General features: G+C 64.8%; 48 protein-coding genes. 15 read left to right on the forward strand and 33 right to left on the reverse strand.

Going from position 1 to position 48129, the window contains the following annotated elements:
- Window positions 1-219: 219 nt before the first annotated feature.
- The gene (locus B2W55_RS15705) at window positions 220-1614 is read left to right on the forward strand and encodes an oligosaccharide flippase family protein (RefSeq protein ID WP_029879252.1); all 1395 of its coding nucleotides are present in this window, start codon (window positions 220-222) and stop codon (window positions 1612-1614) included.
- Window positions 1615-1625: 11 nt separating this feature from the next.
- Here the strand turns inward: B2W55_RS15705 and B2W55_RS15710 are convergent, their stop codons facing one another.
- The 4 genes from B2W55_RS15710 to B2W55_RS15725 form a co-directional block, all read right to left on the reverse strand.
- A complete protein-coding gene (locus tag B2W55_RS15710; RefSeq protein ID WP_024581918.1) occupies window positions 1626-2021 on the reverse strand; it encodes an MAPEG family protein in 396 nt (131 codons plus the stop codon).
- A 116-nt stretch (window positions 2022-2137) separates the two neighbouring features.
- Window positions 2138-2926, reverse strand: coding sequence for a 3-hydroxybutyrate dehydrogenase (locus B2W55_RS15715; protein WP_024581917.1), 789 nt, complete (start codon window positions 2924-2926; stop codon window positions 2138-2140).
- Between the two features lie 12 nt (window positions 2927-2938).
- Window positions 2939-4108 carry a DUF3734 domain-containing protein gene (locus tag B2W55_RS15720; protein WP_024581916.1) on the reverse strand — a complete coding sequence of 390 codons (1170 nt, stop codon included), beginning with the start codon at window positions 4106-4108 and terminating at the stop codon, window positions 2939-2941.
- Window positions 4109-4250: 142 nt separating this feature from the next.
- Window positions 4251-4748 carry a CAP domain-containing protein gene (locus B2W55_RS15725; RefSeq protein WP_024581915.1) on the reverse strand — a complete coding sequence of 166 codons (498 nt, stop codon included), beginning with the start codon at window positions 4746-4748 and terminating at the stop codon, window positions 4251-4253.
- 202 nt (window positions 4749-4950) lie between these two features.
- On the opposite strand from B2W55_RS15725, the gene B2W55_RS15730 reads away from it, so the two are divergent.
- Window positions 4951-5421 (forward strand): YybH family protein, encoded by a 471-nt coding sequence (locus B2W55_RS15730; RefSeq protein WP_024581914.1) that lies wholly within the window; start codon window positions 4951-4953, stop codon window positions 5419-5421.
- Window positions 5422-5443: 22 nt separating this feature from the next.
- Here B2W55_RS15730 and B2W55_RS15735 read toward each other — a convergent pair whose 3' ends face one another.
- From B2W55_RS15735 to cysG, 9 genes are all read right to left on the reverse strand, one after another.
- Window positions 5444-6493, reverse strand: coding sequence for a sulfate/molybdate ABC transporter ATP-binding protein (locus B2W55_RS15735; protein WP_024581913.1), 1050 nt, complete (start codon window positions 6491-6493; stop codon window positions 5444-5446).
- A complete protein-coding gene (gene cysW / locus B2W55_RS15740) occupies window positions 6483-7445 on the reverse strand; it encodes a sulfate ABC transporter permease subunit CysW (RefSeq protein WP_244442223.1) in 963 nt (320 codons plus the stop codon). Before cysW ends, B2W55_RS15735 begins: the two co-directional genes overlap by 11 nt.
- Before the next feature lie 10 nt (window positions 7446-7455).
- The gene (gene cysT, locus B2W55_RS15745) at window positions 7456-8262 is read right to left on the reverse strand and encodes a sulfate ABC transporter permease subunit CysT (protein WP_080890839.1); all 807 of its coding nucleotides are present in this window, start codon (window positions 8260-8262) and stop codon (window positions 7456-7458) included.
- A 49-nt stretch (window positions 8263-8311) separates the two neighbouring features.
- The gene (locus B2W55_RS15750; protein WP_024581910.1) at window positions 8312-9301 is read right to left on the reverse strand and encodes a sulfate ABC transporter substrate-binding protein; all 990 of its coding nucleotides are present in this window, start codon (window positions 9299-9301) and stop codon (window positions 8312-8314) included.
- A 270-nt stretch (window positions 9302-9571) separates the two neighbouring features.
- Window positions 9572-10300 carry a phosphoadenylyl-sulfate reductase gene (locus B2W55_RS15755; RefSeq protein ID WP_024581909.1) on the reverse strand — a complete coding sequence of 243 codons (729 nt, stop codon included), beginning with the start codon at window positions 10298-10300 and terminating at the stop codon, window positions 9572-9574.
- Window positions 10297-10812 (reverse strand): DUF934 domain-containing protein, encoded by a 516-nt coding sequence (locus B2W55_RS15760; RefSeq protein ID WP_024581908.1) that lies wholly within the window; start codon window positions 10810-10812, stop codon window positions 10297-10299. The genes B2W55_RS15755 and B2W55_RS15760 overlap by 4 nt, the downstream gene beginning before the upstream one ends.
- A complete protein-coding gene (locus B2W55_RS15765) occupies window positions 10799-12454 on the reverse strand; it encodes a nitrite/sulfite reductase (RefSeq protein ID WP_024581907.1) in 1656 nt (551 codons plus the stop codon). The genes B2W55_RS15760 and B2W55_RS15765 overlap by 14 nt, the downstream gene beginning before the upstream one ends.
- Before the next feature lie 39 nt (window positions 12455-12493).
- The gene (locus B2W55_RS15770; RefSeq protein ID WP_024581906.1) at window positions 12494-12811 is read right to left on the reverse strand and encodes a DUF2849 domain-containing protein; all 318 of its coding nucleotides are present in this window, start codon (window positions 12809-12811) and stop codon (window positions 12494-12496) included.
- Window positions 12808-14259, reverse strand: coding sequence for a siroheme synthase CysG (gene cysG / locus B2W55_RS15775; protein WP_024581905.1), 1452 nt, complete (start codon window positions 14257-14259; stop codon window positions 12808-12810). Before cysG ends, B2W55_RS15770 begins: the two co-directional genes overlap by 4 nt.
- Before the next feature lie 247 nt (window positions 14260-14506).
- On the opposite strand from cysG, the gene cysD reads away from it, so the two are divergent.
- Entirely contained in the window at window positions 14507-15301 is a 795-nt protein-coding gene (gene cysD, locus B2W55_RS15780) for a sulfate adenylyltransferase subunit CysD (protein WP_024581904.1), read from the forward strand.
- A gap of 24 nt (window positions 15302-15325) precedes the next feature.
- Window positions 15326-17245, forward strand: a complete 1920-nt coding sequence (gene cysC / locus B2W55_RS15785; RefSeq protein WP_024581903.1) for an adenylyl-sulfate kinase — start codon at window positions 15326-15328, stop codon at window positions 17243-17245.
- A 167-nt stretch (window positions 17246-17412) separates the two neighbouring features.
- On the opposite strand, the gene B2W55_RS15790 is transcribed toward cysC, so the two are convergent.
- The gene (locus B2W55_RS15790; RefSeq protein WP_024581902.1) at window positions 17413-18414 is read right to left on the reverse strand and encodes an AraC family transcriptional regulator; all 1002 of its coding nucleotides are present in this window, start codon (window positions 18412-18414) and stop codon (window positions 17413-17415) included.
- Between the two features lie 78 nt (window positions 18415-18492).
- On the opposite strand from B2W55_RS15790, the gene B2W55_RS15795 reads away from it, so the two are divergent.
- Complete coding sequence (locus B2W55_RS15795) at window positions 18493-19737, forward strand: MFS transporter (RefSeq protein ID WP_080890838.1); 1245 nt, start codon at window positions 18493-18495, stop codon at window positions 19735-19737.
- Window positions 19738-19939: 202 nt separating this feature from the next.
- Complete coding sequence (locus B2W55_RS15800; RefSeq protein WP_024581901.1) at window positions 19940-22102, forward strand: malate synthase G; 2163 nt, start codon at window positions 19940-19942, stop codon at window positions 22100-22102.
- Between the two features lie 88 nt (window positions 22103-22190).
- Here the strand turns inward: B2W55_RS15800 and B2W55_RS15805 are convergent, their stop codons facing one another.
- The 3 genes from B2W55_RS15805 to B2W55_RS15815 all read right to left on the reverse strand — a co-directional run bounded on the left by B2W55_RS15805 (window position 22191) and on the right by B2W55_RS15815 (window position 23936).
- Complete coding sequence (locus tag B2W55_RS15805) at window positions 22191-22346, reverse strand: Thivi_2564 family membrane protein (RefSeq protein ID WP_061880958.1); 156 nt, start codon at window positions 22344-22346, stop codon at window positions 22191-22193.
- Between the two features lie 112 nt (window positions 22347-22458).
- Window positions 22459-23091 carry a DUF2865 domain-containing protein gene (locus tag B2W55_RS15810; protein WP_024581900.1) on the reverse strand — a complete coding sequence of 211 codons (633 nt, stop codon included), beginning with the start codon at window positions 23089-23091 and terminating at the stop codon, window positions 22459-22461.
- A 26-nt stretch (window positions 23092-23117) separates the two neighbouring features.
- Entirely contained in the window at window positions 23118-23936 is an 819-nt protein-coding gene (locus B2W55_RS15815) for a L,D-transpeptidase (protein WP_024581899.1), read from the reverse strand.
- Window positions 23937-24164: 228 nt separating this feature from the next.
- On the opposite strand from B2W55_RS15815, the gene B2W55_RS15820 reads away from it, so the two are divergent.
- The 3 genes from B2W55_RS15820 (at window position 24165) to B2W55_RS15830 (ending at window position 26356) form a co-directional block, all read left to right on the forward strand.
- Window positions 24165-25277: an AI-2E family transporter gene (locus B2W55_RS15820; protein WP_024581898.1), complete on the forward strand. Its 1113-nt coding sequence runs from the start codon at window positions 24165-24167 to the stop codon at window positions 25275-25277.
- A gap of 136 nt (window positions 25278-25413) precedes the next feature.
- On the forward strand, window positions 25414-25785 hold the full coding sequence (locus B2W55_RS15825) for a DUF883 family protein (RefSeq protein ID WP_024581897.1): 372 nt from the start codon (window positions 25414-25416) through the stop codon (window positions 25783-25785).
- A 118-nt stretch (window positions 25786-25903) separates the two neighbouring features.
- Entirely contained in the window at window positions 25904-26356 is a 453-nt protein-coding gene (locus tag B2W55_RS15830; protein WP_024581896.1) for a hypothetical protein, read from the forward strand.
- A gap of 93 nt (window positions 26357-26449) precedes the next feature.
- On the opposite strand, the gene B2W55_RS15835 is transcribed toward B2W55_RS15830, so the two are convergent.
- The 7 genes from B2W55_RS15835 to B2W55_RS15865 all read right to left on the reverse strand — a co-directional run bounded on the left by B2W55_RS15835 (window position 26450) and on the right by B2W55_RS15865 (window position 30697).
- Window positions 26450-26842, reverse strand: coding sequence for a hypothetical protein (locus tag B2W55_RS15835; RefSeq protein WP_024581895.1), 393 nt, complete (start codon window positions 26840-26842; stop codon window positions 26450-26452).
- 678 nt (window positions 26843-27520) lie between these two features.
- Entirely contained in the window at window positions 27521-27688 is a 168-nt protein-coding gene (locus B2W55_RS15840; protein WP_168200224.1) for a hypothetical protein, read from the reverse strand.
- A 129-nt stretch (window positions 27689-27817) separates the two neighbouring features.
- Window positions 27818-28744 carry a DMT family transporter gene (locus tag B2W55_RS15845; protein ID WP_024581894.1) on the reverse strand — a complete coding sequence of 309 codons (927 nt, stop codon included), beginning with the start codon at window positions 28742-28744 and terminating at the stop codon, window positions 27818-27820.
- Between the two features lie 27 nt (window positions 28745-28771).
- A complete protein-coding gene (locus B2W55_RS15850) occupies window positions 28772-29452 on the reverse strand; it encodes a transglutaminase-like domain-containing protein (RefSeq protein WP_024581893.1) in 681 nt (226 codons plus the stop codon).
- Window positions 29453-29561: 109 nt separating this feature from the next.
- A complete protein-coding gene (locus B2W55_RS15855; protein WP_024581892.1) occupies window positions 29562-29783 on the reverse strand; it encodes a hypothetical protein in 222 nt (73 codons plus the stop codon).
- A 580-nt stretch (window positions 29784-30363) separates the two neighbouring features.
- The gene (locus B2W55_RS15860) at window positions 30364-30486 is read right to left on the reverse strand and encodes a hypothetical protein (RefSeq protein WP_256372055.1); all 123 of its coding nucleotides are present in this window, start codon (window positions 30484-30486) and stop codon (window positions 30364-30366) included.
- A 37-nt stretch (window positions 30487-30523) separates the two neighbouring features.
- The gene (locus B2W55_RS15865; RefSeq protein WP_168200225.1) at window positions 30524-30697 is read right to left on the reverse strand and encodes a hypothetical protein; all 174 of its coding nucleotides are present in this window, start codon (window positions 30695-30697) and stop codon (window positions 30524-30526) included.
- Between the two features lie 178 nt (window positions 30698-30875).
- Between B2W55_RS15865 and B2W55_RS15870 the strand changes: the two genes are divergently transcribed.
- A complete protein-coding gene (locus tag B2W55_RS15870) occupies window positions 30876-31118 on the forward strand; it encodes a hypothetical protein (protein ID WP_024581891.1) in 243 nt (80 codons plus the stop codon).
- A 26-nt stretch (window positions 31119-31144) separates the two neighbouring features.
- Here the strand turns inward: B2W55_RS15870 and B2W55_RS15875 are convergent, their stop codons facing one another.
- From B2W55_RS15875 to B2W55_RS15885, 3 genes are all read right to left on the reverse strand, one after another.
- Entirely contained in the window at window positions 31145-31285 is a 141-nt protein-coding gene (locus B2W55_RS15875; protein ID WP_160306634.1) for a hypothetical protein, read from the reverse strand.
- Between the two features lie 56 nt (window positions 31286-31341).
- Window positions 31342-32223, reverse strand: coding sequence for a DMT family transporter (locus B2W55_RS15880; RefSeq protein WP_024581890.1), 882 nt, complete (start codon window positions 32221-32223; stop codon window positions 31342-31344).
- 105 nt (window positions 32224-32328) lie between these two features.
- Window positions 32329-33054 (reverse strand): TetR/AcrR family transcriptional regulator, encoded by a 726-nt coding sequence (locus tag B2W55_RS15885; protein WP_024581889.1) that lies wholly within the window; start codon window positions 33052-33054, stop codon window positions 32329-32331.
- Between the two features lie 112 nt (window positions 33055-33166).
- On the opposite strand from B2W55_RS15885, the gene B2W55_RS15890 reads away from it, so the two are divergent.
- Window positions 33167-34378 carry a cytochrome P450 gene (locus B2W55_RS15890; protein WP_024581888.1) on the forward strand — a complete coding sequence of 404 codons (1212 nt, stop codon included), beginning with the start codon at window positions 33167-33169 and terminating at the stop codon, window positions 34376-34378.
- 55 nt (window positions 34379-34433) lie between these two features.
- Here B2W55_RS15890 and B2W55_RS15895 read toward each other — a convergent pair whose 3' ends face one another.
- Together B2W55_RS15895 and B2W55_RS15900 are read right to left on the reverse strand one after the other, a co-directional pair.
- On the reverse strand, window positions 34434-38531 hold the full coding sequence (locus B2W55_RS15895) for an ATP-binding protein (RefSeq protein ID WP_051404296.1): 4098 nt from the start codon (window positions 38529-38531) through the stop codon (window positions 34434-34436).
- 169 nt (window positions 38532-38700) lie between these two features.
- On the reverse strand, window positions 38701-39513 hold the full coding sequence (locus tag B2W55_RS15900) for a response regulator (protein ID WP_024581886.1): 813 nt from the start codon (window positions 39511-39513) through the stop codon (window positions 38701-38703).
- Window positions 39514-39779: 266 nt separating this feature from the next.
- Here B2W55_RS15900 and B2W55_RS15905 point away from each other — a divergent pair, with 266 nt between their 5' ends.
- A complete protein-coding gene (locus tag B2W55_RS15905; RefSeq protein WP_018269610.1) occupies window positions 39780-39983 on the forward strand; it encodes a NepR family anti-sigma factor in 204 nt (67 codons plus the stop codon).
- Window positions 39983-40531, forward strand: coding sequence for a sigma-70 family RNA polymerase sigma factor (locus B2W55_RS15910; RefSeq protein WP_024581885.1), 549 nt, complete (start codon window positions 39983-39985; stop codon window positions 40529-40531). The genes B2W55_RS15905 and B2W55_RS15910 overlap by 1 nt, the downstream gene beginning before the upstream one ends.
- A gap of 273 nt (window positions 40532-40804) precedes the next feature.
- On the opposite strand, the gene B2W55_RS15915 is transcribed toward B2W55_RS15910, so the two are convergent.
- The gene (locus B2W55_RS15915; protein ID WP_024581884.1) at window positions 40805-43717 is read right to left on the reverse strand and encodes an EAL domain-containing protein; all 2913 of its coding nucleotides are present in this window, start codon (window positions 43715-43717) and stop codon (window positions 40805-40807) included.
- 215 nt (window positions 43718-43932) lie between these two features.
- On the opposite strand from B2W55_RS15915, the gene B2W55_RS15920 reads away from it, so the two are divergent.
- A complete protein-coding gene (locus B2W55_RS15920) occupies window positions 43933-44298 on the forward strand; it encodes a methylamine utilization protein (protein WP_024581883.1) in 366 nt (121 codons plus the stop codon).
- Between the two features lie 21 nt (window positions 44299-44319).
- Here B2W55_RS15920 and B2W55_RS15925 read toward each other — a convergent pair whose 3' ends face one another.
- The gene (locus B2W55_RS15925; RefSeq protein WP_024581882.1) at window positions 44320-45303 is read right to left on the reverse strand and encodes a hypothetical protein; all 984 of its coding nucleotides are present in this window, start codon (window positions 45301-45303) and stop codon (window positions 44320-44322) included.
- A 320-nt stretch (window positions 45304-45623) separates the two neighbouring features.
- Here B2W55_RS15925 and B2W55_RS15930 point away from each other — a divergent pair, with 320 nt between their 5' ends.
- Window positions 45624-45773 (forward strand): hypothetical protein, encoded by a 150-nt coding sequence (locus tag B2W55_RS15930; RefSeq protein WP_162487035.1) that lies wholly within the window; start codon window positions 45624-45626, stop codon window positions 45771-45773.
- Between the two features lie 70 nt (window positions 45774-45843).
- Here the strand turns inward: B2W55_RS15930 and B2W55_RS15935 are convergent, their stop codons facing one another.
- Window positions 45844-46878 (reverse strand): cytochrome-c peroxidase, encoded by a 1035-nt coding sequence (locus tag B2W55_RS15935; protein ID WP_024581881.1) that lies wholly within the window; start codon window positions 46876-46878, stop codon window positions 45844-45846.
- Between the two features lie 170 nt (window positions 46879-47048).
- On the reverse strand, window positions 47049-48129 hold a 1081-nt coding region (locus B2W55_RS15940), incomplete at its 5' end, for an HWE histidine kinase domain-containing protein (protein ID WP_291532244.1).

Consider the following 48129-nt stretch of genomic DNA (forward strand, 5'->3'; position numbering starts at 1 on the left):
CTTCGTTTGTGAACTCAGGGGGACCCATACTCCGCGGCGGCCGTTTGAGGCGGGCCGGGGCCACGGCGTGCCCGCAAATAGACATTTGTGGCTAAGGGGTCCTGGTTTTCGCCGGGACGACGGGAACATCGCTCACCCAACCCAATCTTAACGTTTCGTTGATAGATCGGTGGCCATTGCCGCCTTGCGGCGCTTTAGGAATTTTCCGCCTTGGCTGTGATGGAGACACGATCCGAATCCTCTGCCGCAACCTCCGCGCCAGCGGGCCCGGCCGCTCGCGTGCGGGACCTCCTCGCGCGCCTGCTCGGCGGCACCAAGGAGGCGTCGGTCACCAAGCGCCTCGCGGGCATGATCTTCGTCATCCGCGTCATCAGCGCCGCGATCGCCTATCTGGCGCAGATCCTGCTGGCGCGCTGGATGAGCGGCTCGGACTACGGCATCTATGTCTATGTCTGGACCTGGGTGCTGCTGCTCGGCAGCACGATGGATTTCGGCATCGCGCCGTCCTCGCAGAAGATCATCCCGGAATATCGCGCGCGCGGCGACCTTGCCGCGCTGCGCGGCTTCCTCTCCGGCGGCCGCTGGGTGGTGCTTGCCGCGTCCAGCACAGTGGCGCTGCTGCTCGCCGGCGTAATCCACCTCGCATCGCCCTGGATCGATCCCAACGCGGTGGTGCCGCTCTATATCGGCTGCCTGACGCTGCCGCCCTTCGTGGTCGCCAACACCCAGGACGGCATCTCGCGCGCGCATGACTGGATGCAGCTCGGCCTGATGCCGCAATTCATCGTGCGGCAAGGGCTGATCATCGCGTTGACCGCCGGCGCGCTGGCGCTCGGCCTCAATCTCGGCGCGACGGTTGCGATGATCGCGAGCGCCGCGGCGGTCTACATCGCGGCGATCGGCCAGATGATCGTGCTGAACCGCCGCCTCAAAGCCCATCTCGGCCCAGGCGAGAAGACCTACGACGTCAAGGGCTGGTTCGCGATCTCACTGCCGATCATGCTGGTCGAGAGCTTCTATCTGCTGCTCGGCTACACCGACGTGCTGATGCTACAGCAATTCCGCTCCTCGGAGGAAGTCGGCATCTATTTCGCCGTGGTGAAGACGCTGGCACTGGTGTCGTTCGTCCACTATGCGATGTCGGCGACGACGGCGCACCGTTTCGCCGAGTACAACGCACTCGGCGACAAGGACCGACTGGCAGCCTATGTCACGCACGCGATCAGTTGGACGTTCTGGCCCTCATTGTTTGCAACGGTCGCCCTGCTCGCGTTTGGCAAGCCGCTGCTGTGGCTGTTCGGCCCGAAATTCGTCGACGGCTACAGCATCATGTTCGTGGCCGCGATCGGGCTCGTGGTGCGCTCGGCGATCGGGCCGGTGGAGCGGCTGTTGAACATGCTCGGCCACCAGAATATCTGCGCCACCGCCTATGCGGTGTCGTTCTTCATGAATGTCGGGCTCTGCATCGCGCTGGTGCCGCGCTACGGCGGCATGGGCGCAGCCGCCTCGACCTCGCTCTCGCTGACCTTCGAGACGATCCTGCTGTTCGTCGTGGTGCGCTCGCGCCTCGGGCTGCACGTGCTGGCATTCGGGAAGCGACAGCCGGCGGCGTAGCGCCTTGCGGTTCACTTCAGGAACGATCCGGCCACGGTCATCAGGATGCCGATCGTGGGAACATTCCAGATCATCGAACGCGCCAACGACAGATCAGCTGCGTACAGGATCGTGTAGGCGATGCGGCCCCAGAGGTAGAGCTGCGCGCCCGACAATGTCAGCCAATTGTGCGCGCCCACCATGGCCGCGAGCACGATCGCAGCGGCAAAGAATGGAAAGGTCTCGAGATAATTTCGGAGCGAGCGCTCGGCCCGCCCGGCGAGGCCTGTGAGCGGCGGAACGCTCTGCTCCCGCGAGCTCGCGGTCCAGTGATAGCCGCGTTGCCAGCTCTGCAGATGCGCAGTGACAATGATGTGGGCAATACCGAAGACGATGCCGGCAGCGAGCGTGGCGAGCTCGGTGGTCATGCAAGAGCCCTCGCCTGACGCGAGCGGCTCTGATCAATCAGAGCCGCCTTTTCGTCTTTCGACTGATCCGGCAACGCGGCGCTGAACGCCGCGTTCGCCGACCGAAGATCGCCGCCTTACTCCGCGGTCCAGCCGCCGTCGATCGAGAGGTTGGCACCGGTGATCTGCGCCGCATCGTCGCCGCACAGGAACAGCGCCAGCGCCGCAACCTGCTCCGAGGTCACGAACTCCTTGGTCGGCTGCGCGGCCAACAGCACGTCCTTGATGACCTGCTCCTTGGTCATGTTGCGCGCCTTCATGGTCTCCGGAATCTGGTGCTCGACCAACGGCGTCCAGACATAGCCCGGCGAGATGCAGTTGCAGGTGATCTTGAACTGCGCGAGCTCGAGGGCCGCGGTCTTTGTGAGTCCGGCGATGCCATGCTTGGCCGAGACGTAGGCCGACTTGAACGGCGAGGCCACCAGCGAATGTGCCGAGGCGGTGTTGATGATGCGGCCCCAGCCGCGCTTCTTCATGCCGGGCACCGCGGCGCGGATGCCGTAGAACGCGGACGACAGGTTGATCGCGATGATCGCTTCCCACTTCTCCGGCGGGAATTCCTCGATCGGCGACACGAACTGGATGCCGGCATTGTTGACCAGGATATCGACCGAACCGAAGGTCTTCTCGCCGAGCGCGACCATCTCGGCGATCTCCGCCGGCTTGGTCATGTCGGCCGGCGAATGCACCGCCTTGACCTTGAAATCGGTCTCGATGCCGGAACGTTCCTTCTCGATGTCGGCCGGAACGCCCATGCCATTGAGGACGATATTGGCGCCGGCGCCCGCGAAGGCGCGTGCGTAAGCCAATCCGATGCCGCTGGTCGAGCCGGTCACAACGGCGGTCTTGCCTGTCAATGTACCCATTATCGGTCGCTCCTATTTGCCTGCGGGGGCTTCGGGTTCATCCCCCGTCAGATCGTAAGTCACCATGGTTTCCCCGGACTGTGGCCGTTCTAGCCATTCTTTGTGACGCATCGACAAATGCACGTCGCGGACGCCCGCGCCCCAGTGCTCGACCATCGCAACATGGGAGAAGTCGTAATCTTTCGAGGAGCTCTCGTAGTTCTTGCTCTTGTAGATCAGGTGAACCACCGTGACGGTGTTCTCCTTCGACGCCTTGCGCAGCAGTTCGACCGACGGATCGTTCTTCAGGTAATCGGGCAGCTTGCTGATGAGGTCGCGCACCGCCATGCGGGCATTGTGGACCTGCTTGTTCTTGTCGGTGTTCATCCGTGTCCGGCTGGAATAGCGGATGTCCTTTTCGCGCTCGGCGGCCTCCAGCAGCGTCTCCGGCAACGGCCCGCGCGCACTGAACAGGTCGACCTGGAAGATCAGCAGATCGCGGCTGGTCTCCTCGTCGAGCACGAAATCGAGCGGCGTGTTGGAGGCGATGCCGCCGTCCCAGTAATGCTCGCCCTCGATCACGACGGCGGGAAAGCCCGGCGGCAGCGCGCCCGAGGCCATGATGTGCTCGGGACCGATCTTTTTACCGAGCTTCTTGAACTCGTAATTGTCGAAATAGCAGAAGTTGCCGGAGGTGACGCCGACCGCGCCGACCGACAGGCGCGTCTTCAGGTCGTTGATGCGATCGAAGTCGACAAGCCGCTCCAACGTCTTCTTCAGGGGCGCCGTGTCGTAATAGCTCAGCGATTGCGAGCTGCCGGGCGGCCACAGCGGCGCCGGCGGAATCCGCGGCGTGAAGAAGCCGGGCACGCCGAAAGTCGCGATGATCGCAGCAGAGGTCTCGTTGAACAGCGAGCGGGCGCGCTCATGCTTCGACACCGGGTTCCACGGCACCGGCGCCGACACCATCTCCCAGAATTCCTTCAACCGCGGCACCCGCCTGTCCGGCTCGTTGCCGGCGATGATCGCGGCATTGATGGCGCCGATCGAGATGCCGGCGATCCATTCCGGCTCGAAGCCCGCGTGGCAGAGCGCCTGGAAGGCACCGGCCTGGTAGGAGCCGAGCGCCCCGCCGCCCTGGAGAACCAGCACCCGCTGCGCTTGCGCGGGCGTCGAGGCCGGCGCGGAATCCGAAGTATCCATCCGTAACCGTTCGGTCAGAAATGACTTGAGCCGCACCGTGGCGGCTGTTCGCCGCGCCGTCAATCAGCGAGATGAGCGGGTCTTGTTTGGGCATGATCCACTTTTCCGGATCATGCCTTGGATCACGCGGAATTTATCGAAATCAGGTTGCTGCCAGAATGAGCGTCCAGAACACCTTGTATTTGGTGTTTGGAGCATAGACGGCCGCGATGCCCATTTTTGTGACACCGCTCTTGAGCATATTGGCCTTGTGCGGCGGTGAATCGCGCCACCCAGAGAACGCTTCCGCGAGCGTGTGATAGCCGGCCGAGATGTTCTCGACCGCGACGGTCGCGGGATAGCCGCCGGCCTCGAGCCGCTTGCCGAGCGGGGCCTTCACGTCGTGATCCATCTTGTTGCGGGCGGCCATCGCCTGCGATTGCTGCTCGGCGAGCCTGGTCAGCGCGGGATCCACCACCACGACGCCAAGGCCGTTGTTCTGGCGGTACTGCGAAAACATGATCGCGGCGGCCTGGCTATCCAGCACGGCACCGGGCTGCGCCATGTTGAGATACATGGCCGGTTCTTCCGGGATTTTGGTCTCTGTGCCGCAGCCGGCAAGCACCAGAAGCCCGAACAGGGCGACCGTCGTCCGTTTCACTCGTGAGAACCCCCAAAGTTGGCCCGCCGTTGTTGCATACCAACCGTGGCTGAATGGTGAACAGGGGCTAACTTTTGACAGCCAAATGCCGGCATTGCCGGGTAGCTTCCGGTGGCGTCATCCGGGTTATGGCCATCCCGTTGACACCATTGCGCGTTTCTGGCTCGGTCGGCCTAACGTAATCGTCGGGTTGAGGAAGGTCATGAGCCAGCAAGCAGCCCTGCCGATCGCCGATTCGAGCGCGACGCGCGCGATCTTCGATTGGCTCGAGCGGTTCGCCGCCTGCGTCCGGGCCGTGGACTATGCCGCCGCCCGTCCGTTCTGGCATCCCGACATCATCGCCTTCGGCACCTACCAGGAACTGATCCGCGGCCTCGCGCGCTGGACCGAGACGCAATGGGACAATGTCTGGCCGCGTACGGCGGACTTTGCCTTCGACCTCGACAATACCGCGGTGCTGATGAGCGGCGACGGCAACATGGCGACCGTGATCACGCCCTGGACCAGCACCGGCTTCCGTGCGGACGGTAGCCGGTTCGATCGGCCGGGACGAGCGACCATCATCCTCGCGCGGCAGACCGACGGACGTTGGCTCGGCATTCATTCCCACATGTCGCTGCAACGTGGCGTGCCGCAGGACAGCCATGGCAACCGCCCGGTCAAGGCGCGTTGACCGTGAGCCCTTGTCGCTCGTTCTAGTCCTGCGCGGCAAAGATCCGGTAGCGGCGGGGCTGTAGCGAGACGATCTCGCCGGCCTGCAATTCACGGTCGCGGGGGGCGTCGATCTCGATCACCGTCTTGCCCTCGCTGCCCGACAGCGTCACCTCGGCGCGCTGGATCGGACCGAACGAGCGGACGTGGCGGATGGCGCCTTCGAGTGCGCCGGCGCCGGCCGGACCGACCGCCATGTCGTGACGGCGGACGAACAGCTTTGCCGCGCCGGATGCAGCGCCGAGCGCCGGAATGTTCAGAGGCCGGCCGTCCAGCCGCACCGCATCGCCCGCGACATCGACCGGCAGCACGATGGATTCGCCGATGAAACCGTGCACGAAGGCGGTCGCCGGATTGTCATAGACCTCGCCCGGCGAGCCGATCTGCTCGATCTTGCCCTTGTCCATCACCACGACGCGGTTGGCGACTTCGAGCGCCTCCTCCTGGTCGTGGGTGACGAAGATCGAGGTGACGTGGATCTCGTTGTGCAGCGAGCGCAGCCACTGCCGCAGCTCCTTGCGCACCTTGGCATCGAGCGCACCGAACGGCTCGTCGAGCAGCAGGATGCGCGGCTCGATCGCGAGCGCACGCGCCAGCGCGATGCGCTGCCGCTGGCCGCCGGACAACTGGCTCGGATAGCGGTTGGCGAGCCAATCGAGTTGCACCAGGTCGAGCAGGTTCTTGACGCGCGCGCGGATCGTCGCTTCGTCCTTGCGGATCGCGCGCGGCTGCACCCGCAAGCCGAAGGCGACGTTCTCGAACACGGTCATGTGGCGGAACAGCGCGTAATGCTGGAACACGAAGCCGACCTGGCGCTCGCTGGCGCCGCGCGACAGCGCGTTCTCGCCGTCGATCGCGACCTCGCCGGAGTCAGGCCAGTCCAGGCCGGCAATGATGCGCAGCAGCGTGGTCTTGCCGGAGCCGGACGGGCCGAGCAGCGCCAGGAGTTCGCCGTCGGCAACCCTGAGATCGACATTGTCGAGCGCGGCAAAGCTGCCGAACCGTTTTACGATATTTGTGACTTCAATCGCCATCGGCGGCCTCACCTTCATCCAGACGCCGTTCGAGGATGGTCTTCACGACCAGCGTGATCAGCGCCAGCATCGCCAGCAGCGATGCGATCGCGAACGACGCGACGAACTGATATTCGTTGTAGAGAATCTCGACCAGCAGCGGCATCGTGTTGGTCTCGCCGCGGATATGACCTGACACGACCGACACTGCGCCGAACTCGCCCATCGCCCGCGCATTGCAGAGCAGGACACCGTAGAGCAGGCCCCATTTGATGTTGGGCAGCGTGACACGGAAAAACGTTTGCAGGCCGGAAGCGCCGAGCGAGATCGCCGCCTCCTCCTCCTGGGTGCCCTGCTCCTGCATCAACGGGATCAGCGCGCGGGCCACGAACGGGAAGGTGACGAAGATCGTCGCCAGCGCGATGCCCGGCACCGCGAACAGGATGTGGATGTTGTGCGCCTGTAGCCATGGCCCGAAATAGCCCTGCGCGCCGAACAGAAGCACGAAGACCAGGCCCGAGATCACGGGCGACACCGAGAACGGCAGGTCGATCAGCGTGATCAGGAAGGTCTTGCCGGTGAACTCGAATTTCGAGATCGCCCAGGCCGCGAGCACGCCGAACACCAGGTTGAGCGTGACCGAGATCGCGGCGATCAGCAGTGTCAGCCTGATCGCCGCGAGCGCCTCAGGCTCGGCGAGCGCCGCGAGATAGGCGCCGACGCCCTTCGAGAAGGCGGAGGCGAACACCACGACGAGCGGCAGCACGACGAACACACTGAGGAAGGCGATCGCGAGCGCAATGATGATGAAGCGGATCGGGCCGGGCTCGGTGCGCAAATTGCGTTGCGCGCTGCTCGGCTCCACGCGCGCGATCTCGCGCAGCGGCGCCGGCGCGGCGACGCTGACGTCGGTCGCAACCGGATAGGTCCGCAGTTGCGGCGTCGAGGTCGCCAATCCCGTCTGCATCGACATCTTTGGGGCCTCAATGCACGGGGATGCGGGCTTGCGCCCAGCGTTGCAGCCGGTTGATCAGGAAGATGATCAGGAACGAGGCCACCAGCATCACGACCGCGATCGCGGTCGCATCGGCATAGCGGAACTCGGACAGCCGGATCACGATCAGCAGCGGCGCGATCTCGGAGACGTTGGGCAGATTGCCGGCGATGAAGATCACCGAACCGTACTCACCGATGGCGCGGGCGAAGGCGAGCGCAAAGCCGGTGAGCAGCGCCGGGATCAGGCTCGGCAGGATGACGCGAAACACGGTGTGCCAGCGATTGGCGCCAAGGCTCGCGGCCGCCTCCTCGATCTCGGGATCGAGATCAATCAGCACCGGCTGCACCGTGCGCACCACGAAGGGAATGCCGATGAAGATCATCGCGATGAAGATGCCGATCGGCGTGAACGCGACCTTGATGCCGAGCTCGGCGAGCGGCGCGCCGAGCCAACCCTTCTGCGCGAACAATTGCGTCAGCGCGACGCCGGCGACCGCGGTCGGCAACGCAAAGGGAATATCGACGATGGCATCGAACAGCCGCCGGCCGGGAAAGCGATAGCGCACCAGCGCCCAGACGATGATGGTGCCCATCACCAGGTTGACGCAAGCGGCCGCAAACGACAGCCCGAACGAGATCTTCAGCGCGTTCAGCGTGCGGCGGCTGGTGACGATGCTCCAGAACTGATCGAAGCTGAGCTCTGATGTCTTGAGGAACAGCGCGGCCAGCGGAATCAGGATGATGACGGAGAGCCATGTCAGGGTCAGTCCCATGGTGAGACCGAACCCTGGCAGGGTACTGCGCCGCGCAACCGCTGTGCTCACGATTCCCCCTGCATGTTCATCAGTTCTTGTAGATCTGATCGAAGATGCCGCCCTCGGCGAAGTGCTCCTTCTGCGCCTTGGTCCAACCACCAAAAACGTCGTCGATGGTGAAAAGTTCGACCTTGGCGAAGGACTTCTCGTACTCCTTGGCGATCTCGGGATCGCGCGGCCGGTAGGAATTGCGGGCGGCGATCTCCTGGCCTTCCTTGGTGTACCAGTACTTCAGATAGGCTTCGGCGACCGCGCGGGTGCCCTTCTTGTCGGCGACAGTGTCGACGACGGCGACCGGCGGCTCGGCCAGAATCGACTGCGCCGGCGCCACGATCTCGAACTTGTCCGGACCGAATTCGCGCAGCGCCAGGAAGGCCTCGTTCTCCCAGGCGAGCAGCACGTCGCCGACACCGCGCTCGACGAAGGTCACGGTCGAGCCGCGCGCGCCGGTGTCGAGCACCGGGACGTTCTGGTAGAGGTCAGCGACGAACTTCTTCGCCCTGTCGGCGGAGCCGAACTTCTTCTGCGCATAGCCCCAGGCGGCGAGATAGTTCCAGCGCGCACCGCCGGAGGTCTTCGGGTTCGGCGTGATCACGGCAACGCCCGGCTTGACCAGATCGTCCCAATCCTTGACCCCCTTGGGATTGCCCTTGCGCACCAGGAACACGATGGTCGAGGTGTAGGGCGACGCGTTGAGTGGCAACCGCTTCTGCCAGTCCGTGGCGAGCAGACCCTTGCCCGCGATCGCATCGATGTCGTAGGCGAGCGCCAGCGTGACCACATCCGCCTGCAATCCGTCGATCACCGAGCGCGCCTGCGAGCCCGAGCCGCCATGCGACTGCTTGATCTCGACGCTCTTGCCGGTTTCCTTCTGATAGGCCGCGGCGAACGCCTTGTTGAAATCGACATAGAGCTCGCGCGTCGGATCATAGGACACGTTGAGCAGCGAATAGTCGGCCGCGAAGGCCGAACTCGCCCACAACAGTCCCGCGACCAGCGGCAGCATACGACGGATCATTTTGGTCTCCATTCAACCTGAGAATGTCAGGGAACACGCCAGACATAACTCACGGTGAAGTGGCCTTAAGTCAACGAAACCGGTTTTCTTTGTTTTCAGCGGCGCAGCGCGCTTGTGCTACGAAGCAGCCGCGCTGCGAAGGCTTTGTCGCGTCACCAAATCGCGATGAACCAGCACCGCGACCGAACGCTTCTTTCGGAGCATGATCTCCGCGCAAACGCTTCACGCTTGTCGCAAGGGATGCCGCTTCGCACCGTTCCGGATTAAGCCCTACGACAGCTTCATCGTATGGATGCCGCATTCCGTCTTCGCCCGGCCACGCCAGCGGCCGTCGCGTGCATCCTCGCCGGCTGCGGACCGGCTCGAGCAAGGCATACACCCGACCGACTGATATCCCGATGCGACAAGTGGATGCGGCGGCAGTCTGCCGAGCGCGTAGATCGCCTCGATCTCCTCGCGGGAGACGTTGGCGAACGGATTGAATTTCAGCCTGACGCCGTCGTCCTCGACGACGGGGATCTCGGTGCGGGCACCGCCCTGGAACCGCTTGCGGCCGTTGATCCAGCCAGAGAACGGCTTCAACGCCCGCGCCAGCGGCTCCACCTTCCGGATGCGACAGCAGGCGTCGGGATCGGTGAACCACAATTCGCGATCCGCATCCTGGCGCGCCAGCACCTCTTCGTCGGGCTTGATCGAACGCACGTCGGTGAGGCCGAGCGTGGCGATCAACGTGTCGCGATAGGCCAGTGTCTCCTCGAACAGCCAGCCGGTATCGAGGAACACCACCGGGATCGCAGGATCGACATCCGCCATCACCTTGAGCAGCGCAGCGGATTCAGTGCCAAACGACGACACCAGCGCCAGTTTCTCGCGGCCGACGGTCTCCAGCGCCGCAGCGATCACCTCGGCGGGCGAAGCCGTCCGCAAGGCACGATCGAGCGCGTCGGCCGCGGGCAATGCGGCCGGCGTCGTAGCGAGCTCTGGTGCAAGCGTGCTCACTGGCCCGCGCTCTCCGAGTGACGCAGCTGCATGCGGCGGTTGAGTGCGGTGACGCGACCGTCGCCGGTCGGCTGGTAGAACACCGAATAGCGCTGCATGGTCGCGGCGAAGGCATCGGCGTCGGCGTCCTTCTTGACCTCGAAGGCATCGAAGCCGGCGCGGGTCATGAACACGAACTGGTCGCGCAGGATCTGTCCGGTGGCGCGCAGCTCGCCGTCGTAGCCATAACGCTCGCGCAGCAGGCGCGCCTGGCTGTAGGCACGGCCGTCGCGGAAGGTCGGGAACACCAGCGCGACAGTGGCAAGGCGATCGAGATGCGGCACCAACTCGTCGAGCGCGCGGTTGTTTGGCCAGATCACGCCGACCTTGCCAGCGCGGCGCAGCAGCGCCTCGGGATCGGCGAGAAACCGTTCGGCACTCACCAGCACCGCGCCATCGCCCGGCAGTTCGGCGCCGTCGGCGACGTGGACGAACGGGTCCGTGGTCAGTCTTCCCTGCTTAACGAGTGGCATAGACCCGCTCCCTGATCGGCTCGACGCCCAGACGCTTCACCGTATCGACGAACAATTCCTCGGGACGGTCGCGCAGCGCGAGATAGGCTTCGACAATGTCTTCGATCACGTCGGCGACCTCCGCATAGGGAACGGCCGGGCCGATCAAGGTGCCCAGTTGCGCGTTCTCGTCGGCGCGGCCACCAATCGTGATCTGGTAGAATTCCTCACCGTTCTTCTCGACGCCGAGGATGCCGATGTGGCCGACATGGTGATGGCCGCAGGCATTGATGCAGCCGGAGATGTTGATGTGCAGCCGGCCGATCAGGTCCGCAGTGTCGTGGTTGGCGAAGCGCCGCGTCAATTCCTGCGCGATCGGGATCGAGCGCGCATTGGCCAGCGAGCAGTAATCAAGCCCCGGGCAGGCGATGATGTCGGTGACGAGGTTGACGTTCGGCGTCGCGAGGCCGAGACGGTCGAGCGCCTTGAACAGCTGAGGCAGGTCGCGCTTGGCGACGTGCGGCAGCGCCAGGTTCTGCTCGTGGCCGACGCGGATCTCGCCGAACGAATATCTGTCGGCGAGGTCGGCGACCGCGTCCATCTGCTCGGCGGTGGCATCGCCCGGAGGGCCGCCAACCGGCTTCAGCGACAGCACGACGATCGAGTAGCCCTGCACCTTGTGCGGAAACACCGAGTTCTTGCGCCAGCGCTCGAACAGCGGATCATGCGCGGCCTGCTTCAGCTCGTCCGGCATGTGCGGCAGCTTTTCGTAGGCCGGGTAGGAGAAGCGCGAGCGGACCTCCTCGATGGCGGCATGATCGAGCGTCAGCCCGACATCGCCCATCGCCTTCCACTCCTCGTCGACTTCCTTGGCGAATTTCTCGATGCCGAGCTCGTGCACCAGGATCTTGATACGCGCCTTGTAGATGTTGTCACGGCGGCCGTACTGGTTGTAGACCCGCAGGATCGCCTCGATGTAGCTCAGGATATCGCGGCCGGAGACGAACGGCTTGATGGTCTTGGCGATGAACGGCGTGCGGCCGAGGCCGCCGCCGACCAGCACCTCGAAGCCGGTCTCGCCGTCGGCATTCTTGTGCAGCCGCAGGCCGATGTCGTGGATCTTGATCGCGGCGCGGTCATGCTCCGACGCGGTGATCGCGATCTTGAACTTGCGCGGCAGGAACGAGAATTCCGGATGCAACGTGGTGTGCTGGCGGATCAGCTCCGACCAGATCCGCGGATCCTCGATCTCGCCCGGCGCGACCCCGGCCCACTGGTCCGAGGTGACGTTGCGCATATTATTGCCGGAGGTCTGCATCGCGTGGATACCGACCTCGGCGAGATCGGCCAGCGCGTCGGGCAGCTCGGCGAGCTTGATCCAGTTGAACTGGATGTTCTGCCGGGTGGTGAAATGGCCGTAGCCGCGATCGTAGCGGCGCGCGACGTGGGCGAAGCGGCGCAGCTGCTTCGACGACAGCGTGCCGTAGGGGATCGCGACGCGGAACATGTAGGCGTGCAGCTGCAAATACACGCCGTTCTGCAAGCGCAGGATCTTGAATTCGTCCTCGGTGAGCTCGCCGGAAAGGCGGCGCTTCACCTGGTCGCGAAATTCCGAAACACGCTCGTTGATCAGCGTGCGGTCGAGTTCGTCATATGCATACATGTTCGATAAGCCTTACAACGCGTCTTGTGCCGGCGCGCTTTACGCGGGGACCTGGAGATCGATGGTGACGCCCTTGGCGCGGATATATTCGCGGAGGTTGCCCGGATTGACCTTGCCGCCGTCCTTGAGCTCGACCGGCGCGATGTAGGGGCCGACCGCGCCGACGTCGTCGGCGGCGGCTTCGGCCAGCAGCGCGCGGGCCTCGTCGGACGTGGTGACGATCGCGGAGTCGGCGAGTTCGGTGGACCAGCCCTGCTTGGCGGTCCGGTACACCACGGCGCCGTCCCAGGTCCGGTTGGCGGTGACCATCGAGGGGCCCGTGATCCTGATTTTCTTCTGTTCGAGCGGAGAGGTCATTCGGCAGCTTTCAGCAGTTCGGAGAACATCTGGTTGGAGAACAATTGGGTGACGTTGGATCGGCTCCACGGCGCGGAGTGCGCGACCACGTCGCCGATGATGAGAACAGCGGGACCGCCATCGACCTGTTTGACCAGTTCGGGCAGCCGCGCCAGCGTGCCGACCGCGGCCTTGGCATCCGGCCGCGTCACGCGCGCGAACACGCCGACCGGCGTCTCCGGCGAACGGCCGGCGGCGAGCATGCCGTCGCGGATCGACGGCGCCGCGGTCATGCCCATGTAGACGACGACGGTCATCTTCTTGTCGGTCAGCACTGACCAGTCGACCACCTCGGCGTCGCGCGCCTTGTGCGCGGTCAGGAAGGTGATGCGCAGCGCCTCGTGGCGGAAGGTCAGCGGCACCTCGAATTGCGCGGCCGCGCCGAGACCGGCGGAGACGCCGGGAATAATGGAGTAGGCGACACCGGCATCGCGCAGCGCCTCGATCTCCTCGCCGCCGCGGCCGAAGATAAAGGGATCACCGCCCTTCAGCCGCACCGCGCGCTGGCCGGATTGCGCGGCCTCGATCATCAGATGGTTGATGGCGTCCTGGCCGATGCCGGGCTTGCCGACACGGCGGCCGACCGGAATCCGCGTCGCATCGCGCCGGATGCGGTCGAGAATCTCAGCTGACACCAATTCGTCATAGAACACGACGTCGGCATCCTGCAACGCGCGCAGCGCCTTCACCGTGAGCAGGTCCGGATCGCCGGGACCGGCGCCGACCAAGGTGACATGACCAACGGCCTTGCCTTCAGCGTCAGCGCCGGCGAAGGCGGCGGGATCGGCGATTGCGTTGAGCGCCTGCTCGGCTTCGTCCTTGCGGCCGGCCAGCACCAGCGCGCCGATCGGGCCATCGACGATGCGCTCCCAGAAGCGGCGGCGCAGCGGAAACTCGTCGATGCGCGCATGCATCGATTTGCGGAAGCGGCCGATGAAGCCGGCGAGATCGCCGATCCGTGCCGGCAGCACCGCCTCGATCGTCTCGCGGATGCGGCGCGCCACCACCGGCGACGTGCCGCCGGTGCCGACCGCGACCACGACATCGCCGCGATCGACGATCGCCGGCATGATGAAGGTGGAATGGACGAGGTCGTCCATCACATTGACCGGCAGGCCGACAGCCTTCGCGCGCACCGACATCGCAACCCCGATGTCGCCTGCACCGGCACAGAGAATGGCGATGACGTCGGAGAGATCGGCCGCAAGCGGATCGCCCTCGGCGCGCTCGATGCGCGCGGCGTCCTCTGCCGCGATGCCGGAGAGCTCATGATCGCCATCGGTCGCGTACCAGCGCACGGCGGCGCCGGCAGCCGCGAGCAGCCGCAACTTGGCGCGCGCGAGCTCGCCCGCTCCAACGAGCAGCACCTTGCCGCTTTGCAGATCCAGAAACACAGGCAGGTATCGCATCAGACACTCGCTTCCCCAATTTGGGGGTTGACTGAAATTATTTTCTATTTATCTCTCGATCAAGCCCAGCAAAGAGAAAATTATTTCTTCTCTATTGCAGCGCAACTTTAGAATTTTCAACTCCACAGGCCAAGGCCAAGAGATGCATCTTCTCGACAACGAATCCGCCGCTGCCGGAACGCGGTCCGCAGCCCTTGCACAAGCATCTTCCGTGCCGGGAGTTTCGGCCCTTCAGGCCGCTCCGACGATGGATCATCTCGACGAGCTGGAGGCCCAGAGCATCTACATTCTGCGCGAGGCGTTCGCCCGGCTGAAGAAGCTCGCGCTGCTGTGGTCGCTCGGCAAGGATTCCAACGTGATGATCTGGCTGGCGCGCAAGGCGTTCTTCGGCCGGGTCCCGTTCCCGGCGATGCATGTCGACACCGGCAAGAAGTTTCCCGAGATGTATGCGTTCCGCGATCGCTTCGGCAAGGAGTGGGATCTCGACCTCCGCGTCGAGCCCTGCCCGCCGATCGACAGCGTCGACCCCACCCTGCCGCCGGCCGCGCGCTCCGCGGCGCGCAAGACCGAGGGTCTGAAGCTCGCTCTCAATAAATACGGCTTCGATGGATTGATCGCCGGCATCCGCCGCGACGAGGAAGCGACCCGCGCCAAGGAGCGCGTGTTCTCGCCACGCGGCCTCGAGGGCGAATGGGACGTGCGCGACCAGCCGCCGGAGTTCTGGGATCACTTCAATGCATCGCCGCCGCAAGGCGCTCACTTGCGCATCCACCCGATCCTGCATTGGACCGAGGCCGACATCTGGGCCTACACCAAGCGCGAAGGCATTCCGATCATCCCGCTCTATCTCGCCAAGGACGGCAAGCGCTATCGCTCGCTGGGCGATCAGGACATCACCAACCCGGTGGCCTCCACAGCGTCCAACATCGACGAGATCCTGGCCGAGCTCGATGCCACCAAGATCCCGGAGCGCGCAGGACGCGCGCTCGACCACGAGACCGAGGATGCGTTCGAGCGGCTGCGCGTCGCCGGCTATCTCTGATCCAAGTCTGGCGTGAGCACTCCGATGAACATGATCCTTCCGACCGCCTCGATCTCGGCGACCCCGAACGGCACCACGCGTCCCCAGGTCCGCATCGTCATCGTCGGCCATGTCGACCACGGCAAGTCCACGCTGGTGGGCCGTCTGCTGCATGAGACCGGCAGCCTGCCGGACGGCAAGCTGGAGATGCTGAAGGCGGTCAGCGCGCGGCGCGGCATGCCGTTCGAGTGGTCGTTCCTGCTCGACGCGTTGCAGACCGAGCGCGACCAGGGCATCACCATCGACACCACCCAGATCCGCTTCCGCACCCGCTCGCGCGATGTGGTGCTGATCGACGCGCCCGGCCATGCCGAGTTCTTGCGCAACATGATCACCGGTGCCTCGCAGGCCGATGGCGCGGTGCTGATCATCGACGCGCTCGAAGGCGTCCGCTCGCAGACCCGCCGGCACGGCTATCTGCTGCATCTGCTCGGCGTGAAGCAGGTCGCGGTCGTCGTCAACAAGATGGACCGGGTCGATTTCAGCGCCGCTCGATTCAACGAGATCAGCGCGGAGATTTCCGCGCACCTGATCGGCCTGGGCGTAACGCCGACCGCCGTGGTTCCGATCTCCGCGCGCGATGGTGACGGCGTCGCCGAGCACACGCCGCGGATCGACTGGTACAAGGGACCGACCGTGGTCGAGGCGCTCGATGCGCTCGAGCCGGCAAAGCCGCTGGCCGAACTGGCGCTGCGGCTGCCGGTGCAGGCGATCTACAAGTTCGACGACCGTCGCATCGTGGCCGGCCGCGTCGAGTCCGGCAGCCTGAAGGCCGGCGACGAGATCGTGATCATGCCGACCGGCAAGATCGCGAAGATCAAGACGGTCGAGAGCTGGCCGGTGACGCCGGTCAACGGTCCGCAGGGCGCCGGACGCTCGGTCGGCATCACGCTCGACCGCGAACTGTTCCTCGAGCGCGGCGACATCATCGGCCATGCCGGGCAAAGCCCGCGCGACACCCGCCGCATCCGCGCGCGGATCTTCTGGCTGCACGACAAGCCGCTGACCAAGGGCGAGCAGATCCTGATCCGGCTCGGCACCAAGGAAAGCCGCGCCACCGTGGTCGCGATCGAGAAGGCGATCGATCCCGGCGCGCTGTCGAACGAAGAGAACTCAGCGATCGCGCGCAACCATGTCGGCGAGATCGACATCTCGCTGGCGCAGCCGGTCGCGACCGATCCCTACACCGACAATCCGCGCACCGGACGCCTGGTGATCGAAGTCAACGGCCGCATCGCCGGCGGTGGCCTCGTGCTGTCGGTCGACGCCGGCCGGCCCGCGGTGCCGGTCGATATCGTGCCGGTGGAATCCGCGCTGCGGCTGGATGAACGCTCGGCGCGGTACCATCACAATGGCGCGGTGATCTGGCTGACCGGCCTGCCCGGCTCGGGCAAGTCGACTTTGGCGAAAGCGCTGGAGCGGCGCCTGTTCAGCATTGGCGGCTCGCCGATCCTGCTCGACGGCGACACGCTGCGCGCGGGCCTCAACAGCGATCTCGGCTTCTCGTCGCAGGATCGCGCCGAGAACATCCGCCGCCTCGCCGAGGTCGCAACCCATCTGGCGCGCAACGGCCATATCGCGATCGTCGCCGCGGTGTCGCCATCGGCAGCCGACCGCGCCGCCGCACGCCGGATCGCCGACAGTGCATTCCGAGAAATCTATGTCGCGACACCCGCCGAGGTCTGCGAGACCCGCGATCCCAAGGGCCATTACGCCAAGGCGCGCTCGGGCGGATTGCCCTCGTTTACCGGCATCACCAACGACTACCAGCCGCCGACCGGCAATGAGCTGACCATCGACACCTCGAACCGCTCGGTCACCGAGGCCACCGACGAGATCGAGCGGATGCTGGCCGAGACCGGCGTGCTGTTCGATGAGCTGACCGACCTCGCGGCGAACATCTAGGGCTGCCTGATCTGTCGTCGTCCGGCTTGACCGGACGACCCAGTATTCCAGAGACATCGGTGCTTGAGCCGATAGCCCCCGGCGTACTGGATGCCCCGCTTGAAGCGAGGCATGACGGCGGTGTGTAAGACGAGATGTGCATCGTCACGCGACCGCATCGCGCGCAATTATTCCGCGGCGCGCTGGCTTCCCGCCGCCTGCCGCATCATCCCGGGCGATTGCCCGGTGATCCGCTTGAAGGCGCGGCTGAAGGCCGCTTGCGACGCATAGCCGAGTTGGCGCGCGACCAGATCGATCGGCTGGCGTTCATGCTCGATCCACTGCGCCGCAAGGCGCATGCGCAATTCGGCCAGATAGCGCGCGGGCGACAGTCCGGTCATCGACTGGAAGCGTTCGGCAAACAGCGAGCGCGAGCAACCGGCCTCCGCCGCCAGTTCGGCAACCGTCCAGTTGCGGCCGGGTGCGCGATGCAGCGCGCCGATGGCACGGCCGAGACGCGGATCGCGCAGGGCCTCGAACCAGCCAACGGCTTTGTCGCCACCGCACTCAACCCAGGCCCGCACGATCGAGGCGGCAAGAACATCGGCGAGCCGCGCCATGACGCCGACGGAGCCGACCCGCGGCGTACAGGTCTCGCGCTCCATCGCCTTCAGGATCGGTTCGATCTCCGGCTCGCGCGCGAGCATTGTGCCAACCTGCATGACTTCCGGCATCTGGGCGATCAGCGGACGCATGCCGCCGAGATCGAAGTTCATGCACGCGCTGAAGATCAGCACCCGCTCGCCATCCGGGCATCCCTCAGGGCAGGCCGAGGTCACATCGACATTGCCGCACAGCGTCTCGGTCTCGAAGCGCTCGACATCGAAGCTCGGCTCGTCCGCAGCCGAGACGAGATCGTGCGCGCCGCCGCGCGGCAGGAAGATGGCATCACCGCATCCGAGCGGCAGCACCTGCCCATCGGCGTGGCGCAGAAACGCGGTGCCATGCGCAACGAAGTGAAATTGGGCGCGCCCGACCGGCGTCTCGAACCGAAAGCCGAACGGCGCCCTGGTCGCGACCCGGCGGTAGTGAACCCCCTCGAGCCGCATGCCGAGCAGCAGTTCGCTTACCAGATCAACGACGGCGTCTGCCGGAGGGGTGGCAGGTGATTTGGACGCACGATCAAACATTGGAGCGTTTATGGCATAGATACTCCGAAACCTCCAGCCTATGTGTGCGGCACCGCAGCACAGGATGGAAGTCAGTCGATGGATCAGGAAGTAAACCCCGCTCTGGCGCAGGCAGATGATCTGGTCGCGCTGACGGCGCGCGACGTGGCGCGCGGGGCTGAACCGCTCGCGTCGGAACAGCCGGCATGGTTGGCGGTCGCTGCGATGATGCTGGGTGTCACCGCCCTTCTGACAGCAGAGTTCCTGCCGTCCGGATTGCTGACGCCGATGGCAAGGGATCTCGGCGTGAGTCCGGGCCTCGCCGGTCAGGCGGTGACCACGACCTCGCTGGCCGGCCTGGTCGGCGCATTGTTCACCCCGACACTGACGCGCAGCTTCAACCGCAAGCCGGTGCTGCTCAGCTTCGCTGTTCTTCTGGCAATCTCCAATCTGCTAGTGGCGCTGGCGCCCAACATCACCTTCCTGCTCACGGCGCGGATCGTGCTCGGCCTCGCCCTCGGCGGCTTCTGGGCGATGGCGGCGGCGACGACGATCCGCCTGGTGCCGACAGCGCTGGTGCCGCGCGCTTTGTCGATCGTGATGAGCGGCGTTCCCGCCGCGATGATCATCGCCGTGCCGCTCGGCAGCTATCTCGGCGAGGTGATGAGCTGGCGCGCTGTGTTCCTGCTGGCGACGGCGTTTGCCGGCATCGTGTTCGTGGTGCAGGCGCTGGTGCTGCCGCGTCTGGCCCCGAGGGGAGCAGCCGGGTTCGGCACCTTGATCGAGATCCTGCAACGTCCGGGGATCGGCGCCGGCATCCTGGCGGCGACCTTGGTCTTCACCGGACATTTCGGCTATTTCGGCTATATCCGCCCGTTCCTTGAAAACGTGACCGGGCTGAGCGCGGCCGGCGTCGCCGCGACCTTGCTCGCATTCGGCGTCGCCAACTATCTCGGCTCGTTCGTGAGCGGCTTCCTGGCCGAACGCAAACTCAAGCTCACGATGATCGCGATGCCGTTCCTCATCGGCCTGGTCGGCCTGTTGCTTGCGGCCTATGGCAAGGATGTCGTTCCCGCGCTGGTGCTGGTCGCGCTCTGGGGCTTTGCCTTCAGCGGCGTTCCTGTGGCGACGACGACCTGGATCACGCGCATGGTGCCCGATGAGACGGAAAGCGGCACCGGAATGACGGTGGCCTCGATCTTCCTCGGCATCACCACGGGCGCCGCCGGCGGCGGGCTGGTCCTCGACGTCATGGGCGCGCCCGCCGTGTTCGTCGCCGGCGCCATTCCCCTGCTGCTCGCCGTCCTGCTGATCGCGACCAAGGTCCGGACCAAGCCTTCCTGACCGTCGCAAGGCGGGAGAACCGCGACACCCCGGATGCTCCGCCTACAGCGGCATGACGCAGCAGCGGAGCCCGGCAAAGGGGCCTTCTCAGAGCCGTGGCTTTAAGGCTAAAAGAGCCGTGAACGCGGCCCTTTGGCGCGTTTTTTGCTGATTTCGTTCGAAAACAGCGCCTAAACGCCCCATTTCTTTGAGAAAGCCCATCATGACTCGTGTCGATGCCCACGGATTGAAGATCGCCCCTGTCCTGTTCGATTTCATCGCCAAGGAGGCGACGCCCAAGACCGGGATCGCGCCGGACGCGTTCTGGGCCGGACTTGCCGCCATTATCCAGAAGCTCGGACCGAAGAACCGCGAGCTGCTCGCCGTGCGCGACACGCTACAGGCCAAGATCGACGACTGGCATCGCGCCCACAAGGGCAAGGCGTTCGACATCAACGCCTACACCGCCTTCCTCAAGGAGATCGGCTATCTGTTGCCGGAGCCGGCGACCCACAAGGTCGAGACGGCCAATGTGGACGAAGAGATCGGCAAGATCTGCGGCCCGCAGCTCGTGGTGCCGCTGACCAACGCCCGCTACGCGCTGAACGCCGCCAACGCGCGCTGGGGCTCGCTGTACGACGCCTTCTACGGCACCGACGCGATCCCGCACGATCCGAGCGAGGCTGGCCGTGGCTACAACAAGGCCCGCGGCGACAAGGTGATCGCCAAGGCCAAGGCCTTCCTCGATGCCGCCGTCCCGCTTGCGACCGCGAGCCACACCGACGTGACCTCCTACAGCGTGATCTCGGGCCAGCTCTCGGCCAAGCTGAAGAGCGGCAACGCCACCGCGCTGAAGAACGGCGCGCAGTTCGCCGGCTATCAGGGCGACGCCGCGTCCCCGAGCGCGATCCTGCTCGTCAACAACGGCATGCATGTCGAGGTCAAGATCGACCGCAACAACACGATCGGCAAGGACGATCCGGCCGGCGTCGCCGACATGATCCTGGAATCGGCGGTCTCCACCATCCTCGACATGGAAGACTCGGTTGCCGCCGTCGACGCCGAGGACAAGGTGCTGGTCTATCGCAACACGCTCGGCCTGATGAACGGCACGCTGTCGGCCGATTTCGAGAAGGGCGGCAAGACGCTGACGCGCGCGCTCAATGCCGACCGCGTCTACAAGAAGCCTGACGGCGGCGAGCTGAAGCTGCACGGCCGCAGCCTGCTGCTGATGCGCAATGTCGGCCACCACATGTTCACCGACGCGGTGCTCGACGCCAAGGGCGAGGAGATTCCGGAAGGCCTGCTCGATGCTGCGGTCGCCGGGCTGCTCGCGATCCACGACCTCAAGGGCAATTCCAAGACCAAGAACAGCCGCACCGGCTCGGTCTATATCGTCAAGCCGAAGATGCACGGCCCCGATGAAGTGACGCTGACCTGCGACCTGTTCGCCGAGGTCGAAAAGATGCTCGGCCTGCCGGAGAACACCATCAAGGTCGGCATCATGGACGAGGAGCGCCGCACCACGGTCAACCTCAAGGCGTGCATCCAGCGCGCCTCCAAGCGCATCATGTTCATCAACACTGGATTCCTCGACCGCACCGGCGACGAGATCCACACCTCGATGGAAGCGGGTCCGATGATCCGCAAGAACGACATGAAGGCGCAGCCCTGGATCAAGGCCTATGAGGACTGGAACGTCGACACCGGTCTGGTCGATGGCCTGCCCGGCCATGCCCAGATCGGCAAGGGCATGTGGGCCGCGCCCGACAAGATGGCGGACATGCTGGCGCAGAAGATCGGCCATCCGCAGGCCGGCGCCACCACCGCCTGGGTGCCGTCGCCGACCGCCGCCACGCTGCACGCGCTGCACTATCACCAGGTCAACGTGATCGCCCGCCAGCAGGAGCTCGCCAAGGGCGGCCCGCGCGCCAAGCTGTCCGACATCCTCACCATTCCGGTGTCGCAGTCGAACTGGGCGCCCGACGACGTCAAGCAGGAGATCGACAACAACTGCCAGGGCATCCTGGGTTACGTCGTGCGCTGGATCGACCAGGGCGTCGGCTGCTCCAAGGTGCCTGACATCCACGACGTCGGCCTGATGGAAGATCGCGCCACGCTGCGCATCTCGAGCCAGCATCTGGCGAACTGGCTGCATCAGGGCGTCATCACCCGGGATCAGGTGATGGAATCGTTGAAGCGGATGGCCGTCGTGGTCGACAAGCAGAATGCCGGCGACAGTCTCTACAAGCCGATGGCGCCGTCATTCGATGGCGTCGCGTTCAAGGCCGCCTGCGATCTGGTGTTCGAGGGCCGCACCCAACCGAACGGCTACACCGAATACATCCTCACCGCACGCCGCCGCGAGGCCAAGGCCGCGGGCTGATCCGCGAATCCTGCGACAAGCAAAAGCCCCGGCGATGCGCCGGGGCTTTTTTGGTTGGAGACAAGTCGTTTCGCTTGCAACGGCGATCCTAAAACACCGCGAGATATTTCAGCAGCGAGACGATGCCGATGATGATGACGACGACCCGTGCGATCTGCTTGGCGCGGCCGTCGAGCGGCAGCATGTTGATGAGATAAAGAACCAGGATAACGACAAGGAAAGTGACGAGTACGCCGACGAGCATGCGGGGCCCCCTGATGGCATCGGTGATTGTGGTGTTCGCACTGAACTAACGTGCGAAGATGAGACCGGTTCCCTACGCCGGAACCGAATGCGCCTCGTCCGTCGAGGCGATGCTATTCACGCGCCAGCACCGGTGCACGTTCGTACTTGGCGCGGACGCGATCCGGCGCCGGCGTGAAGTTGAGCGACGCGCCGCGGCGATCCGGGCGGCCGACCGCCATCAACCCGTCCTTGCCGGCGACGATATCGCCCTTGCGCAGGGTCGGATCGTCCTCGATCTTGACAGCCGCGAGGCCGACGGGGTCCTTGCCGTTGCAGGTGCAACCCGAAACGATCTGGTCGCGATAGCGGTATGCGTTCGGCAGTTCGGAGTACGGCTTGCCGTCTTCGGTCGCGGCGTTGTCGATGTTGCCGCCATAGACCACCTCGGTCGCGCTCGCCGGACAGAAGCTGTTGCAGCTTTCCGCCTTGCTCTGGTTGCCGGTCGCCGCCAGCGGGAAGTAGCGGCCGTCGCAGGTGCGCACGCAATAGGCCTGGCCGACATCGTAGCGCGCACGGCGTTCGACCCGCGGCGCCATCGGCACCGGGCCGTCGTCGAACGGCATCCGGATCACCGGTGGGCGGTCCTGGATGAAGCCGCCGAACAGTTGCGAGAAGAAATCCTGGGCCTGCGCCGCGGGCGCAAGGGACAAAGCGAGCAATGCCGCCGTCCCGAACGCCCACCGCCTGGAATTGAGCTTCATCATACCGCTCCCCGGTGCAACGCCGATGCTCAGTACAACGACGAACCCGCCGGGATGTTCATTGCCTGACGGCCCGACGGCAGCGTCATGACCGCGGGACGCGGTTGCAGCGGCATCGGCCGGGCCGAGATCTGCGTCGGGGCCGGGCCGATCTCACGCGCGGCCAGATGGGCTGCGTTCTTCGGCAGCACCACGACCTTGGTGCCGACATCGACCCGGCTGAACAGGTCGGAGACGTCTTCATTGGTCAGACGGATGCAGCCCGACGACACGAACTTGCCGATCGTCGTGGGATCATTGGTGCCGTGGATGCGGTACTCGCTCGAACCAAGATACATCGCGCGGGCGCCGAGCGGGTTACCCGGGCCGCCGGCCATGAAGCGCGGCAGATAGGGCTGGCGCTTGATCATCTCGGCCGGCGGATGCCAGTCCGGCCATTCCGCCTTGCGGGTGATGGTCTGGGTGCCGGCCCAGGTGAAGCCCTCGCGGCCGACGCCTACGCCGTAGCGGATCGCCCGACCGCCGCCGAGCACATAATAAAGCGCCGTGTTGCCGGTATCGATGATGATGGTGCCCGGCGCCTCGGTCGTGTTGAGCGCGACCGTGGTCGGACGCAGCCGCGCCGGCAGCGCGCCGTCCTCGGTGGCTTCGGTCGAGGGATCGTTCATCACCTCGTCGGAGGGATATGCGCCAGGCTGCGTCGACGCATAACCGAGCGCGGAAGAACTGACCTGGGCGCTGGCCGGATTGGTGAGGACGAACGGCGCCACGAACAAGACGCTGGCGAAGGCAAAGGTCCGCGCGGCGCGCGACGCAAGCCGGCGGCTGGAGAAAGACTGCTCTGTCATGTGCTGCCCCTGAACGGGATGCGCATCGTGGTGATGCTGTGACGATGCAACGCGCGGGACCGCGCGGGAGTTCCGCCGCGAATCGTCCCGAAAGCGCGATTGTCAACCCGTCACGCCTCACGAAGCCGCGATGGAACTTTTCGGAGAGCGGGCCGTTGTTACGCACATTTTGGCGCGCGGGGCAGGCTCGCGGCGCGACGTTTGTTGTCCTCGTGCGGGAGGAATTTGGTGCGCGCCTTTCCGAGTCAGCGCCTGCTTGGCAATGCGCCCGAAGGCACGCCCATCCCCGACAGCAAGGCCGAATTGCCGCCGGTCATCCGGCGCGCGGAGGTCGTCGCCTTTGCGCTGGTCGCGCTGCTGGTCATCGTCGTGGTGGCTGTGCTGTATCTGGCACGCGCCTTCTTCCTTCCGATCACGATGGCCTTCATCGTCGGCACCATGCTGTCGCCGGCGGCAAGCCTGCTCGAACGCTACCGGATCCCGCGCCCGCTCGGCGCCGTGCTGATCGTGATCGCGGTCGGCGCGGCGGTCGCCTTCATGGTCGGGCTGATCGCCTCCCCGGTGATGGAATGGAGCTCGCGGCTGCCCGAGCTCGGCGCGATGCTGAAGGAGAAGCTGCATGTGTTCGACCGGCCGCTGGCGCTGTGGCAGGAGCTACAGAGCATGGTCGGCGGCTCCGACACGCTGGCCGCGTTCCAGCTGCCGAAATTCGAATGGGTGCAGCCGACGCTGGAATTCCTGTCGCCGACCTTCGCCGAATTCCTGCTGTTCGTCGCGACCCTGATCCTGTTCATCGCGAGCTGGAAGGATTTGCGCCGCGCCCTGGTGATGACCTTCAACGAACGCGCGGCGCGGCTTCGGACGCTGCGGATCCTCAACGAACTCGAGACCCATCTCGGCAACTATCTGCTGACGGTGACCATGATCAATGTCGGCGTCGGCATCGCCACCGGCGTGATCTGCGCGGCGACCGGCACGCCCAATCCGGCGGGGCTCGGCGCGCTCGCTGCGACGCTGAATTTCATTCCGATCATCGGCCCGGTCGCGATGTTCGTGGTGCTGGTCGTGGTCGGCATCATCTCTGCGCCGACCGTCGGTGCCGGGCTGCTGGCGCCGGCCTGCTTCGCGGCCGTAACCTTCATGGAAGGACATTTCGTGACGCCGACGATCGTCGGCCGCAGGCTGTCGCTGAATGCGCTCGCGGTCTTCCTGGCGCTTGCGTTCTGGACTTGGCTGTGGGGCCCGATGGGCGCCTTCCTGTCGTCACCACTGTTGATCGTCGGATTGATCGTCAAGGAGCATTTGATGCCGGTCAATTCGCCGCAGCTGCCGGAGGGCTAACACAGCGTCTTCAATCGAAGCGGGGCACCGCTTCGATTGAAGAGAAAAGAGTCGAGCAACAAAGCCGGTTGCACAATTGGAACCTTGCGTGGAGCGAAACGTTTTTCACGACACGCGAATTCTCCGGGAGCTTTCGATGTCGAGCACGGACAGCGCATTTGGGATCAAGAACATGACGGACAAAGCGACCTATGAACGCCTCGAAAAGGATGTCACCGCCGTGAAGAACGATATCGCAGCCCTCACCGAACAGATCACCGACGCGCTCAATTCGTTTGCGAACAATGCCGGCAAGCAGGCCCGCCGACACTACAAGGATGCACGCGCCAGCGCCGAATCGACCTTGGACGACGTGTCGGAGCGCGGCAGCGCGATGATGGGCGCGGCGCAGGACGCGGCCTCCTCGATCGAGGAAACGCTGGAAGAGGTGATCACGCAACGGCCGCTGGCGACCGTCGGCCTTGCGCTTGGTCTCGGCTTTCTGATCGGCGTCACCTGGCGTCGCTAGCCAGACCGCATGCGCACCCTGCGCAATCCATCCTTCTGGGCGAGATGGCAGCGCTGGTGCGCCGCCACCTCGTTTGTCGATGCGCTTTTCAAGGCAAGATTCAGGGCACGGACCATCAATGCTTCAGCGGCTGATCAATGACGTCAAGGAATCCACCGGCAGCGCGCTGCGGCTGACGTCGCTTGCGGCCGCGGCCGGGATCGCGCTGTTCATCACGGTCGCCTTCCTGTGCGCGGCGGCCTTCGTCTATGTGCTGCAGCACTATGGGCCGGTGGAAGCGTGCCTCTCCGGCGCCGCGGTATTCCTGATCGTCGCGCTGATCGTGATTGCCGTCTACGCGGCACGCAAGCGCGAGATGCAGAGGCGCGCCGAGAAAGCTGCGAAGGCCGCGAAATCAGCCGCGGCAACCGCGTTCGCCGACCCCGCATTGATCGCCACCGGCCTGCAGATCGTCCGCGCCATCGGCGTCAAGCGCCTGATCCCGATCCTCGCGGTCGGTGGGCTGGCGCTCGGCCTGATGGCAAGCCGCGGCGCGGCGAGCGGCGATAGCGAGCCGGACGAAGAAGAATAGCAGCGCCTATCAACCGTCATTCCTGGGCTCGCGCCAAGGGGCGCCCCCAATTGCGCTATTGCGCACCGGGGAATGACGGTGAGATACCGGAGTTCAAGTCACGCAGCGGCCGGGCTGCAGCAGCTTGGCGACCTCGGTCAGGACGCTGACCACGGGCTCGCAGGCCACCTTGCGGGTATCGCCCGGGCTGGCGCGACCGGGTGCTGCCGGGTGATTGCGGGCCTCTTCCCTGGCCACAGGGACGCGGACCAGCACCGATGTATCGGGAAGCCGATCGACCTTCAGCGCGACCGTGCGACTCGCCAGGCCGGCCGCCGGAACCGCGGCGCGGTCGGTCTTCGCAGCGCGATTGACTGCGCTCTCCGGCGCCAATGCGGTCGTGACCTGCTGGCCGCCGATGAGATCATGACCGGATGCGAGCTGGACTGCGCCGAGCGTCAGTCCGACCGCCAACACAGCAAAAACTGCCTTCTGTCTCTTCGACATGGTGATGTCCTTCGCCCCATGGAAATCCGCTAAACAATCCCTCGGCGAGCACGGACACAACGCGAACGAAACCCGTGGGGTTCTCGCGTCCGGCCATCACTTAACCGTGTACGGAAAAATTTTCACACGCGCGGAACGAGTCCGGGGGTCTGCGAGTCATTGCAACAGCCGGTTATTCCCCCTGCCCCATTGACCGGCGACGTAGGGCGCGACCGTGGTGATGCCGGTCGCGCCCTGCTCTTTTTTCAGCGGCTCTTCTGGCCTTTCACGCGCGATGCGTCAGCCGGCCTGTCGTGCATGCTCCGTCTCGCAAGCGGGTCAGTGCACGGACGGCCCTCGCGCCGAGGCGGAAGGGCCGTCTGCTTCACGCATCGTCGCCGGATGGCGCGTCCTGGGATCGAACAACCGTCACCTCACGGCATGACGGGCAACGACCGACATGAAACTTGATTCCGGTCGTCTGGTCGTCGACGAGCATCAATTCGCTCAAGGGCTCGCCGCATTTGCAAGTCACCGTCTTCTTATCGGCAAAATACATCTGATGTCCTCCACAAGCCTGGAGATTTCATCTCGTCATCGGGGCGAGCCCGATTGCGCCGCGCTCGCCCCGCTCGCTTCCACTCCTTCTCGATCTGTCTGATCCGGCCTATCCGGATGCGAGGGGTCGGCTCCCGGCGGCTACTTCGTTGCGGCCTGCGCTGCTTCGCGCGCCTCGCGTTCGGCCTTGAGGCGTTGGAAATTGTCGTAGAAGGCCTTCTCGTTGGCGCGATGCTCTTTCATCGCCTGCGACGCCTCTTGCTGACGCTGCGCGTCACGGTCCTTGCGCTGCTGGGGAGTCAAATTCATACGGCACTCCGATAAGCTATTGAATCGACGATGGATTCAACGCACATCGCGGCAAAAGGTTGCATCCCCGCGGAGCTTTCCGTGGATATGAAGCGGGACGAATGGTCGTGATGGAGCCGCGCGCGCGGCCTATTTGCGCAGGCTCGCCCAGACGCCGCCGAGGATCAGCAAGCCGCCGACCAAATGGATCAGCTTGGGTGGCTCGCCAAGGATCAGCCATGACAACAGTGCGCTGGCGATCGGCGCGACATAGAGCACCAGCGACGTCCGCACCGAGCCGAATCGTGCACCGAGCCAGGCGAAGCCGGCATAGGCGAGCAGGCCGGGCACCAGGCCGGCGAAGACATAGGCCTCGAATGCCCGGGCATTGAAGACCGCCGCCGGCGAGGTCCACATTTCCAGAAGCGCCGGCGGCAGCGAGCACAGCGCACCGGCTGCCGAGAACAGGCTGACCCGCGCCAGCAGCGAAGCGCGCGGCGCGACGCGGGACTGCACCAGCGTGTAGCCCGACCAGCCGAGCATCGCACCGACCACCAACAGATCGCCCCAGGCCGCGCTCGATTGCGTCAGCGCCTCGAGGTGCCCGCCGGAGACGATCAAGAGCGCCCCGGCGAGCGCCAGCGCGGTGCCGAGCCATTGCAGCGGACCGATATGCTCGATGCCGAGCGCGGCCGAGATCAACAGCACCATGATCGGCGACAGCGCGAAGATCAGCGCGATGTGGATCGCGGTGGTCGTGATGCCCGCGATGTAGACCGGGCCGCCGCACAGGAACATGCCGAGGAAGCCGGCGGCGAGGATCGGCCACAGATTCTGCGCCAGCGGGATCTTGCCGTCCCGGACCGCCGCGATCGCGAACGGCGCCAGTCCGATGGCGATGATGCTCCAGCGGAAGAAAGCCAGCGAGAACGGCGGCACCGACCCGGCAAGGCCGCGCGCCAAAACCTGATTGGAGGCCTGCCCAACCGCGACCAGGATGAAGCCGGTCAGCGCGACCGTATCGTCCCAGCCGGTGGCCGGCCGGGCGGCCTGCGCTTTTGGCAGCTCGGCATCCATGACACCGCCCCCTCCGCCAGCGTGCCGCTACTGCTCCGCCGCTTCCTGCTCCATGTCGCGGCCGGACATGTCCTCGCCCTGCATGTTGGCGTATTCGCGCGCCATCTCGCGCATCAGGAATTTGGCCGGGACGTCGTGATAGGTACCGTGGTCGTTGACGTACTGCATGTAGGCACGGCCCTCGCCATCGAACGGATGCAGCAGCGCGTCGGAATGGCCGTCGAAGTCGAGCGGCTTGACGCCGAGCTTGGCGCACAGCGTGTCGTTGAAGGTCGGGGTCGCCTTGCGCCAGGCGCCGTCGACGAACACTTCGGTGAAGCCGTGCCAGGTGAACAGGTCCGAGCCCATGCTCTGGCGCAGCTTCTCGGTGGTGAGGTGGTTGCGGACATCGGCGAAGCCGACCCGGGCCGGGATGCCGTGAACCCGACAGGCCGCGGCATACAGCGCCGCCTTGCCGACGCAGTAGCCGTTGCCGGCCGCGAGCACGCTGGAAGCCCGATAGCTCTCAGGCGAGCGCATGCTGACATAGGGGTTGTAGCGAATGCCGTCGCGGACCGCGGTGTAGAGCCGGCTCGCTTTGTCGCGCGCGCTGGCGCCAGCCGGGACGGCGGCGCGGGCGAACGCCTCGACGGCGGGATGGTCGCTGTCGACATATTCGCCGGGATCGGTGTAGAGGCGGCTGATCGTGTCAGTGAGGTGCTCGGTCATGGCGCAAGCTTAGCAAGCCGTGAGCCCAGTTCAATGCAGCTGACGCAGCCCTGCCCCGCCGGGCCGCCCGTTTGACGGGTTTGCGGTGTCCACTTCGCTCGAAAAAGCTCTAGTTCCTGAAGCGTTCGTCCCACTGCGGCGGCCGGTAGCTGCGCTTCTTCGCCTTGAAATATTCGCGCGCAAAATGGATGCCGATCCCGATCAGGAACGGTGGGGCGAGCGCGGTGGCAATCATCAGCGCGGTGATCGATTTCGGCGTCAGGATGTCCAGCACCATCGACGCCAGCAGCCACAGCGTGGCTGCGATCACCGCGACGTCGACGTGCTTCATTCCCCGTCTTTCCCTTAGGTCCAAAACTGCCATCCGGGTTCCATCCTACCGGCTGGCCCGGCATGCGCCAAGGATTCCGGCGGCAGACGATACCTCCAGTCCTTCACTTTTTTGGAACGCCCCGCGCGCCATGTTGATCCGCATGTAGCGAATCCGGGAGGCCGCAATGGGCAATTCCAGTGACATCCACAATGGCGTCGATCGTCCCGCCAGCCGGAACGACGTCAATGACGCCGTTGGCGACGGACTAGCCAGAGCGATCTGAAGTCATGATGTGAAGTCATGGGGCCGTCGCAGGGCCGCGGCCAAATATCGAAAACAACCCCATGCAAAGCAACCCGTGTCGGCCGGCGTTCAAACCAAGCAACTTGACACGCCGGGCAACTCAGAGACGAACTTCTAATATTCAGAAATTTCCCGGTGTCCACGCCAAGGATGACGGCTGACCATGGTCTGCCGCGCCCGGCAGGAGCATCAGCCTTGCGGCGGTCATCAGGGGACTTCATCCGCATCAACGTGGGAATGGCAGGCAAGCAAGCGGCGGGAGCGAGTTGACGCTCCCGCCGCTCGATTTGTCGCGCTATTCGCTCATCGACAGCATCGCGTTCAGCTCGACGGCCGTGCGCAGCTGCTCGATGCGCGCGGCCGTCTGCTCGCGTTCGGCGCCTTGCGGCAACCGCGCGAGCTGGCTCTCGAGGCGCATCCGATGCTCTTCGAGCCGCTGCTCGAACGTATGAGGCTCAGAACGTTTCCGCTTTTGAATCGTCTTCATCGTTGACCCTTGGCGGTTGCAGACCGGGACTGTTGGCCCAGCGGTCCAGTTGATCGATGACCCGTGCGTGGCTCGGCCGCCGCGGTTTCGGCGCTGCCGGCTCGTCGGATAGTTTTCGGGGAAGCTTGACGTCGTTGGTCATGGCATCTCTCCCTCAACACAACGGGACAGCGGCAGGACCGTTCCAATATTTTCCTACTTAAAGTATTGATTTTGCTTGTTAATTATACTCAATCAACGTTTTTGTCTCAATCCATGGAACCCAATGTGAGTTGGTCGGTTTAGCAAATTACTCATTCAGCTAAGTTTGGGTTTTTCCAATGAACGAGCTGCGCGGCGAACGGTTGCAGGTCATGTTGTCGCCTGAGGAATTGGCTGCCCTCGACGATTTCCGTTTCAAGCACCGTATGCCGACCCGCGCCGCGGCGGTCCGCGAGCTCCTCAAGCTCGGTTTGGCCGGCGTCGGCACCGACGGAACGGCGGGGGTGAAGTCCAGCGAATACGGGGTGTTCGATCGCGGGCCCGAGGGGCACACGCAAGCAGACGCGCCGCAAGAGGATTGACGGCGCATGGGCTTCGATATCGCGGCTCAGCCCGCAACGAACAGGTCCACTATCGCCTTCAAAGTGCAGACAACGAGCGCCGACGTGAACATCGCCGTGCCGAAATCCGCGAGATAAAGCAGCTGCGCCTTCTGCTCTGCATCAAGCTGCGCGATCGCCTTGCGCATGGCCAGGCTCCCTTTTGGGAAGAACGCGATGTGCCAACGTCCGTTCCTGCGCGGCCTCACGCCCGCTGCAACGCCAGCGTCACGCCGCCGAGCGTCAGCGCCATGGCGCCGATCTCGCGCAGCCCCAACGGCTCGCCGAGGATGATCGCCGCCGACACCACGCCGATCACGGGCACCAGCAGCATGCCGGTCGACGCCGATGTCGGCGGCAGGCGGCGCAGCGTCTCGAACCAGGTGAGATAGCAGATGCCCATCGGCATCAGCGTCATATAGGCGAAGCAGCCGAGGCCGAACGGCGTGATCGCGGAGTAATTCGGATGCTCGAACAGAATTCCGAGCACGAGCATCACGAGACAGCCGATGCCGACCTGCCAGGCGACCACCGGCAGCGGCGGCATTGGCAGCGGCTTGCGGTTCAGCACATTGCCGAGCGCGAACAGGATGGCGCAGGCGAGCGCGAGCGCGATGCCGGTGAGCTTGTCGGCGCTGAACGCAAAGCCGCCACTGCCGAGCAGCAGCGCGACGCCGGCAACGCCGAGCACCAGCGCCGCCAGATCCCGCAACGTCGGGCGGCTGTGCAGCACCGGCCAGGCGAACAGCATCGCCCAGATCGGCATCGTGTAGGCCAGCAAGGCGCCCTCGCCGACCGTGACGAACTTCATCGCGATGGTGCCAAAGCCCATCCAGGCGAAGACGTTGGTGAAGGAGGCGAACAACAGCCGCGGGACCGCCTCGCGCGGCACCGCGAGCGACTGGCCGCGCGCCAGCGCCAGGCTGCCCAGGATCACCGCGGCGCAGGTGCCGGCAAGCCCACGGGCGAACAGCGGCGGCCATAGCTGCAACAACAGCTTCATCAACGGCCAGTTCAGGGCCCAGCCGAACGCCGTTACCAGAAGGCAGAGAAAGCCGATCGATCTGTCGCGCCGCGTCGAATCCATGGGCCAGCGCTTAGCAGGCGTGCGGCCGCGATTCTACGTCGTGTGGCGCATGCGGGGCCGCGCCAGACGCGCGAAGACCCCGGATCGCGCCGCGCTCCGGGGACCTCAGGCAAAGGTGCTGATCGTGATCCGCGGCCAGCCCTCGCTGGTCCGCGCGGCGGCAAGCTTGCTGGTCCAGGCATCGATCAGGCTCGCAATCAGAAGGCGGCCGGTGGCGCGCATGTCAGGGAGCTTCATCGTGGGCGTGCCGAGCGTGAGCGCGACCACGCCATGGGTGGCCGCAAGCAGCGCGCTCGCCAGCCGCTGCGGCAGGCCCGGCGCCGGTTCGGCTCCCCGGGCTGCGAGATACTCCCGCACCGAGATCACGAACAGCTCGTAGCTGCGGCGCGCGATCTCGGTCTCGCCGAAATAGACGCCGTCGGGAAACCGGCGATCCTCGATCGTGCCGGACATCGAGAACAGCGATCGGAAATGATCGGGATTGTCGGCCCAATAGTCGAGATAGGTTTCCATCACTTGCCGCAGCCGCAGGTCACTGTCGGCGGTCTGCGCGCGAACCCGCTCGAGCTGGCCCGCGACGGCTTCGAGGTTCTGCTGCTTGACCGCGAGCAGCAGCAGCAGCTTGGTCGGGTAATATTTGAGGACGGTGCCCTTCGAGTAGCCGATCGCGTCGGCGATCTTCTGGATCGAGACGGTCTCCAGCGTGCCGGCGGCGAACTCCTTGCGCGCGGTCTCGAGGATCAGCGCCTTCAGCGCCTCCTTGTCGGCTTCCTGGCGCGCCCTGCGCTGAAAGCGCCGCGCCCCCTTGCTGGATCGCTCCTCGATCGACATTGCCGTCTCCTAGAGACTTTTCCGGTCCGATGGAATCGAAACGAGGTCTCCCCTTGTCATATCCAAGTTAATTGACTATGGTCAATTAACTTGGATATAACGGGAGGATCCGATGAGCATCGCTGTGAGCCCCCTTGCCGGCGACATGGTCCGCAGCGATTTCGATCCGTTCAGCCCGGCGACGCGGGCCGATCCGTACGGCACCTACGCCGGGTTGCGTGCCGCGGCGCCGGTCATTCGCCTGACCAAATACGACATCTGGGCGGTGCCGCGCTTTGCCGAGGTCAAGGCGATCTTCGGAGACCACGTCAATTTCAGCAACGCGGGCGGCGCTGGGCTTGCCAACCACTTCAAGGAGAAGCCGTGGCGGCCGCCGAGCATCGTGCTGGAAGCCGATCCGCCGCTGCACACCCGGACCCGCGCGGTGCTGGCGCGGATCCTCTCGCCTGGCGCGATGCGGCGGCTCGCCGATGACTTCAAGGCCAAGGCTGCAACGCTCGTCGACGGGCTGGTCGAACGCGGATCGTTCGACGCCATCAAGGACATCGCCGAAGTGTTTCCGGTCAGCGTGTTTCCAGACGCACTCGGCATCGACCAGGAGGGCCGCGAGAACTTCCTGACCTATGGCGCGATGGTGTTCGCGGGCTTCGGGCCCGAGAACGACTACTCTCGCGATTTGATGCAGCAGGCGCCTCGCGTGCTGCCCTGGGTCGCTGCGCGCTGCCAGCGCGAGGCGCTGCGCCCAGGCAGCTTTGGCGCGCAGGTCTACGAGGCCGCCGACACCGGCGAGATTAGCACGGAGGAAGCGCCGCTGCTGGTACGCTCGCTGCTCTCGGCGGGGCTCGACACCACGATCAGCGCCATCGGCATGGCACTGTACACGCTGGCGCGCCATCCCGAGCAATGGGCGCTGCTCGCAGCCGATCCTGCGCTGTCGCGCGCGGCCTTCGACGAGACATTGCGCTTCGATTCACCGGCGCCGTTCGTGTTCCGCACCACGCCGCACGAGACCGAGATCGCAGGCGTCACGATCGGCAAGCACGAGAAGGTGCTGCTGCTGCTTGCCTCTGCCAACCGCGACGAGACGCGCTGGGAGCATGCCGACCAGTTCGACGTCAGGCGGCGGCTGTCCGGGCACATGGGCTTCGGCGTCGGCATCCATGGCTGCGTCGGGCAGATGGTGGCGCGGCTGGAGGCGGAGGCCGTGATCGCAGCGCTTGCGAGCCGCGTGAAGCAGTTCGAGATCGCGGGCCCGGTCGCGTTCCGCGACAGCTCCGGCCTGCGGGCGCTCAGCACGATGCCGGTCCGGGTGACGCTGAAGTAGCTTTGCGCAAGGGACCAGACCGGCCGCTGAACAGCCGCCGCTTCCGGATCACGGATTAGATCCCGTCCAGGACCTCGCGGACCTTAGTAGCCAGCTCGTCGATCGAGAACGGCTTCGGCAGCAGATTGGTGCCGGGGTCGAGGATGCCGTTGTGAACGATGGCATTGCGGGTGTAGCCGGTGGTGTAGAGCACCTTGAGGCCCGGGATACGCTCGCGGGCCTGAACTGCGAGTTCATGGCCGGACATCGCGGGCATGACGACATCGGTAAACAGCAGCACGACGGAAAGTCCGCCGTCGAGCAATTGCAAAGCCTCCCGCGGATTGGCCGCGCCAATCACGGTGTAGCCGAGCTCGCGCAGCGCCTCGACCGAGATGACGCGCACACGCTCCTCGTCTTCCACCACCAGGACGACTTCGGTTTTCTGGCCGCGATAGGAGGCGATCGGCGTCCGCCTGACAAAATCGGGCCCCGCCTCGCCGCGATGCCGCGGCAGATAGATCTTGACGGTCGTGCCGACATCGATCTCCGAATAGATCCTGACATGCCCGCCGGACTGACGCACGAAACCATAGACCTGGCTGAGACCGAGGCCGGTGCCCTTGCCGATGCCCTTGGTGGTGAAGAAGGGATCGAATGCCTTGGCCATCACCTCTTCGCTCATGCCGCTGCCGTTATCGGCGACCGCGATCATGACATATTGGCCCGACGGAATGGCGTAAGCCTTGGCCGCGATCTCGTCCACATAGGCGTTGGATGTCTCCAGCGTGAGCTTGCCGCCGTCCGGCATCGCATCGCGGCCATTGACGCAGAGATTGAGGACGGCGTTTTCGAGTTGCCCGGGATCGGCGCGCACCTGCCAAACCCCGGCAGTCAGCACAGCTTCCAGACTGGTGGTCTCGCCGAGCGTCCGCGCCAGCAAGTCCGCCATCCCCGCGATCATCCGGTTGGGATCGAAGGTCACCGGCGCCAGCGGCTGCTGACGCGAGAAGGCGAGCAGACGCTGCGTCAATCCGGCGGCGCGTTGCGCGGCATCCACGGCCGCGTCGAGGAAGCGATCAACGTCGATCTCCCCCTTGGCGAGCTTGCGCTGCATGAGATTGAGCCCGGCGATGATCACGGCGAGCATGTTGTTGAAGTCGTGTGCGATGCCGCCAGTCAACTGTCCGACCGCCTCCATCTTCTGGACCTGACGCAACTGCTCCTCGGCCTTGGTCCGCTCCTGCACCTCCTCCAGGACGCGCTGCTCCAGCGTGGCGTTGAGCGCTTGCAGCGCAGCCTCGGCGCGGCGACGCTCGACCAATTCGCGCTCGGCGGCCTGGAACAGCCGCGCGGTGTCGATCGCGGTCGCAGCCTGCGCCGCGATGCCGGCGATCAGACGCTCCGCCCGTTCATCGAAAATGCCCGGCTCCGGGTGACCGAAGAACAGCCCGCCCAGCACCTCGCCGGATCGCGACACCACGGGCGCGGCGAGATAGCTGCGCACCGGCAGATGTCCTTTCGGCATCCCGTAATGTGGATCGCTCTTGCCGTAACGCGGATCCTCCAGAATGTCGTCCGACCGCACGATCGCATCGCCGCTGAAGGTCGGCGCGAACACCGCGGTGTTGCGCGGCATCGGAAATTGCGAGAATGCCTCGCGCGGCGCGCCGGACAGGGTGTAGAGCGTGTAGCTCTCCCCCGTGTCGTTGATCACATTGTAGAAGAACGAACCGAACGCGGCGCCGGTCAATTCAGTCGCGGCATCGGTGACGATCTGAACCGCCCTATCAAGATTGAGTTCGCCGGCGACCGTGCTGCCCACCTTGTTCAGGAGTTCGAGGACGTGGGCCTCCTCCTCGAGCCTTGCAGAACGTTCAGACCGCGTGGCCGAAAGCTCGAGATTGGCGGCAACACGCGCCAGCAGTTCGCGGGCACTGAACGGCTTGACGAGATAATCATCCGCACCGATCTGCAGGCCCTCGACCTTCGCCTCCTCGCCTGCGCGGGCCGACAGGAAGATCACCGGCAGGCCCTTGAGCTCCTCGTCGGAGCGGAGCGCATTGAGAAGGCTGATGCCGTCGAGGCGCGGCATCATGATGTCGCTCAATACGAGGGCGGGCCGACGCCGCCATGCGGCCTCGAGCGCCGCCTGGCCATCTTCGACGGCCTCGACGTCGTAGAGCGGCGCGAGCAGGCGACGCACATATTCGCGCATGTCGGCATTGTCGTCCGCGAGCAGGATGCGCTGTCGCTGCCCCACGACGGCGGGCGCCACGAAGCCGAGATCCTCCGACGACGACGGATCGGGCCGATCATCGACTCCACCGCCCTCCAGCCATCCCATCGCTTCGTCGAGATAGGCCTGGGCGCGGGCGCTGCTCGGCATGGACGATTTGCCCGCGCCGATCTGCTCGGCAGGCAAATGCTCGGTCCCGAACGGCAGCGTCACCGTGAACGTTGTGCCACGCTCGACCTGGCTTTCGACCGAGATCTGCCCGCCATGCTGCTTGACGAGTTCGCGCACCAGCGCAAGGCCAATGCCGCTTCCTTCGAATGAGCGGCCGCGCGCCCCTTCGACACGCTGAAACCGTTCGAAGATGCGCGACAGCGCGGGTGCGGGAATGCCGGTCCCGGTGTCGCGCACCGCGATCTCGGCGTGAGCGCCATCAGCCGAAGCCTTGATCGAGACCCCGATCTCGCCCGCGAAGGTGAACTTGAAGGCATTTGACAGCAGGTTGAGAACGATCTTCTCCCACATGTCACGGTCGACATAGAGAGGCTGTGGCAGCGGCTGAGCCTCGATCACGAGACGCAGGCCGGCCTTCTCGATGGCCGACCGGAAGTTCGACGCGAGATCCGACGTCAGCGCGACGAGATCGACCGGCTCGAAAGCGGCCGAGACGCGACCTGCCTCGATCCTCGCAAAATCCAGCAGCGTGTTGACGAGCTTCAGCAGGCGCTGGCCATTGCGATGGGCGATATCGGCCAGCGAACGTTGCCCCGGCAGCAGCTGACCACCGGCTTCGGACAGCAGCTCCTCCAGCGGGCTCAACATCAAGGTGAGCGGCGTGCGGAATTCATGGCTGACATTGGAGAAGAAGGTGGTCTTGGCGCGGTCGATCTCGGCCAGCGCCTCGGCGCGACGGCGCTCGTCCTCATAGGCCTGGGCGTTGTTGATGGCCGCCGTGATCTGCGCGGATACGAGCCCGAGAAAGCTCGTGTAGCGTTCGTCATAGAGTCGGACCGGACTGAGGCCCGCGATCAGGAATCCCGCGAGCGCATCACCGGCGGCAAGAATCGGAAGCACGACGGCCTGCTCCGGCGCTTGGCGCCAACCGCCGGACGGGAAATCGACGCCGAACATCGGCTTCAGGTTTTGCACCAAAACGCCGTCGCGGCTCGCCTGCGCCTCGGCGATCGGCCATGCAGCGCTGCCATCGAGCGCGAGCTGCGGGATGACTCCGGCATGGTCGCGAGCGATGCCGCTTGTCGCGGCCAGCCGCGCGACCTGCTCCTGCGAATCGATCAGATAGATCATCGCGAATGGCAGATCCCGAAGATCGGTCGCAATCGCAGCCGCACTGCGTTCGCAGGCCTCGCCGACGCTGCGGGCCTCGGCGGAGCGGCTGGCAAGCTCGCGCAGCAGCGAGAGTTGCCGCTCGCTGATCACCCGCTGGGTATCGTCGGTGTTGGCGCAGAAGATCCCGGCAGGCAGGCCGTCGGCATCGGGAATCGGGCTGTAGGAGAAGGTGTAATAGGTTTCTTCCGGAAAGCCGTTGCGCTCCATGATCAGGAGCTGCGCCTCGACATAAGTCCCTTCGCTCCCGCTCATCGCCTTGGTGAGCAGCGGCGCGATGTCGTTCCAGATCTCGCGCCAGACCACACGGGTCGGCTGCCCGAGCGCACGTGGATGCTTGCCGCCGATGATCGATTTGTAGGGATCGTTGTAGAGGAAGGTAAGATCGTCGCCCCATCCGATCCAGATCGGCTGCTGCGACGTCAGCATGATGCGGACCGCGGTCTTCAGGCTGTCAGGCCAAGTCTCGGGCGGACCTATCGAGGTGCTCGCCCAATCGAAATCCTTGCTGAGCCCGGCCAGCTCGCTGCTTCCGATGAAGAGACGTTCAGTGGTTTCGCCTCGCAATGTCGTCGGAGTCTGCAATCTCGACACAACGGCTCCCGGCAAACCTCAATAATGAAAAGCAAACGCCTTTTGACAATGCCGGTTCCTCGCCGCGCCGTGGCTGTTGCACCGCCCATAGCAAGATCATGGCTCATGAAAAACCGGCGCACCTTGCGGTACGCCGGTCCGAGTTTCCAGCCTAGATCAAATCAGGTCGTCATGCCGACGCCGCGCGCGGCGTGCGGTTGCGCGAGTTGCGCTGGAAGAACAGCGCCTGGCTCGCCACCGCCGACACCATCGCCGGCTGGAACGGCTTGGAGATCAGGAACGCCGGCTCCGGCCGCTCGCCGGTCAGGAAGCGCTCCGGATAGGCGGTGATGAACACCACCGGCACCTCGAAGGTGCGCAGCAACTCGTTCACCGCATCGAGTCCCGACGAGCCGTCGGCGAGCTGGATGTCGGCGAGGATCAGACCGGGCTTCTTGTTCTTGGCAAGCGCGACCGCATCGGAATGCGTGCGCGCAACGCCGATGACGTTATGGCCGAGATTCTTCACCAGGCTCTCGAGGTCCATCGCGATGAAGGTCTCGTCCTCGATGATCAGGACATCGGTGGCGATCTCCGCGGCCATCTCGCGGCCGGCGGCGTCGGTCAACTTGCGCGTCTCGGCGATGTCGGTGCCGAGAATATAGCCGACCTCCTCTTCCGAGAAACCTTCCAGCGACAACAGCAGAAAGGCCTGCCGCGGCAGCGGCGTGATGTTGGAGAGTCGGCGCTCCGGCGGCAGCGACAGCGTCGCCACCTCCTCATTGTCGTTGTTGTTCACCGCCACCGAATTCCATATCTGGGTGAACAGCCGAAACAGGCCGGCGCGCGGGCCGTGCGTCTGGTCGAGCAGCGATCCATCCTGCAACAAGGCCTCGAGCATGGCCCCGACATAGGCGTCCCCTGACGCCTGGTTTCCGGTCAGTGCGCGTGCGTAGCGGCGCAACAGCGGAAGGTGTTCGGCAACGATCTGCGATCGGGACATTCCCACTCCATCCTTGTTCGTGAGGCCTTGCAGCCTGAAACCTTTCGTCTCGGGGCGGCGTACCAATCTGAGCGACCCCGGTTCCCCTGCATGCCCGATTACGCGCGAAAGCCGAAAAAGTTCCACGAAATAGTTCCAGCGTTCCGGAACTTTATCGGCAACTTCGCATTAGCTCCTGACCGACGAGGCAACGCGGCCAGCCTCTCTTTTCGAGGAAATAGCTTGAAAATCAGAGACTTAACTCCCGGGGAAGCGTGGATCACATCATGAAGGAAGTAAAGAAGCAGGGCGGTCTGAACGCCGAGATTCAATCCAGAATCGGCCACCAGCTTCGCGCCATGTACGACGACGTGGTGCGGCAAGGGGTGCCCGACCGCTTTGCGGAGTTGATCCGCAAACTCGACGGCCCTGAGGCTGCCGCGGCGGCCGTCGCCGGGGGCGATACCGACAAGAACAATGGAGGGGACTAATGCCTCTCACGAATGAACTTCGCGACGATATCCTTGCATCGGTCCCTAGCCTGCGTGCGTTCGCGATCTCGCTGTCCGGCAACGGTGACCGCGCCGACGATCTGGTGCAGGAGACGTTGCTGCGCGCGATCGCCAATATCGACTCGTTCCAGCCCGGCTCGAACCTGCCCGCGTGGCTGTTCACGATCCTGCGCAACCTGTTCCGCTCCGACTACCGGAAGCGGCGTCGTGAGGTCGAGGACGCCGAGGGCAACTACGCCAAGACGCTGAAGAGCCAGCCGTCGCAGGCAGCGCATCTGGAGTTCGAGGAATTCCGCACCGCGCTCGAAAAGCTGCCACAGGACCAGCGCGAGGCGTTGATCCTGGTCGGTGCCTCCGGCTTCTCCTACGAGGATGCCGCGGCGATCTGCGGCTGCGCGGTCGGCACCATCAAGAGCCGCGTCAACCGCGCGCGCTCGAAGCTGTCGGCGCTGCTCTATGTCGACAGCGCCGAGGATTTCGGCCCCGACAATACCGTGCGCGCCGTGATCGGCGGCAACGGCGGGTAGACAGACGCGATGCGAGACGGAAAGGCGGCCCGGTCGGGCCGCCTTTTCTTTTGCAAGGGGTCCTGCGGGCCGGAGCGGCGCGCCGCGAGCAGCCCGTCGCGCGGGATGATCGAATGAAGGATCACGAACTGAGTTGGATCCTGACGCCACCAGCCGCGCCGACGGCCTCGCCCTAGAGCCTTTCCGTTCCGATGGAATTGGAACGGGGCTCTAGGTTCTCGTGTTGACGCGTTTTCTTCACGCGAACCGGCATCCACTTCGTTCGAAAACGCTCTAGCTCGCCATCGCATTCCTGACGACGGCAGGCTTGAAGCCGTTGCGCAGCTCGAGAATCTTTCCCGCGATTTCGGTCACCGGGACCGGGTGGCTGAGCAGGAAGCCCTGAGCCTCGTTGCAGCCTTCCGCGCGCATGTGGTTCAGCTGTTCGATGGTCTCGATTCCCTCGGCGATCGTGGTCATGCCGAGGCTCTTGCCGAGACTGATGACGGCGCGGACGATCGATTTCGATCCATGCGTCGCGGTCGCGTCGCGGACGAACGACTTGTCGATCTTGAGCTTGTCGAACGGGAAGCTGCGCAGATAGCTCAGCGAGGAATAGCCGGTGCCAAAATCATCCAGCGCGATGCGCAGCCCGAGCGCCTTCAGCTTGTGCAGCGTCGCCAGCGTCTCGTTGCTGTTGGCGAGAAACACCGATTCGGTGATCTCGAGCTCGAGCCGGCGCGGCGACAATTTCGACGCCGCCAGCGCACCGACGACGACGTCGATGAAGTCAGAATCGCGAAACTGTACCGCGGAGACGTTGACCGCGAGCTTCATCTCGTTCGGCCAGGTGGCGGCCTGTTCGCAGGCACGATTGACCACCCATTCTCCCAGCGGGCGGATCAGCCCAATCTCTTCCGCGATCGGGATGAACTGGTCCGGCGGCACCAGTCCGCGCTTGGGGTGATGCCAGCGCAGCAGGGCCTCGAAGCCGCAGATGCGGTCGAGATGCAGGTCGTAGAGCGGCTGGTAGTACAGCGAGAACTCGTCCTTGCCCATCGCCTCGCGCAGGTCGAGCTCGAGCGCCCGGCGCCGTTGCAGGCTGGCGTCCATCGCCGGCTCGAAGAAGCGCCAGGTGCCGCGGCCCTCCATCTTGGCGCGGTACAGCGCGACGTCGGCGTTCTTCAGCAGCTTCTCGCCGGTGGTGCCGTCGCCCGGCGACATCGAAATGCCGACGCTGCATCCGACCACGACGCGATGGCCGTTCAGCTCGTACGACGCCCCGACGCATTCCACGATGCGGCGGGCGAGACGTTCGGAATCCTCGGCACTCTGCACGCCGCACTGGATCACCGCGAACTCGTCGCCGCCCAAACGCGCGACGGTATCGACCTCGCGGACGCAGGCATTGAGCCGGTCCGCGACCGCGCACAACAGCTCATCGCCGACCGGATGCCCGAGCGTGTCGTTGACCTGCTTGAAATTGTCGAGGTCGAGGCAGAACACCGCAAAGCCGAGTCCGCGGCCGACCTGCCCGACCGCCTGCTCGATCCGCTCGCCGAGCAAGGTGCGGTTCGGCAATTTGGTCAGCGCGTCGTGCCGGGCCATGAACGCGATCTGCGACTCGGCACGCTGCTGCTCGGTGACGTCCTCGCAGGTGACGAGCCAGCCGCCGTCGGATGTCGGCCGCTGCGCGATGGCGATGATCCGCCCGTCGTTGAGATGCTGCAAATAGTTGCCGCCCTCGTGCTGGGCCAGCGATCTCTCACGCTCTGCCAGCAGGTCGGCGACGGTGCGATCGCCATGATTGCCGGCGGCGATGCTGAGGTCGAGCACGTCTTCCATGGTCATCCCGGGAACGACGAGCTCCGGCGAAATATCGAAGATCTCGCAGAACCGGCGATTGGCGACTTGCAGCCGCGCCTCGCTGTTGTAGAGACACAGGCCCTGCGACATGTGGGTGAGCGCCGCGTCGAGCCGCAGATTGGTCGCGTGCAGCTCGGCCTTCTGCTGCTTCAGCGCGGAGATATCGCTGTACACGAGGACGACGCCGCCCTCCTGCGTCTCGCTGCGGCTGACGCGCAGCCAGCGTCCGTCCGCAAGCTGCGCCTCGCTCGCAAACCCATCGACCTCGCGATCGGCCGGCGCCAGGTCGGCGGCATCGAACCGATTCGACTGCAACAACTGCGGCGAAAGGTGGATGAACTCGCTCGCACGCGAATTGGCGAGAGCGACCTGGCCGTCCGCATCGAGCAATACGACACCCTCACGCGACGTCTCGAGCGCGTCCGAGAGCCGCGCCTGCGCGGAACGACGCTGCGACACCTCTTGATTGACCATCCGCCTGATGTTGTCGCGCATGGTTTCCATGGCGGTCAGCAGCGTGCCGAGCTCGTCGGTGCCGCCCTTCGGAATCGTCGCATCGAGGTCGCCGCCGGCGATGCTCCGCGCGGCCCTCGATGCGATGGCGACGGGCCCGATGATGCGGCGCGCCAGCAACCATGAAAACAGCGCCGACAAGAACAGCGCGACGGTGAGCCCCGCCACGTTCAGTTGCAGATCCCGCTTGATCGTCGAGAGCGCGCGCTGCCGGAACAAGAAACCGTCGCCGGCCGTATAGTTCACCAGCAGCTCGACCTGCTGGCCGACGATCCTGGAATAGCGATCGAGGTCGCCGACCGAGGTGCCGGATGCATGCGGATCGGATGCCGGGCTTCCCTGCATTGCGGAGCCGACCGCACGGCGATGCAGCGCCATCCAGGCGTCGGCGGCTTCCTGGACCTTGGCGGCGGCTTGTGCCGCCCGCGAGGACTGCGACCGATCGGCGGCGATCGTCAGGTCTTCGGAGAGCGTCTTCGCGAGCTTTTCGATCTGGCTGTCGAGGCTCGCGCGGAGCTCCGGGTCCGTCGTCAGCAACCGCTCCATCGACGCGACCCGCATCGCGGCAAAGTCGGCGCCGGCGGCCCGCGCGTAGTTGATCGACATCAGGGATTCGTCGAACGTCTTCGCCACCAGATCGCCGGCGTGACGGATGCCGAGGATGGAGTATCCGCCAAGGGCGACCGCAATGGCGCTCATCGCGAGACAGAAAATCAGAATCTGGGCGCGGATCGATCCCTTGGTCAGGGCAAGGCGCGACAGACGGCCGGTTGCGAACCGAAGCGCCTCCTCGCCCTTCACCCTAAGGTTGCTAACCAGGCTGTCCATACCCGCGCTTCGCCGTAGTGCTCGATACTCAAGCCACGCGAAAGGCGCAGCACTGCGAAATATGGTCTTTTCAAAATTGCCTAAGTAGTGACTGGAACTGATGCCAAAATCGTTAAGATCAGCTGGCGATAATCACCCTCACAGGTAATCCGGGACGCACAACTTTGCACCCTGGGGTAGCCGTGTCGGGTGTTCGAGGTTGAAGCGGAGTTTTCATGCAGTCAGGCTTGTTGCGCGCCGCGCGCCTCGGTCAGTTCGGCCGCGCGCCAATTGCGGGAGCTGTCGTCGCCGGCACGCTGGCCGGGGCGGCTCTGGGCGCGGGCCCCTATGCGATTTCGCAGAAGGATCGCGAATTCAGGCCCGCGGAAATCTCGATCAAGCGGGGCGAGGTTTTACGGTTCGTTAACGATGACGGCGAGCTGTTGCATCACGCTTATTTGAGCAGCGATACGTTCAGCTTCGACTCGGGCGACCAGCAGCCGGGCAGCAAGTTCGACGTCACCTTCTCGGTACCCGGCGACTATACGGTGTTGTGCGGCATTCATCCGAAGATGAAACTCGTCGTCCACGTCGCCAAATAGCCCCGCGAGCCGGCGCTGGATCTACAGGACCGAGGTCTTGAACAGCGCCGCATGGCCGAAATAGTAGACGAATAGCGTCACCGACAGCGCGGCGCAGAGTGCGACCGGCGCAAGCCACGGCGCGCGACGATCGCGCGGCAGCACCTTGTTGTCGGCGACGATCGCAAGCAGGACGGCGATGATCGCCGAATGCCCGATCGTGTCGATCTTGCCGAATTCGAAACAGGCGCTGATGAACATCCCCGTCAGCACGGCGGCGGCGCAGCGCCGGATCAGCGGCGTCCAGATCAAGGCAAAGGCGAGTGCGAATTCCACCATGCCGGCGGCGCGCATGTAGAACTCGTTGTCGAAGCCGAGGGTCATCGCGGCATGCTCGATCAGAAGCGGGAAGCTCCATTCCGGGTAGGCCCATTTTTCAACGGAAGCCCACATCAAGGTCACCGCCGCGGCGTACCGCATCACGTCGATCGGCCGAACTCCGAACAGATCCCTGTTCAACCCGACGAGGGCGAAATAGGCGGCGACGCCGAGGAAGATCGGGTAGTCGGCGAGATGGAAGATGCCGTAGTCGCGGATACCGATCCCGAACAGGATCACCATCCCCGCCGCCGACAGCGGCAGCGTGCGCCGCGACAGCATTCCGGCGGCGATGAGAAGTTGCACCGTGGCCACGAACTGCGACGTCGTCTTCAACTCCGGTGTCAGCAGGATGCCGCCCACCGCCCAGATCGAGATGAAGAAGAACGCGCAAACGGCGCGCATCATGTGCTCGGTGTACAGCCGCAGTCCCGCGGTGACGCGATCAAGCGCCCGGATCGTCGCCTCACCGAGCGACGTGGGCTCGATCAGGCAACCCGCAAACAGCCAGAACACGGCGGTGCCGAGCAGCAGTTCGAAATCGAGGCAAAGGACATTCTCAAGTCCGCGCGGCTGGCCGGCGACGTCGTAGGCGCAGAACCATTTGACATGCGCCTCGGCATCGCGCGCGGCCACGACGCAGAACAGAACCGCCGCAAGGCATGTGGTAACAAAGGAGCGCACGGCCGAGCCGGCACCTCGCGCCCATTCACTAAACATCGAACCGACCGCCCACACACTTAAGGACTTGTTTAACTTATATCAAATTTTAGCGTTTTGTGCCGGCCCGACACCTCTTGGTTGTGTCGTGGTTAATGTTGGCGGGCCGGTTCCCGGTGCCGTCCTTCGTGACATCTCTTCAACCGGTTGCTTACAATTTTAGCTAGTTCCGGCAGGGGAGCTCAATTCAACTGTCGTAGTGCAATCCGGACAAATCGGATCGGGAGGCCGGTATCATGTTCGGAGCGTTGAGTATCGTCACTATCGGGGTGGGATCGGCCCTCGCCTACGCGACCAGATCGTACCGATTGCGTGCGGACCTGTTCGAGGCCTGCGCCGGTGTCTGCCTGATCGCCGGACTGGGCCTGCTCGGGGCCTCGCTGCCGCACCTCGCCTGACCAGGCTTGCTGCCAACCATTTTGTTTCTGAGCGGCCATATTCGAAGGTCCTGAAGACCTCGGGCTGAGGTCAGCGCGGCAGCTTGGGCACCCCGGGCAACGGCGGGTTCGTGGCGGTCAGCGATTCAAGAAAGGCGACGAGGTCCTTCTTCTCGCTTGCCGTCAGTGACAAGGGCCTGATATCGGGCGAGCGGCTCGGCCGTTCGATCCCGCCCCTGTTGTAGAGATCGATGACATCTTCCAGCGTCGGGACCGATCCATCGTGCATGTAGGGCGCACGGCGCGCGACGTCACGCAATGTCGGGGTCTTGAACGCATATTTCAGCTTTGCCGAGGTCGGAAAGAAGCGGCCGCGTCCAATGTCATTGCCTTTGGCGGTGCCGATATCCTGAAATGATCCATCGGAGAAGGATGGGCCGCTGTGACAGGACGAGCAACGCGCCTTGCCGTTGAACAGCTCAAAGCCGTGCCGGGCCGATGCGCTGATCGCACTGTCGTCGCCCTTGATCCAGCGGTCGAACGGCGCCTCGCCGGCCACGATCGAGCGCTCGAAGGTCGCCAGCGACTGCTCGATCCTCGGACGCGTGATCGCTGCATCCCCGAACGCATGCGTGAACGCGTCGGCATAGCCTGATATCGCCGAGAGGCGCGCGATCAATTCCGCCTCGGTCATGTTCAGGTTCATCGGACTGAGCAGCGGCCCGAACGCGACGGATTCGAGGTCCCTGAACTTGCCGTCCCACCCCAAGGGCTCGAAGAAGGCGACATCGATCAATGTCGGCGAGCGGATCGGCATGCCTTTGGGGTCCTCCCCGATGGCACGCGGAAGTCCGTCACCCCATGACAGGGTCGGATTGTGGCAGGTCGCGCAGGAGCGCGTCTTGGACCGCGACAGCAGCGGATCGAAGAACAGCATCTGCCCAAGCGCCGACTTCGCCTCGGAATAGGGATTGCTGCTCGGGAACGGAATGACGTCCGGCCGGCGATAGCTGGCGCGGATTGTCGCGGGGTCGCGGGGCGCCGGCGCTGGCGCCGTGGTCAGCGCAAGTGACAGCCCGGCCGGCAAAACTGCCGCGAGCAAGGTCAGGCTGACCCAAAGCCTCATCGGTTCCTCAAGCGGTATCCTGCTCGGTGTATGCCGCAGCATGTTCAACGAAGTTTTAACGGTCGATTGCGTGCAACTACGAATGCCGGGCGTCGATCATCGATGATGTCGACGCTTTCGCGCGCAATCCGCGCAACGGCCACGCCTCACAACCTGAAGCGGCCGCGCCGCTACTTCTTCGCCGGGCGCACCGGCGCGGAGAACTGCTCGGTGCGGTCGCGTTCGGTCATGTCGACGACGGTGTCCATCGGCGCCGTCAGCTCGTAGACATAGGAAACGTCGGTGAAATAGCGCTTCGCGGTGCCGCCCAGCGCCTCGGGCGCGACGCGGTCGAGCAGGATCAGGCCGAAGTCGCTGTCGGCCCGCCGTGTCGCCTGGCTGGTGTTGAACTCCTCCCAACGGAAATGGAACACCGCGTCCGCATCGTCGCCCGTGACCTCCCAATTGGCCACGATGTGCGGGTGCTTGCCGACCAACGACAGCCCTTCGTCGGAGTGCGAGGCGAGTTCGAAGAACAGCAGCGACAGCGATTGCGCGGCGCGGGCGCTGACGGTGATGTCGGGCCCGTTCACCGCAATCCGGTCGGCATGCGGGATCGAGCGCGATTCGAACAGGCCCTTCAGCTTCACGCCCTGCCACTGGCTCTCGCTGAGCAGCGTGACCACGTTCGACATCGCGTGGATGCGCCCGATCAACAGCTCGCGGGCGACGTCGATATCGGCGCCGTGCCGCAGCGTGCGGGTCACGATCGACTGGATCACCGCCAGGATGTTCTTGACCCGGTGATTGAGCTCGTCGATCACGGCGGTCAGCCGGCGCTCGAACCCGATCCGGACCTCGATCTCGCGGCTGAGCCGCAGATTGTTGTAGGCGACATAACCGAACAGGCCGCAGACGATGCCGGTCAGCGCAAGCCCGATCGCCGCGACGATGGTCGCGGTCTGCTGCGCACGCACCGTGGCATTGCTCTTGGCATAGTAGTCCAGCGACCAGTCGCGGCCTCCGAACGTGACCGTGCGGACCATCGACGGCATCGGGCCGTCCTGGCGCACCGCGCGTGAGGTGACGATGCCCTGCTCGTTGGCGGTGAACTCGTCGTTGGAGTCGCGCGGATCCTTCAACGCCACCGCGAACAGCGAGCTGTCGTCGTTGGTCAGCATCAGCGCCGACAGCTCATACGAGAACGTGATGAAGCCGGCCGGCTCGGAGGCGCCTTCCTGGAACACCGGCGCGGCGAGCACGACGCCGACC

The organism is Bradyrhizobium sp. UBA2491 (genome assembly GCF_002341725.1).
Classification (GTDB): domain Bacteria; phylum Pseudomonadota; class Alphaproteobacteria; order Rhizobiales; family Xanthobacteraceae; genus Bradyrhizobium.

Coding starts and splice junctions, on each gene's coding strand:
- B2W55_RS15705 (WP_029879252.1), top strand. CDS start 220: ATGGAGACACGATCCGAATCCTCTGCCGCAACCTCCGCGCCAGCGGGC.
- B2W55_RS15710 (WP_024581918.1), bottom strand. CDS start 2,021: ATGACCACCGAGCTCGCCACGCTCGCTGCCGGCATCGTCTTCGGTATT.
- B2W55_RS15715 (WP_024581917.1), bottom strand. CDS start 2,926: ATGGGTACATTGACAGGCAAGACCGCCGTTGTGACCGGCTCGACCAGC.
- B2W55_RS15720 (WP_024581916.1), bottom strand. CDS start 4,108: ATGGATACTTCGGATTCCGCGCCGGCCTCGACGCCCGCGCAAGCGCAG.
- B2W55_RS15730 (WP_024581914.1), top strand. CDS start 4,951: ATGAGCCAGCAAGCAGCCCTGCCGATCGCCGATTCGAGCGCGACGCGC.
- B2W55_RS15735 (WP_024581913.1), bottom strand. CDS start 6,493: ATGGCGATTGAAGTCACAAATATCGTAAAACGGTTCGGCAGCTTTGCC.
- cysW (WP_244442223.1), bottom strand. CDS start 7,445: ATGTCGATGCAGACGGGATTGGCGACCTCGACGCCGCAACTGCGGACC.
- B2W55_RS15750 (WP_024581910.1), bottom strand. CDS start 9,301: ATGATCCGTCGTATGCTGCCGCTGGTCGCGGGACTGTTGTGGGCGAGT.
- B2W55_RS15760 (WP_024581908.1), bottom strand. CDS start 10,812: ATGCCACTCGTTAAGCAGGGAAGACTGACCACGGACCCGTTCGTCCAC.
- B2W55_RS15765 (WP_024581907.1), bottom strand. CDS start 12,454: ATGTATGCATATGACGAACTCGACCGCACGCTGATCAACGAGCGTGTT.
- B2W55_RS15770 (WP_024581906.1), bottom strand. CDS start 12,811: ATGACCTCTCCGCTCGAACAGAAGAAAATCAGGATCACGGGCCCCTCG.
- cysG (WP_024581905.1), bottom strand. CDS start 14,259: ATGCGATACCTGCCTGTGTTTCTGGATCTGCAAAGCGGCAAGGTGCTG.
- cysD (WP_024581904.1), top strand. CDS start 14,507: ATGGATCATCTCGACGAGCTGGAGGCCCAGAGCATCTACATTCTGCGC.
- cysC (WP_024581903.1), top strand. CDS start 15,326: ATGAACATGATCCTTCCGACCGCCTCGATCTCGGCGACCCCGAACGGC.
- B2W55_RS15790 (WP_024581902.1), bottom strand. CDS start 18,414: ATGTTTGATCGTGCGTCCAAATCACCTGCCACCCCTCCGGCAGACGCC.
- B2W55_RS15795 (WP_080890838.1), top strand. CDS start 18,493: ATGGATCAGGAAGTAAACCCCGCTCTGGCGCAGGCAGATGATCTGGTC.
- B2W55_RS15800 (WP_024581901.1), top strand. CDS start 19,940: ATGACTCGTGTCGATGCCCACGGATTGAAGATCGCCCCTGTCCTGTTC.
- B2W55_RS15805 (WP_061880958.1), bottom strand. CDS start 22,346: ATGCTCGTCGGCGTACTCGTCACTTTCCTTGTCGTTATCCTGGTTCTT.
- B2W55_RS15810 (WP_024581900.1), bottom strand. CDS start 23,091: ATGATGAAGCTCAATTCCAGGCGGTGGGCGTTCGGGACGGCGGCATTG.
- B2W55_RS15815 (WP_024581899.1), bottom strand. CDS start 23,936: ATGACAGAGCAGTCTTTCTCCAGCCGCCGGCTTGCGTCGCGCGCCGCG.
- B2W55_RS15825 (WP_024581897.1), top strand. CDS start 25,414: ATGTCGAGCACGGACAGCGCATTTGGGATCAAGAACATGACGGACAAA.
- B2W55_RS15830 (WP_024581896.1), top strand. CDS start 25,904: ATGCTTCAGCGGCTGATCAATGACGTCAAGGAATCCACCGGCAGCGCG.
- B2W55_RS15835 (WP_024581895.1), bottom strand. CDS start 26,842: ATGTCGAAGAGACAGAAGGCAGTTTTTGCTGTGTTGGCGGTCGGACTG.
- B2W55_RS15840 (WP_168200224.1), bottom strand. CDS start 27,688: ATGAATTTGACTCCCCAGCAGCGCAAGGACCGTGACGCGCAGCGTCAG.
- B2W55_RS15845 (WP_024581894.1), bottom strand. CDS start 28,744: ATGGATGCCGAGCTGCCAAAAGCGCAGGCCGCCCGGCCGGCCACCGGC.
- B2W55_RS15850 (WP_024581893.1), bottom strand. CDS start 29,452: ATGACCGAGCACCTCACTGACACGATCAGCCGCCTCTACACCGATCCC.
- B2W55_RS15855 (WP_024581892.1), bottom strand. CDS start 29,783: ATGAAGCACGTCGACGTCGCGGTGATCGCAGCCACGCTGTGGCTGCTG.
- B2W55_RS15860 (WP_256372055.1), bottom strand. CDS start 30,486: ATGCGCCTCGAGAGCCAGCTCGCGCGGTTGCCGCAAGGCGCCGAACGC.
- B2W55_RS15865 (WP_168200225.1), bottom strand. CDS start 30,697: ATGACCAACGACGTCAAGCTTCCCCGAAAACTATCCGACGAGCCGGCA.
- B2W55_RS15870 (WP_024581891.1), top strand. CDS start 30,876: ATGAACGAGCTGCGCGGCGAACGGTTGCAGGTCATGTTGTCGCCTGAG.
- B2W55_RS15875 (WP_160306634.1), bottom strand. CDS start 31,285: ATGCGCAAGGCGATCGCGCAGCTTGATGCAGAGCAGAAGGCGCAGCTG.
- B2W55_RS15880 (WP_024581890.1), bottom strand. CDS start 32,223: ATGGATTCGACGCGGCGCGACAGATCGATCGGCTTTCTCTGCCTTCTG.
- B2W55_RS15885 (WP_024581889.1), bottom strand. CDS start 33,054: ATGTCGATCGAGGAGCGATCCAGCAAGGGGGCGCGGCGCTTTCAGCGC.
- B2W55_RS15890 (WP_024581888.1), top strand. CDS start 33,167: ATGAGCATCGCTGTGAGCCCCCTTGCCGGCGACATGGTCCGCAGCGAT.
- B2W55_RS15900 (WP_024581886.1), bottom strand. CDS start 39,513: ATGTCCCGATCGCAGATCGTTGCCGAACACCTTCCGCTGTTGCGCCGC.
- B2W55_RS15905 (WP_018269610.1), top strand. CDS start 39,780: ATGAAGGAAGTAAAGAAGCAGGGCGGTCTGAACGCCGAGATTCAATCC.
- B2W55_RS15910 (WP_024581885.1), top strand. CDS start 39,983: ATGCCTCTCACGAATGAACTTCGCGACGATATCCTTGCATCGGTCCCT.
- B2W55_RS15915 (WP_024581884.1), bottom strand. CDS start 43,717: ATGGACAGCCTGGTTAGCAACCTTAGGGTGAAGGGCGAGGAGGCGCTT.
- B2W55_RS15920 (WP_024581883.1), top strand. CDS start 43,933: ATGCAGTCAGGCTTGTTGCGCGCCGCGCGCCTCGGTCAGTTCGGCCGC.
- B2W55_RS15935 (WP_024581881.1), bottom strand. CDS start 46,878: ATGAGGCTTTGGGTCAGCCTGACCTTGCTCGCGGCAGTTTTGCCGGCC.